Origin of the sequence: Neobacillus sp. DY30 (genome assembly GCF_030123065.1) — a bacterium.
In the GTDB taxonomy this organism is placed as follows: domain Bacteria; phylum Bacillota; class Bacilli; order Bacillales; family Cytobacillaceae; genus Neobacillus.
Map to the genome: position 1 here is coordinate 2854876 of NZ_CP126093.1, position 57671 is coordinate 2912546.

A 57671-nucleotide genomic window follows, 5' to 3' on the forward strand; every position below is an offset into this window, starting at 1 on the left:
GCGTAGCTACCAATGCATTCACTGCGGACGGTGGCGATGGATACAGCATGTTTAAAACCGCGAAGGACGAAGGTCGTATCACGGAGTTATATATTGTAGATTTTGAAGTGTTTACTTCTTATTTGGAAAAGGTCAATCCTGTATCACCTGTGGTAGAAGGTAGAATCGTACAAGAAGTGGCGGATAGCTCAGCTCCAGGAGCTCCTTCTGTAGATGAAGTAACAGACCAATCTACACACGTTTCTGGAACAACAGAACCAGGAGCACGAGTTGAAGTGTCTGTTGATGGTACTCTTGTAGGTACAGGTCCTGCATTAGAGAATGGTAGTTTCATAATTGAGATTACAAAACAGGCAGCTGGAACACAACTTGTAGTAACAGCAACAGATGCTGCAGGTAATGTAAGCGAAGAAACAGTAGTGACGGTTAAAGATGTAACACCACCGGATGTGCCACAAGTAAATCTTGTCATTCATAATGATACGTTTGTTACCGGCTCAGCAGAAGCTGGTGCAACGGTTAAGGTCATGATGGGCAAGGTGGAGCTAGGTACAACTGTGGCAGATGCGAACGGTAAGTTTAAAGTATCAGTGCCAAAGCAAAAACATAAGAATCTATTAACCGTAACAGCAACAGATGCTGCTGGAAATGCTAGTAAGGCAACAATTGTCGACGTTTTAAAGAAAAACGGGAAGTAAGAAAGAAGGCAGGTTGCTGTTTAGGCAACCCGCCTTTTTTATGAGTAGCTTTACCAGTAAATGAAAGGTATAAGGGAGGCTATTAAGAAAAAGTTTAATACGAAAGTAATGAATAAAAGAGTGTAAAATATAAAATGCATTATTCCAAGAAGGAGTAATGCATTTTATATTTTACAGATAACTTTGAAGAATTGAGAAAGTTGGGCTTTCTAGGTTCAAGTTAACACAATATCCTACCGAGGCATATCGTAAATCAAACGCTTAAGTTGAATGAACATAATGAGAATGAAAGAATTATTTTCTCACCCAACCCTTTTATACTCTCCTTTCTAATAATCGGTTGAGACGATTTGCAAATATTTAATAAATTCCCTTTCTAGATAGCTAAAATATTGATTATTTAATCGAATCCATCCGAATGGAATTGTTGTAATTCCACAATCTATTAATGGAATAAGAACAATGCTTCCATTCTTTACATAGATATCATCATTTAATGCCAAATCAATAATAAAGCTAATCGCTATGCCATCAACAACCGCTCTTTTTACGGTTTCTGAATTATTCGACATAAACAGAACTTCCATTTCCCCATGATCATTGAAAAACTGTTCAATAAATTTTTTCATATTAACCCCATTAAACATGGCAAGGGGTTGATCTAAAATTTCCTTTGGAGATAACGTGTGATGTAAAGATAGAGGGGAGTTTTTATTGACACAGACATTTAATTTTCCAGATACTAAGGTCCCATATTTTAAATCATTCGAGTTTTGAATATTTTCATTAATGTATACTAATCCAATATCGATCCTATTATTTCTAATATCATCAATAATTTCATTATCTGCTTGTTCCGTTATTTCCAGTTTAACCCCGGGATAATCTTTTTTAAAAAGCGGAATTACTTTTAATAATAGGGCCATTACACTCGGACTTGATGAGATTTTTAATTTCCCATTGATACTGGACGTTATTTCTTGAGCCTCTTCTTTTAACAATTGAAGCTTGGAAACAATTTCAAAAGCTATTTTTACAATTTTTTCACCATCTTCTGTGAGTAGGGTTCCTGATTTTGATCTTTTAAATAGTTTCATACCTATTTCATTTTCTAAATTACTAATGGATCGACTAATTCCAGACTGTGATATCTTTAGATTTTCAGAAGCAATGGAGATGGATTTCGTTTTCGCAACTTCGACAACATACTCTAATTGTTCAATATTCATAGTAAACTCCTTTGTATGAGTATTAATCAAGTATACATGACTAAATGATATTTTACATGCTTTGGAATCAATAATAAAATATTAAGAGTTGAGTCAACAGCTAGTTATTATAAGGAGGCAAAATAGGAAAACTAAGCTCATAATCAAATGATTGTCACAGAGATAGATGATATTAATCAATTCAATAGAGTATCCTATCAAGTAAATATTAGTGTGCATTTATTATTTACTTGTATGTTAAATAGAAAAAGGAGTGTCCGTTCTGAGAAACCTATCATTGAAAAAGTACACTATCATCGTTCTAGCATTATTCATCATTTCAGGTTGTCAGGGTCGATACTATGTTGTTGAAGAAGATACAAAAATTTCAAATCAGCAAACAAAAAAAGATGATAAAGAAATGAACAACCATCTTAATCTAGATGATCAAAAAACTTCAAAAGATAAAGCTCCAACTAACGAAAAGCAATCCAATACGAAAAAGCCCGAACAAATAGAACAACCAAACACCGAAATTCAACAAAAGCAATCTTCATCTGTAAAAGCATCTCCAATTGCTGTTAAAGAGGAACCATCTAAATCAATCGATAAACCAGTAGAAAAACCAGTAGAAAAACCTGCAGAAAAACCAGTCGAAAATAAAGATTCTATACAAGTAGTTGCTCAACCGAATAGTATTCCGGTAGTGGTTAATAAATCATTATCCTTGCCTGAAAATTTTGTGCCACAAAATCTCATGTACCTTAATGTTCCTTTTATCTTTTCAGGTAATAGTGAAAAACGGATGATGAGAAAAGAAGCAGCTATAGAGCTAGAACGTCTATTTGCAGGGGCAAAGAAAGAGGGAGTGACTCTTTTAGGAGTTTCAGGATATCGCTCTTATCAAACTCAAAAAGCTCTTTTTGAACGTTATGTAGCCATTGATGGGTATGAAAAAGCTAGGACATACAGTGCACTTCCTGGTACAAGTGAACATCAGACAGGACTAGCTATTGATGTAACAGGAGGAAATGGAAAGTGTCCAGCAGAAGATTGCTTTGCTGGCACGATAGAGGCTGCTTGGTTAGAGAAAAATGCAGCAGAATACGGTTTTATTATCCGATATCCAAAAGGAAAAGATACGATTACAGGGTATAAATATGAACCCTGGCATTTGAGATATGTAGGGAAAGATGTTGCGGTAGAAGTTTCAACAAAAGGGATTACTCTTGAAGAATATTTTCATACACTGCCAGTCTCTAACTAACGAAAAGTCCTGGACCATCAGGGCTTTTTTTATATGTTTACTAATCGTAAGACAAAGGATTCGTATAGAAAAGGAGCTCTAAGCTATGAAGGATCATAAGAAAGAACAAGCGCTTGTTCAATTTATCGTAGAAAATAAGGAGAATTTTTATAGGTTAGCTTTTAGTTATGTGAAGAATAAAGATGATGCATTAGATATTGTACAGGAATCTATTCATAAGGCGCTTTTATCACTTGGCAGTCTAAAAGAAGAACAGAAACTTAAAAGCTGGTTTTATAGGATTGTTGTTAATAAATCTTTGGACTTCTTAAGAAAACACAGAAGAATCAATGTGATGGATGAGGCAACTCTGGAGTTTTATAGTAATGGAAATCATGATGTCTATCAGGATATTGATCTTGAAAGATGTTTAGACGATTTGCCAGAGAAGTTTCGAACAGTGATAGTGCTCCGCTATTTTGAGGATTTAAAAATTGAGGAAATTGCTGAGATATTGAAGGAAAATCAAAATACGATAAAAACCCGATTATATAGAGGATTATCTATGTTAAGAATTCAGATGGAACACACCAAGTTAGTAAAGGAGAGATAGAATGGATAAAAATATAGAAAGGTTAAAATCTAAATATATGGATATAGAAATTCCTTCAGATCTCGATGATGTAGTTAATAGAGCTTTAAATAGTTCTCGCAAAAAGAACAGAACAGCTATAAAAATATTACCTATTTTATTTAAAAATCAAAATTACATTGAAACTATTAGTGAAAATATTAAAGATCAAATGAAACAGCAAATGAAGGAAGATAAAACTAAGGTATACTGGATCCTTGATGCAGGAGTGGAAAATCCAATAGACCCGTTTGAAAACATAACAGCAAACCATAACTTTTATATAAACCAGGATAACAAATTAGTTATTTCTTTTGATAAATATGAAGTGGCACCGGGGTATATGGGGGTCGTAGAATTTATTATTCCTACTGATTTACTTTCTGATGACTTATTAGGTAGTGAATATATAAAGTAAAAATATTGGTTTTTAAATTTAATTAAATAAGGGATTTTAGAGGAAATTGATAACATATCTTGGAGAGGAATTTGTTAAGATACGTATTTTTAAGTAGAAAATAAGGATTTTCGAAACTGAGTAAAAAATTGAAAAAATACTCATTTATTGCAAACTTTTCTCATCCTTTGGTACGTCTTAGTATGGTGAGACAACAACAAAAGGGGAGAATTAGGGATGCAACAATTTAAAAAGAAGGTTTCTATATTATTCATAGTTTTTATTCTATCGTACGCCGGTTTTAGTGAAACGTCCTTTATTCAAAAAGCAATTGCAGGAGAAAACAACTATGCAACAACCGCAAATTTGAATGTCCGAACAGGACCTTCCACGAAATACGCCATTTTAGGGGTTATCAAAAAAGGCGAACGAGTTGACGTAAAAAGTGCAACAGGGACAGGATGGTATCAAATCCTCTATAAAGAGAAAAAAGCGTATGTAAGCGGTCAGTACGTGAAAAACATGATTAATGAACAATCGGAAGAAAAAAACTATGCAACAACCGCTAATTTGAATGTACGAACAGGACCTTCCACGAAATACGCCATTTTAGGGGTTATTAAAAAAGGCGAACGAGTTGACGTAAAAAGTGCAACAGGGACAGGATGGTATCAAATCCTCTATAGAGAGAAAAAAGCGTATGTAAGCGGTCAGTATGTGAAAATTATGAATAAGGAACAATGGGAAGAAGAAGTGATTCCTGTGGTGGCAAAACCGGATGACCTTGCCGTATTAATTAATAAACAGAACAAATTGCCGGAAAATTTTGTGCCGAAAAACTTAATCGATTCAGGAATCTCATTTCCTTTTACGAATAGCACAGAAAAACAGAAATTACGAAAAGAAGCGGCCCTTGCTATTCAAACATTAGTGCGTGATGCAAAAAAAGCAGGGTACATGATTGTTGGTGTTTCTGGTTACCGTTCGCACAAGACACAAGTTTCGTTATTTGAATCATACGTAAAACAAGATGGGTATGAAAAAGCTCGTATGTATAGTGCGATTCCTGGCACAAGTGAACATGAAACCGGACTCGCAATTGACGTGGGAAACAGTAGTGCAACATGTGCAGCAACATCTTGTTTTCAGAACACAAAAGAAGCGAAATGGTTGCAACTTCATGCAGCTGAATATGGGTTCATTATTCGGTACCCAAAAGGAAAAGAATCCATAACTGGGTATCAATATGAACCATGGCATCTTCGATATGTCGGAAAAGATGTCGCAACAGAAATTATGAAACAGGGAATCACACTTGAAGAGTTCCACAAGGGACTATTGGTAAAACAAGGTCCATCAAAAGTCCTTTCAAACGCTAAATAAATTCTGCATAGCCATGTGGTGAATGTGAAAAAGTAAACTTAAACCACCGGGTGTTTTAGTTAAAATAAGTTTTAGGTATTCCTAATATAGAAACTCGCCAATCATCATTCTGGCGAGTTTTGCTAATTTATATACCGATAACGATCTTAAAACGACTGCCATTTCGGCACGAATTTTTAGAAAAGCACCTCAAAGCGGACCCATTTATTATGTTTTTTCCACTAGGCTTTAGTTATTTAGTAAAGAGTAGGGGTAGGATAACAGGCAACAGCATCAATAAATCTTGGATCAATACCATAAAACATCCAGAATGCACCATTCCATCTATATCCTGAAATTTCACCATACTCGACGCGAGTGGGGTAAAACCAGAAACCTTCCCCATTTATAAGCCAAACATATGTGTTACTAAATACACAGTCTATGATATAGGATGGCGATGAGGGCTTTGGTGGAATGAATGTGGGAGGAGGGGATTGTGGTTGTTGTCTCATTGAACCTTGAGGTGGGAAAAATACCATATGATTTCACTCCTTTTTAGATAGTTCATAACATTATATGTATAAACAACCAGAAGGTTATAAGGAAGAAAAAACAAAAACAAAAGGAATCAATTGACATACTTCCTCACTTGTAAACAAAGAATTAAATCAACACACTCCATTATCTACTATATAAAAAATAGTAGTGCTGACCAAAGCTTTGGTCGACACTACTAATGGAAGTTTTACTTGATGGAAGGATTTTTCTATGATGTTAATCAACTGATCCGGTTTGTACGATCTTTAAGTCTGCATTTACATGAATTTTTACGTTGGGATAATCCTGTTTCCATTGTTTTTCATTAAATTCGCGGAAGTTTTCTTTATATTTTGCTCCTAAACCTAAAGGGTCAACCTTATGCTTTTGAAATTGGGATATGATGGTTATGGCATTTTTTTCTAATTGCTGTTCAACCTGTTTTTGATATTTTTTCTTATCAAAAGACTGGCGTTTTTTCGCTGAAGGTGCGAACTCTTGAAGTTTTGTTTTCAGTGTAAGATTAATCGTAAATTCTGGTCTACCATGCACAATTTTAACTTTATACTTTACTTTTGAACCGAGAGTTTCAAGAACTACCTTGTCACGATTTTCTAATATAAACTGGCGTAAACTAGTCCTGTTTTTATCAACCAACGCTTTAAAAATATAAAGATCATTCATTGGAATCGATGTAACATATTGATCATCCTTAAAAATTGCCATGCCAGTAACCCTAATATTATCTGCTTCCTTTTTAATTAAAGGCAAATAAGGATCCTGTCCTATTTGGAAAAATTGAAATAAAAAGGATTGTAAATTAGTTTCAGGAAGTAGTCCCATTGTCATATTTTGCTTCAGCAATTCTTGGAGATGAATGGAAACATTCTCCTTTTTATATTTCTTCATTTTTAATAATTCACTCGCCTCGCCATCAACAATTGCTAATTGAACAAGGCTCCCAATAGCCGGATCACGATTTAAGGTATCTACAAAATCATTTATCCCTTTCTTTGCAATTTTTTTGCTATAAAGAGCTACGCGAAGCTGACCACTCTCCAATGGATAGCGAGTTTCGTTATTTAAGATCGTACGAATCTCTTTACTGGATTCCCCAATAGCTGTTCTGACTTCTGCATAAGAAGTTTTGTCTTTTTTAAAACTAGGAAATACAATCGTTCCCTTTATGTTCTTTTTTTCGGCCAAATCATACCCTACACCCTGTATCATATCGATTTCATTGACAATGTTGGTAGGGAGAAAGCTGCACCCTGATAATAATAAAATTAGAAACAAACAAAACGCTGACCTATTCATCATTTTGCTTACCCCTTTTTATAAAACTTAAAACAAGTAAGAGTATGGGGATATAGCAGTAAAATATCCATAAATTCATTTGAATAATATATTTATTCAGCATATCTTTGAAGGAACCGTTAAAGTGACAAAGAATCACACTTAAAAGGCAAAGAAGGAGTAATGTATACTTTTGCTTCCTGTTAAAAATTTTCTTTAAACCTCTGCTGGAGCACCATAAAAAAAGTGCGATTAAAGCACAAATGATAATCAAATACATGGATATATAAAGGTATTCAAATCGCTCCAAGAAAGACAGCGTAACTGTTTTTGTTAAAGAAAGTTCTGGCCAAATTGTTGTTTTTAACTGATTTTCACTAAAAAAGGTAAAGGAAACAATAGTAGAAATCGTATACAGAAAAGTAGTAAATAAAACACCTAAATGAGCGAATTTTTTTGAGGCTTTAGGATCCCTTATAAATGGATAGTACATCAACAAGGCCTCAGTTCCCGCTATTGAATAAATCGAGCTTTTGATGGAGTCCGCCATGTCCATAAAGGAATGGTTCATGATTGGCAGCAAATTTGAAAAATGTGCAATTTTTAACGGGAAAATGAAAAGTACGATTATTAAAATTTGCGGAAAAATAAACGATAAAAATGACATGCCGACAATAACCCGAAATCCTCCAGAAACACAATAATACACTGAAAATAAAATTAAAGTAGAGAGAATCCATGAAGGCATAGTAGGAAACATCCATACTTGAATGATCTCTATAAACGCAATTAAAACAGAAACACTTGCTAACCAATAATAAATCATGATAAAGAAGCTAATAAATTTGCCTAGTACATTTCCAAAAATATTGGTATGAACATCGATAATATCTCCATTGGCTTTTCCCAAAAGTTTGTACATCACCCATATAAACACTTGCACTATACACCCAGCAGCTAATACACCAATCCAGGCATCATATCCTGCTTTCGCGGCAATGGTTCTTTGAAAACTTAAAATGCCAACACCAACCTGCGAATTATAAATGAGAAAGAATACTAAATAGGGAGAAACTTGATGTCTAATATTGGCTTGCAAATTGTTTTTCCCCTTTACGATTTATTCATAAAAATCGTTCGCCGGCTCCGTTTTTTTTCCTTTACCAGTTGATTTAAACTTCTTTTGAGGTCTCAAGGTTTTTGGGTTTTCTTTTTGCTTGGAAAAAGGGAGCCTTATCCATAAATCTTGAAAAGAAGTATTCCGTATTGGATACTGGCTTAAATATGGTCGCCCAAGTGACGTTAACCGCAGTAAATGGATTAGTGTAATTTGGAAGGCTAAAAACACCCCAAGCAAACCAAACCATTGGGCAAGAAAAATGACAGGAAACTTGATAAACCGAATCGTATTACTAAATTTATATACAGGTGAGGTGTAGGAAGCTAAAGATCCGAGTCCTACTAAAATAAGCAAAACATTGCTAGTTAATCCGGCTTCCACAACAGCTTGCCCGATTACAATACCACCTACAACACCGAGGGATTGTCCAATTTTAAGAGGTAGACGGATTCCAGCCTCTTTTACCATTTCAATCATCAATTCTAAAAAAAGCGCTTCTAAGAATGGAGGAAAAGGAACGGCCGCCCTTGAGCCAACAAGCGTCTCAAGTAAACGGGCCGGGATCAATTCATAATGATAGGTCATAATGGCTACATACATAGGGGTTATCATTGTCGAGATAAACATGGCAGTAAATCGTAATAACCGAAAGAAATTTGAAATGATCCAGGTATAACTATAATCTTCCATTGCAATAAAAGATTCCATTAAGGTGACGGGAAGAATGACAAGATTAGGTGAACCATCTGCTGCAATGATTATTTTTCCTTCGGTAAGTCCAGCAGCAACTCGGTCAGCCCTTTCCGTTGATATCGATTGTGGAAACAAAGAATTAGAATTGTCCTCTATCATCGAAGCGATATAAGAGCTGTCCTGTATATGGTCATATTGAATATCTTTTATTCTTTGGATGACGGTGTTTACATTTTCAGGATCAGCAATTCCATCTATGTAAAGTACTGCTACCCTTGTTTTGGATAGCTCTCCAACCTTCATTTCTTTGACGAGCAGTTCAGGAACGGGCAATCTTTTTCGAATAAGATTGATATTCGTGTCTAATTCTTCAATAAATCCAGACTGTGGTCCTAGGGCAGACGATTCCACGGTTGCCAATCCGACATCTCGAAATTTACTGTTCGCAATGTTGATTAATAAAAATTCTTTATCATCTTGATGCTTTTGGATAGCTATGGACCCATTCAAAATGTTTTGGATGATTTTATCTTCATCCCTTGTAAAAATAATCTCTTGAACAGGGATTCTGCTTTTTAATTCTTCTAGTGAAAGATGTTCATGTAAATAGGGTAGAACATCTTGATGTAAAATGTCTGATGAAATGAGGGTCCGATAATATGATATCCAAAATGGTGCTTCGTCTATTAATGATGTATGCTCGTGAACGAAATCATTCGATTTTGATAATCGTTCAAGCCAATTTCGATCGTTCTTTTTATTTGAGCCCTCACCTTTATCCTTATCGCCATTTTTTAAGTTCATCTTTATCCCTCTAAAATGTTTTTTCTAATTATGTGTAAAATAGGGAAATTTATTCATTCTACATTATTATGGTAAACAACAATTAAAAAAATGCCCTATTCGAATGGTAATAGGGCGTCAAGTAAAATATTTATTCATTTCAGATTTAAGAAAGCGGATATAGTGCCTTTCAATTTTAGAAGGTCGTTTGTTCTTTTGATGAATGAATCCAAGAGCCGAATTTATGGGTTCATAATTAATAATATCGACCTCAACAATTTTACCTGCTAATACAAGTGGATTGTTTTTCATAACGATATCAGGCGCAAAGCTAATGGCCAAACCATCTGAAATTGACCGCAATAACTCTTCCGTGTTGTTTGATGAAAATAATATATTCATTTTACCAAATGTAAGTTGAAAATGATGAATGAACCATTTTATATAATCACCGTTATATAGGACTACCTCTTGCTGAAGTATTTCTTCTGGGGTTATGGTCTTCTTACTTGCAAAAGGCGAGTCACTGTCAACATAAACTTTCATTTTTCCTTCAAGGATTACCTCGAAATGTAAATCCTCTATATTCTTTAATATGTCTTCATAGAGGCAGATTAGGCCGATATCTGTTTTACCCTGCCGTACAAATTCAACTGTAGATTCCGTGATTTGTTCTAACAATTCGATGGTGGAATGAGGATACAGATTTCTAATTTCTTTTAAAGGCTTTAATAAAAAGTTTATAAATGCTGGTACCGTAGATATTCGTAGCTTACCAGAATGGATTTCTGAACTTTTTCGAGCCTCGTTCATCAATTCTTCGTATTTTAACAAAACTTCATCTGCTTTTTTTACAATATTAGTTCCGTCAGGTGTTAATATGGCCCCAAGGCGAGATCGTACGAATATTTTGATTCCAAGCTCCTCTTCTATTTTAGTAATGATTTGGCTGATACCAGATTGACTCATATGAAGATTTTGCGATGCGAGTGATATGGACCTTGTTTTAGCTACTTCAACAAGTACTTCTAGTTTTTGTATGTGCATAAATGACCACCTTTTCACATTACCCTCAAGTATTTTTTATATTAAAAATTATGAAGTTACTATTACAAACCTTAAATTTACTAAGTAAATTAGTAGTTATACAATTAATTTGAATAATTCTTAATTTTTAAAATAAATAGAAAGGATGATAGGTAATACGCTTCTTGCTTAGTTTATGTTCTCTTAATTTCCTATGCATTGCAAGCGTTTTCTAATGTTGAGAGAAAGATAGAATAATAGTTTCAGGAATTAGATAGGTAGAAGGAGAGTCTAAAGATGAAGAATGGTAAGAAGAAACTTTTGAATGTTATGTTAACAGGCATAATGGCATCATCTGTTTTAACCTCATATGTCATACCTCAACCTAAAGCTTATGCAAATACGAATTCTGCTGAATCGATTTTAAAGGGACTATCTGAAGAGCAAAGACAGTCTATAAAGCGATTAACTCCGCAGGAAGGTTTTATTATTGATCCAAAGTTATTGTCATTAAAGGAAAAGACAGCAAATGTTATTGTTGAACTAAAAACTTCACCAATTGAAAATACTAAACAATCAAAATTAAAGGGCTCATCTAAAAACAAAAAAGAAAAAATTAGAGGAGAACAAGAATATTTTAAAAATCGCTTGGTTGAACTTTTCAACAAAGAGCAATCAAATCAAAAAGTAAATAAAGAATCCATACCATTTCAAATAAAACATACATATGAAAATGTATTTAATGGTATAGCAATGACGATTCCAACCAATCAAATTAACACGCTTCTTGAAACAGGTGTTGTTAAACGGATTTGGAAAGATAATGTGATCACTCTGCCAAAGATTGAGTCCATAAATGAGGAAAATTCAACCACCAAAGCAGTACCTCCAGCACTCCCGCATTTAGGCGTAGATAAATTACACGATGAAAATATAAGTGGACAAGGGATAAAAGTAGGAGTGCTTGATACAGGGATTGACTATAATCACCCCGATTTAAAAGATGTATTTAAAGGTGGATATGATTTTGTCGATAATGATGCTGACCCAATGGAATCGACGCCAGCAGATCGATTAGCTTCTGGAGAGCCTGAATTTATCGATGGGATTCCTTTTGTAACGGAACATGGCACCCATGTTGCAGGGACCATTGCATCAAACCCCAAGAATAATGTTGAATATGCCATGAAGGGTGTAGCTCCTAATGTTGACTTGTATGCGTATCGTGTATTAGGTCATTATGGTTCCGGGTTAGATTCATGGGTGATAGCTGGAATAGAGAAGGCTGTAGAAGATGGGATGGACGTTATTAATTTATCACTAGGAAATAGTATGAATAATTCTCTCGATGCAACATCTGTTGCCATCAATAATGCGGCATTAAGTGGTGTTGTTCCAGTAGTAGCTGGAGGAAATGCCGGGCCAAGCCCAGGTACTCTAGGTTCACCTGGTTCATCTCCGTTGGCAATCACCGTTGGGGCAAGTGATGTTCCAACTGATATCCCTACGATTACAGCCAGCTTAGGCGATATATCCGTCTTAAATACATTAATGGGCCACGGACTTGGCAAAGATTATTTAAATGTATTGGATAAAGAATATGAGATGGTTGAGGTAGGAATGGGTACGGAAGAGGATTATGGCAACAAGGATGTCAACGGAAAGATAGTATTAATTTCACGTGGCACCATTTCATTTGATGAAAAAATAAGACGTGCCCATGAAAAAGGCGCTATAGCGGTATTAATCTATAATAATGAGGAAGGAGAGATTCCATTTTTCCTGGGCGAAAATCATGGATATGTTCCAACATTTAAAATGTTGCATGACGATGGAGTAAAACTTGTTGAAAAATTAAAAGCAGATCCCACAACCCCTGTTGGATTTTCAGACTTTAAATCAAATATGACAACTGGAGATGTGTTAGCAGATTTTAGCTCACGTGGACCAGTTAGTAATAACTTCGATATTAAGCCAGATGTTGTAGCACCCGGGGTATCTACGTTCTCCACAGTACCAGAATATATTAATAGTCCTGAAGATGGTGTCGATTATTCAAGTGGTTATGCGAGTTTAAGTGGAACATCCATGGCAACACCACATGTTGCTGGGATTGCAGCATTATTATTACAATCACATCCAGATTATACAGTTGCCGATGTCAAAGCAGCGCTAATGAATACCGCTGATCCATTAAAAGGGCGTACGTACAATGTTAATGAGGTTGGAGCAGGACGTGTGGATGCCTATGAAGCAGTCCACAATACAACTTTAATTAAAGTGCTAAATAAAACGATTACATTGGATGAGCAAGGTTTTAAAAAGCAAGTCGATAACATTTCCGGTTCACTTCCATTTGGAAGTATGGCACAAACAGGAGAAGTTCAGAGCAGAATCACTTCGATAAAAATAAATAATAGTAATAGTCAAACAGAAACCTATCATACAAGAGTAGAGTTTTTAACCATTGATGGTGTATCAAAAGATGCCAGCAAAAGTGGTGTGACCCTTCAATTACCTTCAACTATTGAAGTCAATGGAAATGATAGTGTTCAAGTTGACGCCAGCATCAATGTGCCAGCCAATGCAGAATTTGGTATTTATCAGGGGTATATTTATATAGAAAATGAATCAAAAACAGCCGAATATCAAATTCCGTTCCATGTCCGATATGCAAACAGCGGATTCGAGAAACTAGAATTATTTAAACATGCCATCACGAATGATCTTAGCAACTTTCATCCCTATATCTTGCCGTTTACTCCAGCCACCCTACAGCTAAATAGTGAAATGAAAACCCTTGATGTTGTTGTCAGTGATTTAAACGGAAAACCAATTGGCCTGTGGGGCACATATGATCTAGAGGGGGCAGCCGTTGATATTGAATACTTGATGTTTGTTGGATTTTCCGGTGAAGTAAAATATTTTACTGATGATCCAAATAAACCTTTATCACTTGAATATGAACCTCTAAAAGAAGGTAAATACATTGTTTCCTATATTGGCACAGGTGTAGATGGTAAAACATATAAAATAGATCATGACATGGTGGTAGATAACACCGCTCCAACAGTCAAATTTGATAAAGAAACAGGTATTCATGAACTATCAAATGAGGATTTGACTACAGAGAATTATGATGGACAGGATTACAAAGCATTTTGGGTTCATGGGAATGTTTATGATGATACGATTGACTATTTAAAAAGCAGAGGGCATGACATCACACAAGAAGCAAATACGGTCTATGCTTATCAAGATTCTTACTGGCCAACAGCGCAATTTTTTCCAACAGCAAATGGCGACTTTAAATTTGGTGTCTTACCAGAAGAATATGCAAATTATCCAACAAATGTAGCCGTCTATACGTATGATTACGCTACAGCAGGAAATCCGATTTTTCCAAGCTTTACATTTATTAATAAAGGTGATAAATATTCAACAATCAAAACAACTACCACGGGTGTAAGTCTTGGATCAGAATTTGTAAATACGTTTTCGGTTCAAAACGCTATTGATCTAACAAGTGCTAATGTTACCATCGATATTCCAAATTTCTATAAAGTGATAGACGTCAAACCATCACAACAATTAGATGACTTAGCAAAGAAAAATAATTGGAATGTTCGTGTAGCAAAGCCACAGGTTACACCAAACACTTGGTCTGAAATTTCAACATTTGCTGTGGAAATCACCGACAAGAAGAGTAATCTTCCAGTTTCCATAAATGGCGATATTAATTTGTTAGATATCACGCTAAAAGTTATCAATGACCTGAATTATTTTGTGGAAAGTGGATTCTATTATCAAGAATCATCTTACCAGTCAGCGACTGGAGACAAGTATACGTTACCAACTTACGCTGATCGCTTTAAATTCATCTCTCAGCACTCCATGGTAGAAGGATACTATCATGGCGAAGCATTGAGTTATGAGAACTATGATCTAGATTTTTCAAAGATTGGTACAAAGGCTTATGTAGTAGATAAAAAAGGAAAGCAGTATAAAGCTTCGATTGATGAAAATGGTTATATGACAATAGTAGATATCCCTGCAATAGAAGATGAATATACGTTAGTGGTTAACATCCCTGGACATTACGAATACCACAAAAAAATCAAGTTAAGCAGGAACATTGATGGAAAAGTTCAAGGTATTTTCTATAGCTTGTATACAGATACAGCTCCCGCAGGTGATATTAACGGAGATCATGTCATTGATATTTATGATGCAAAACTAGTTGCTAATAATGCAGGAAATACTGGTGATAGATTAAAAGAAGATCTTAACAAAGACGGAGTTGTAGACATTATCGACTTTAACTATATTGAAAAGAATTTTATGACAGCAAATCCGTATTTCTCAACTACCAATAAGCCAGTTGAAAAAATAGGTAAACTTACTCTAGAAGAATTAAAAACACGGTTTAATTAATCATTTAGTCTCATAAAGAAAACTCCCTTCACTTTCGAAAGGGAGTTTTCTTTTCCATTAATCATTAAGTTGAATATGTCTGCATTCGAGAATGGAAATTGAAATGCTCTAAAAACTTCTTTGTGTTAATGGAAAAAAGATTATTCTCCGATCGTACCCAACCTACACCTATTTTTTCATGTTCGTAATGGATGATGTCGATAGGAACGATTTCGCCGCTTACTATGAGAGGATCATTTTTATGAGAAAAATCTGGCCCGAAGCTGATTCCTAATCCCTCTAAAATTGCCTTTTTTATGACTTCAGTATTATCAGAGGTAAATAAAATATTCATTGGCCCAAATTTACTTATTAAATCTTTAGCAAAGCGTTTCACATAATCACCGTTATATAAAATTACGTTTTGAGTCATTAATTGTTGGGGAGTGATCGATTTCGTTAAAGCTAAAGGAGAAGTTTTGTTGACATACACCTTCATCTCTCCTTCAAGTATTACTTCAAATCGTAAATCATCTCTTTTTTTTATTAATTCCTCGTAAATCGTGATGAGGCCAATATCAATTTGGTTATTTTCTACATGCTCAATAATGAGCTGTGTGCTTTTTTCCGAGATTTCTATATTCACATTTGGGAAAGCGTTTTTAAAAGAAGATAAAGGTTCTAACAGGAACAACATAAAGCCAGGGATCGATGATAACTTTAAATTTCCCGAAATGACACTGTTGAAAGATTGGGCTTCCTCTTTAAATTCTTGAAGTCTTGCTAATACCTCGTATGCCTTTTTAATTAACGTCTTGCCTTCAGCAGTTGGAACGGCGCCAAGTCGACGGTGACGTGTAAATAGTTTAACACCCAATTCATCTTCTAATCTAGTAATTGATTGACTGATTCCCGATTGTGAAACATGAAGTTTTTCTGCTGCTATCGAAATTGATCCTGTTTCAGCAACCTTTACAATGTATTCTAATTGTTCAATATGCATTGTTTTCTCCCCTTTAAATATAGAAGCACAACTTATATTAACTTCATTAATGGTTGATTTATTTAAGTGTAAATTATATATATAATTAATTCAAGCAATTAATAATTTTCTAAAAAATATTATAAAAGGAGGAAGAAGTATGAATTTAAATGAGAATTTAAAGTACAGTGCAGCAAGATTTCCAAATCGTACCGCTTATACGTATCTGTATGAAAGAACGACGTATGCAGAACTTGATAGTTTAGTAGATTCTGCTGCGTCGGGGTTATCCGCTGGAGGAATCAAAAAAGGTGATAAAGTAGCGATCATGCTAGGGAATTGTCCAGAGTTTTTAATTGCTTACTATGGAATTCTTCGAGCAGGTGCAGTGGTTGTACCGATAAACCCTTCTTATACTTCAGGAGAAATTTCCTATATTCTATCGAATAGCCAAGCAAAAGCTGTGATTGCCGACTCGTCGTTAGAAGCCTCAATATCTCCATTGAGAAAACAACTGAAAGATTTGAAAATGGTTATCTACACAGATTCGATTGAGTTCGAATGGGCTTGGGAGCGTCTTATTCTTGATTCAAACGAAAAAATTGAAAGCCCTTCCATTGAAGAAGATGATTTGGCGGTCATTCTTTATACTTCAGGCACAACTGGTAAGCCGAAAGGCGCTATGCTATCCCATCGAAATTTGGCTTCCAATGCTTCTTCGATGACCAAGCTTGCACAGTACACCGAAGAAGATCGTATCATTGCTGTTCTTCCCATGTTTCATGTGTTTTGTCTAGCGACTTGCATTAACATTCCGATTGCATGCGGGGCTACCATTATCATTGTACCGAAATTTAGCCCAACCGAAGTAATAAACAGTATTAGAAAAGAGAAAGCGACATTATTTGCCGGAGTTCCCACCATGTTTAATTTTCTGTTACAGGTTCCAGGAGCGACTGCAGAAGACTTTTCATCGATTCGGGCATGTTTTTCAGGCGGTGCTTCGATTCCTGTTGAATTATTACATAGATTCGAAGAGAAATATAAGGTTTCTATTTTAGAGGGGTATGGTCTTTCTGAAACAGCTCCCGTGACAGCCTTCAACCCCTTACGAGGAACGCGTAAACCAGGTTCTGTGGGTATAGATATACCCGAAGTAAAAAATAAAGTAGTGGATTCGAATGGAATGGAAGTTCCAAGAGGAGAAATCGGTGAATTAATTGTAAATGGTCCTAATGTGATGATGGGTTATTTAGGAATGCCAGAAGCTACATCTTCTGCTTTGAAAGATGGCTGGTTTTACACGGGTGATTTGGCTCGAATGGATGAAGAAGGATACATTTATATCGTTGACCGGAAAAAAGATATGATCCTCGTTGGTGGATACAATGTCTATCCGAGAGAAGTCGAAGAGGTATTATACCAACACCCGGCCATTGTGGAAAGTGCAGTGATTGGAATACCGGATAAAGAATACGGAGAAATCGTCAAGGCTTTCGTGGTCACGAATGATGAGAGCATTACAATGGATGACATCCTATTTTTCTGCCAAGACAAACTTGCCAAGTACAAGCTGCCAAAACAAATGGAATTTATGAAGGAATTACCTAAGAATAGCACAGGTAAGATTATGAGAAGAGCTTTGCGTATTGAGCAAGTGGAAGTTAATTAGTTTCATAGGGTAGGGAACTTTTATAAAAATAATGATTGGTTTTTAACTAATAGGAGGAATGGCTATGAAAGCAGCTGTGCACACATTGGAATTTCCACTCTTTATAAACGGGGAATGGAAACCAGCGAAAAGCGGAGAAACGTTTGAGGTAGTAAACCCTGCAACCGGTGAAGTCGCTGCAAAGGTGGCGAAAGCCGGTAAAGAAGATGTGGAGGCGGCCGTTTCATCTGCACGCCAGGCTTTTGATTCGGGGGTATGGTCTAAAAAAACTCCTCAAGAACGTGCGAACGTACTCATCCAATTTGGAAACAAGATTATGGAACATGCGGAAGAATTGGGATACTTAGAATCTATTAGTTCGGGGGCAACACTTCGCCGTATTTCAAATATGGACATCTTAACCATTGTTGATCTCTTACAGCAAACAGCAAAGTTCACAGTTGAATATCCGTATGTCGAATCCCTTCCTACTTTACCATTCCCTGGACCAAGCAATAACCAAGTCTGGCGGGAACCGATTGGAGTTGTAGCGGCAGTTACCGCATGGAATTTTCCAATGATTTTGGCTATGTGGAAATTGGCTCCGGCGCTGGCAATGGGGAACTCGATTGTGGTCAAACCAGCATCTAATACGCCATTATCTACCTTGAAATTAGCGGAATTGGCTGCTGAAGCAGGAATACCTGCAGGTGTATTCAATGTTGTATCTGGTCCAGGAGCAAGCATTGGAGAAGCCCTTGTTACTCATCCAAGTATAGACAAAGTCGCGTTTACCGGATCTACAGAAGTCGGCAGCCGTATTATGCAGATGGCAGCTGGAACGGTGAAACGGGTAACTCTTGAGTTAGGCGGGAAATCACCAGCAATCGTGCTGCCGGATGCGGATTTGAGTATAACCATTCCAGGAATTTTATTCGGATTCTTATCACACTCTGGGCAAATTTGTGAATCAGGCACTCGTGTTCTTGTACATGATTCCATTTATGAACAAGTCATTGAACAATTATCGAAGCTTGCAAGCACGATTACAATTGGAAATCCATTAAATATCGCGACAGGTATGGGTCCGTTGGTATCACAGCAACAATTGGATACTGTTCTTTCTTATATTGAATCCGGTATTCAAGAAGGGGCGCGATTGGTTTGCGGCGGAAAGCGTAGAATCGTAGAAGGATTTGAAAATGGATATTTTGTTGAACCTACCATTTTTGCTGATGTTCATAACGACATGAAGATTGCGAGAGAAGAAATTTTTGGTCCTGTTCTCTCCGTCATTCGTTACTCCACCGTTGAAGAGGCAATTGAAATCGCGAACGATACGATTTATGGATTAGCAGGTGGTGTTTGGACGAAGGATGTGAACGAAGGAATGAAAATTGCCCGTGAATTGAAGGCTGGTACGATTTGGATTAATGATTGGCACATGCTCCGAAGTGACGCTCCGTTTGGCGGATACAAGCAAAGTGGTTTTGGCCGGGAATTAGGACGCCATGCGTTGGACGAATATTCTCAAGTCAAGCATGTTCACTGCTCACTAGTACCTGAAGTAAGCCAAAGAACATGGTATCAAATGTTATTGGGATAATCCAGATTCATTTCTTAATAAAAATATAAAGAAGCAGGTGATTCTATGTCGACATCATTTTTTCAATTTTCTGTAAGAACAGTTGTCAATAGCGGGGCAGGATCTAGAACGTTACTTCCTGAGATGATTAAAGGGCTTGGCGGTAAAAGAGCAGTGCTATACACAGATAAAGGCTTAACACAAGCTGGTATTACAAAGAAAATTATTGAATTGTTTGAACTCATGCCTGGAATGCCTCAGCTTGTGGGTGTGTTTGAAGATATCGAACAGGACGCAAAAGGTGAAATTATTAATCGCGGAGCCCGTTTCTTTAAAGAGTGCAATGGAGATTCTTTCATTGCTCTTGGCGGAGGCAGCGTCTTGGATACAGTAAAAGGGATCAAGTGGATGATTCATAAAGGTTTGGATGATATTCGTGATGCGCTGCTTACTGGTAATGTGATGGAATGGTGGCCGGAGGCACAATATATTCCAATTCCGCATGTTGCCATTGCAACGACGGCAGGAACTGGTGCTGAGGTTTCACCGGTAGCTGTCATTCTGAATGAAAAGCTTGGAATGAAAACAAACCTTCTTCATCCGTTTATCAATGCCGATATGGCGATTTTGGACCCGGATTTAACGGTAGGTCTTCCTCCTAAAATCACTGCCTTTACAGGATTTGACGCCTTGACACATGCAGTGGAAGCCTATTTTTCACCGAAGGCCAATCCGATGACAGATGCCTATGCCCTCCAATCGATTCGGATGATTGTTGATCATTTAAAGACTGCGGTACACAACGGGAGCGATATCTCAGCAAGGGCAAATATGCTGATGGCAAGTTCGATGGCCATTTCTGCTTTCTGTTTATGTCTGAATGCTGTTCCAATTCACAATATGGCACATGCGATAGGGGCAAAATTCAATATTCCACATGGACTGGCTAATGCTGTGCTTTTGCCAAATGTGATGGAATCTTTGCCTGCATACTATTTACCGCGAATCAATGGATTTGCACAGGCGTTAGGGATTGTGAATCCCTCAGAACAACCGGAAGAATGTTTAGCGGAAGTGATCGAATATATAAGAGATCTACGCAAAGCAGTAAATTTACCTGACACGTTTGCAGAATTTGATTGTAACGAAGATAAGCTGCACCTTTTAGTGCCGGCAATTCACCATGACCCAGCAGGAGTTTTCTTCAAGATACCAGCAGACATTATCACCAAAGTGATAAATGAAGTGTTCGAGTTAAAAGCAATAGAGGCTTAACACGACCAGTGGAAATCTTGAAATAAGGGAAAACACTTGAAAACCTCCTGTTGATGTATGGTCGCCAGACTGGACATTAGTTGCCGGGAAGTCAAAAGTGTTTTCCTTTTTTAGTGTTGGGCCCTGTTTAAAGAAAGATGCTGATTTTTCTAACGGAAATCCTTATGAATGACTAAACTCAATGAGGAATCTTCTGATTTGTCTTTCATCATGCTTATGAAGGACCAATCTCACTGGGAACTCTCCCGATTTGTCTTTCATCAACCTTTATATAGGTGTATTAATAATCAACAATGAAATTTAACAAAGCTTAATGTTTAAAAAACAACAATCCTTGGAGGTTCTTATGAATAGCAAAGTATTTACTCAATCTAAGTCTGCCACTTTATTTACAAAAGAGGCAAATTTAGCAGTCTATGAATCACTAAATTTTAATGATCGACAGGATTTCTTAGATGCAAACCGCGGTTTTATTGCACCGTTAGACTCTACCATCATTAAAGATCATTCTGGGGAAGTCGTTTGGGACATCGATCAGTTGGAATTTCTTGACGACGCTGCTCCAGAAACAGTGAACCCGAGTCTTTGGCGAAATGCACAATTACAGGCTATATCCGGTTTATTTGAAGTGGTGGAAGGTGTTTATCAAGTTCGTGGACAATCAATCGCCACAACCTTCTTTATTGAAGGAAAACAAGGAGTTATTGTTTGTGATACATCAGCAAGTACGGAAACGGCGACAGCTGTAATGGAATTATATTATAAACATCGTCCAAGAAAGCCAGTTTCAGCTATCATTATCAGTCAAAGTCATGCGGATCATTTTGGGGGAATTCAAGCCGTTCTAAAATATGCGGCAGATCCGGCAATTCCAATTATCGTACCACAACATTTTACAAAAGAAGCCTTAAGTGAAAATGTTCTTTTAGGTACAATCATGGCGCGCCGAGCAGAGTATCAGTTTGGTAAAAATATACCAGACGGTGAGACGGGCTCTGTTTCTATAGGTATTGGTTCTACAATGAGTTCTGGGAGTATGAGTTTTGCGCTGCCAACGTTTGAAATAGAAAACGAAATCCAAACGATGGAAATTGATGGAGTAACTTTTAAATTTTTGTTAACCCCAAACACAGAAGCACCGGCTGAAATGCATTTTTATATCACTGATTACAAAGCTTTATTTGTTTCAGAGAATGCTAATCAATTGATGCACCAAATTTATACGGTAAGAGGAGCTAAAACTAGGGATGCCCTGCATTGGGCAAATTCACTCGATAAGACGATTGATTTATTTGAACAAGAAGAGATTGATGCCTTGCTCATGATCCATGCATGGCCTGTTTGGGGCAAAGATCGGGCTTTAGGACATTTGAAATTGCAGCGCGACTTATACAAATATATGCACGACCAGACGGTGCGTTTAGCGAATCATGGTTTAACGATGGAAGAAATAGCTGAAACCATCAAACTGCCAAAATCATTGGATATGTATTGGGGGAATCGCGGGTATTACGGTACATTAAAGCATAATTCAAAGGGGATTTACAATTTTTACTTAGGCTATTATAGTGCACATCCATCTGATTTAGATCCATTACCACAAGTGGAAACGGGTCTTAAATATGTAGAATACATGGGTGGAGCAGCTGCTATTTTGGAAAAAGCAAAAGCTGACTTTGAAAATGGGGAATACCGCTGGGTAGCTCAAGTATTAAAAAACGTCGTAATGGCCGATCCGGATAATACAGAAGCCAAACATTTATTGGCCGATGCCTTTGAACAATTAGGTTACCAAGCGGAATCAGCCAATTGGCGGAATATTTATCTTGTTGGTGCTACCGAACTAAGAAATGGAATGATTAACGATCATGCCCCATTAGATGTTTCTGGAATCGTTCACCATATGCCAGTAGATGATTTCTTAAAGTTGATGGCGGTTAAACTAAACGGACCAAAAGCAGATGGGAAAAAAATAACGTTGAATGTAACTCTATCAGATTCTAACCAAAAATATGCAATTTATATAGAGAATTCCGTTTTGATTTATAAAGAAGGCATGGTAGACGCAAACCCAGATGTTTCATTAATTCTTGATCAATTAATATTCTATGGAATTGGAATGGGTGTTCTTTCACCTGAACAAGCAGTTGCTTCAGGTAAATTATTGATTTCTGGTGACCAAACGAAACTGAAACAATTTTTATCACTATTTGATGAGTTCGACCGTTTTATCAATATCGTAACACCATAGATCGTACTAAAAAATGGATGTACTTGAGGAAGGGCTGAAAATTGGATGAAACGTTGGGCGAAATGGATTATTTTACTTGCACTGTTTATCATGTCAATTGTTAATTTTGCTGATAAGTCCATCACAGGATTAGCCGGTATCCATATTATGAAGGATTTAGACCTCACCTCAACTCAGTTTGGAATAGTAGCTAGTAGTTTTTTTTGGTTGTTTTCCATAGCTGGAATCATAGGAGGTGCTTTGTCGGATCGGTTGGGCACAGGTAAACTACTAGCGATTATGGCGATTATTTGGACAATCGCACAATCGATGGTGCTGTTTGTATCAAGTTTACCATTATTGATAGTTAGTAGAGTATTACTAGGAGCTGGGGAAGGTGCTTTTTCTGCAACGGCAGTAAGTCATATAAGTAAATGGTTTAAACCAGAGTCACGTGCTTTTGCGATATCGATTATTAATTTTGGTAATGTTGTCGGAATCGCTGTAACAGCACCGATAATGGTCTTTCTAATTTCCTCTTACGGGTGGAAACAAGCATTTTTTATTTCTGGTATTTGTAGCTTTCTTTGGTTAATAGCTTGGCTATGGTTGGGACGTCTTAGACCAGATGATTCATTTGAAGAAGAGGGAAGTAGTCAGGAAAACAAACAAGAGAAAAATGTGAAAGAAGTGTGGAGGGCTTTAAAATCTCCAATCTTTATTTTAACAATCTTAGTTGCATTTATTGCCTATTCTATTATTGTCTTTGGTCTTACCTTTAATCCTGCATATCTTATCAAAGTAAAGGGATTAACGGAACAACAGGCAGCAAATGTAATTGCAATCTCCGGATTAATGGGGGCACTTTTAGGTATATTCCTTGCTTTTTGTTCCGATCGTTTATACAAAAAAACTCAAAGTTTATGGACGTCGAGAATTCTATTTACTGGTATTTGTGTCATTCTTGCAGGGAGTTTTTACGCGCTTTATCCTCTCGTGAATGGATATGGTTCTATTATCATCATCCTTTCGCTAGTCAATGCATTAGTTGTCACCATTAACACACTAAATCCGGCTTTAGTCATTAGTTTACTCCCCGAACGGAGAGGTGTGATGGCAGGTAGTTATTATGGAATTATGTCTTCAGCTGGTATTGTTGCTCCTCTTATTTTTGGAGAGCTCATTCAAACTTTTGGTACAAACCCAGCAGGAGGTTATGATGTATCCATTTATGGAATGTCTGTTGCTATGGTGATTGCAGCTATACTTGTATTCCTTTTCGGAAGACCCAAAAAACGAGTATCGGCGGAGAATGATCATAAAATAGTGAACCTCTAGTGGCAATTGGATTTATTAATTTTTATAAAAGGTGTGAGTATAATGACAGCAAAAAAAGAGAATCAAAAAGAATCATTGAAAGAAACGAAAACACGAAAAAAATTACAAAAGGCAGATGAAACAGTAGAAACTGTAAATGAATCTGCGGCAGCGGAGAATCACGTCGAGAAAATGACGATCGATGGGGAAAATGTAGAATCGCTTTCTAGCCTAGACATGCTCTGGAATTCTAAATTTCAAGAATTAGATGAATGGGCAAAATGTGCTGAACATCGTGATGAAGTCTTCTTAAGTGAGGTGAGACGAATCTCTAATAGATTCCAGCGGAGTCAGGCGAATCTAAAGTCAATAACAGAGCAATTTACAAAGGAAGTTACTCAATGGGAAAAGACTGCTCGAGATGAATTTTTAATGTCAACAACCCTGCTGCAGCAATTCTTTCCAAATAGATCTTATGAAGAAATAAATGCGCAATTTGATCATATTCAAAATTCACTAGTATCTCTTCTAAAAACTCCAAGTCAAACCATTTCAAGCTGGAAGAACATGGAGAATTTCGTAGAAATGATTGATCAATCAATTGAACTTAGAAAAAAAGAAAGATTGCAATATATCAAAAGTATTAAACAAGCTGCAAATCCGTTCTATGAATATCAAAAAGGATTTGTCAATCTATTTGCAAAACAATTCAAAGAACTGATCTTCCCGCTAAATAAATATATGGAAGAGACGGAAGAATCTTAATTTAAGGAGAGAAACAGAATGTCAAATGAAAAAAATTATGATCCTTTTTTGGGATTAAACCAATTGAGTGAAATGTGGGACAAACAAATTACCGGCCTTTTATATAACTTAGCGAATAACAATGAATTTGTTCGCACAGCGAGTAATGGATTAAACACCTATTCAATGTACTTGGAAAAAGTAAGAAAGAACCAAGAGCTTTTTGCCTCTCTGATGAATATCCCGACAAAGAAAGATGTAGCGAATGCTGCAAAGCTATCCATTCAGACAGAGGAAAAAATTGATATGTTAGAAGAACAAATTTGGAATTTACAAGACAGTGTAGGCTCCATTACGAAAGCTAATGTAGAAATGTTTGAAGAGGTAATAAATATTGTCATGCAAATGAAGAATGAATTCCAAAAAATTGCCCAAGAGGTGACGGAAACGAAAAAAATAAGAGAAGACCTTCAGGAATTACGGAAAGAAATAGACAGAGGTCTCAGCGCATTAGTGAGGGAAAAAACGAAAAAAGAATCGGATAAAAAGCAGGATAAAGAGCTAGTCCTCTCCGGCAGTAACAAATAACATTAAAGAGAGCAGTGAAAATAATGAAAACATTAGGAGCAAATCTTTTTCCAAATCTAGATGTAGAAAAAGAAACGAAACGTTGGAAACAGCTTTATAAAATTATGACCGAGCCAAAGCCAGAAATTATTCCAACACCGAGGCATGCTGTCTGGAAGAAAAATAAAGCTACCTTATGGTATCATCCTGCAAAGGAAAAAAGACATGCCATCCCAGTATTTTTAGTCTACTCTCTATTAAATAAGGTGTACATTCTAGACATTGGTGAAGGAAACAGCGTTGTAGGCGGACTTACCGAGCGTGGCTATGATGTCTATCTATTAGATTGGGGTTCCCCTGGACTTGAGGATGCTGATATCACACTGGACAACTATATCATCGATTATTTAGAGAATGCCCTTAAGCGAGCGTTAAGACATTCAGGTGCAAAGGAAATATCCCTTGCCGGTTATTGCCTAGGTGGAACCATAGCAGCGATTTTGGCTTCTATAACAGAGCTGCCGATTAAGAATTTATCTCTTGCAGCCGTCCCAATCGATTTTAGTATTGGCGTCCTTCCTGATAAATTGCTGGAAGGACTACAAACAGGGGAGCTAAGTGTGGACGGTTTTGCCGATGCCCATGAGACCATTCCTTCAGAACTGCTGTATTTGATGTTTAGGATGCTCTCACCAGGTGATGGAAGTACTAAAATCAATCTGTTTACCCGTGCACATGATGAGAAATATGTAGAAAAGTGGCGCCGTATGGATAAGTGGACGAAGGACACATCTTCATTTGCCGGTGCTGCTTTCAAACAAATGTTTAATGATCTCTATAAAAACAATAAACTCTTAAAGGGAGAATTGGTGATTGGCGGTAGGAAGGTGGATTTAAAGAATATCAACTGCCCGCTTTTTGTCTTCTCTTGCTCACGTGACACACTTATATTAGAAAAGCAAAGTCTACCGGTGATGGACCTTGTATCAAGTAAGGATAAAACGTATGAGGTTTTTGAAGGTGGACATGTTTCACTGGTCTTGACCGGGGTATTCGCTGAAATTTGGGATAAGTGGCTCTCAGCTCGATCACAGTAAATTCAGGAGGTCTTTGTTTCGGACTAATAGTGTTTATAAAGGGGATTTTATCATTAATGAAAGCTTTATATAGAATAGAAGAGTCACCAGGAGAAAGTGTAAAGTGTTTGTTTCTGGTTTATTTTCTCAATTAGTTTTCAGATTTTTATGCATCTTTCATTTATTTTATTCATGAATCCATAAGTATTCATGGTTAGAATAGTAGACTGCCAAACGCTCAATCATTGAATGATTATTCATTCAGTGATTGAGTTGTTTTTATATTTAGGGAATTAGTAGAATTTTTACTTCTTGATTTCAAAATTTTCAAAAGAGTATGTTAAAATGAAAATTATAACTGTAAAGTTGCAAGTAGAGTGCACAATACAACAGATGTGCTAGTAAAAAATAGAAAAATACATAGCAGTATATGTTAACTATTTATTATCCGATTGAGCACAATCTAAGGGGTTGGGTAAAAAATGAGTTTTAAGCAAATTCACATAAAGAATGCTTTTGAATTATCGAAGGAAAAAGTCGTCAATGAATTTTATGAACGAATTATTACCATCCCGATTGAAGCAAGGACAAATTTGAAAAATGAACTCATTACGATGATTGGTGAGGAACGAACAAGGGGAGTGTTTATTCGCTATGGCTGGCATTGCGGTGTGAGTGACGCGGAAAAAGCAATGTCGCTGGAATGGGACGATCAGATAGATTTGGCACTAGCAGGTCCTAAATTCCACATGCTGCATGGTTATTTAGATAAAGTAGAGATTATGGAAATGAGCTTTGACGAGCAAAACAAGTGCAATTTTATAGAAGTCCTTTGGGTGAATACGTTTGAAGCTTCTCAATATTTAAAAGCCAAAGGCCTAAGTAAAGAGCCTGTATGTCATAACCTATGTGGTTATGCAAGCGGTTACTTATCAAAAGTCCTGCAACAGCCTATCTTGGTAAAGGAAGTTGAATGTCGTGCGATGGGTCACGAGCAATGCAAATGTATTTGCATGCCTATTGAAAAATGGGGGGAAGAAATAACGAGTGACCTTAGTTACTATCAAGCGAATAGTATGATTCAGGAACTAGATGAAGTTACAGCAAAGTTAAAAATTGAGCGGGACCATTTAAGTAAAGCGAGTGATATACACCGGCAATTAATTGGGGAACTGCTGTCGAACCAAGGAATACAAAAAGTGGCTGATATTTTATTTGAAACGACGGGTTTAACCGTTTTTATTGAAGATGAATACAATCAAATCATTGTTAAATCAGGAAACCTGCAGGAACATCTTACTTTACAGACATATAGAGATTCGACCACTACATTTGTCCGTTATTCAGAAAAACTTTCATTGCTGCGTACCCCCATTTATTATGGACAACAAATCAAAGGCTATTGTTCTTTCGTATATACAGGAGAGAATCAACCTAATGAACTAGATTATATGATTATTGAAAATGCCGCCATAACGGCTTCGCTTATATTATTCAATGAAAGTATTAAGATTAATACGGAACAAACGATTAAACGAAGCTTTCTAAATGATATCTTAGAAGGCCGGTTAGCAAAGGAAGAAATGTATAAAATCGCCTACTATTTGAAATTCAATCCTTCCTCGACCTATTGGATGCTTACCTTAGAACGATTTGTAAACGAATCGAACATTGAAAATGAATTAGCTTCTAATGAAGAAATGATTGGTCATATCCATCAATTTTTAAAAGAACGCAACATCAATTCTATCGTTTCGCAAAAACTCAACAAAATTATTATTTTAATGGAGTACCCGACTTTTGAAAAAATACATCTTTCACAGTCGTCGTTCATTGACCAAATGTTAAAACATTGTTCACGACGCTTCCCAAAATATCGGATCGCTGTCGGTGTAAGTTCTGTCATTCAAGAGTTTACACAAACGGTCACCCTATACAATGAAACATTGGCGGCATTACGTGCAACAAACCATCGAAAAAATGTCTATTACTTTGAAGAACTAGGAATTGAAAGCGTTTTATTCCAACTGCAGGATGATCTGTTGATTGAACGGTTTGTTAATCAACATCTTGGCAAGTTGTTAGAAGCAGATAGTGATGACTTTGAATTAATTAGAACGTTATTTGCCTATATCGATAACGGAAGCAGTATAAACAATACAGCGAAGGAATTATCCATGTCGATAAGCGGATTACGCTATCGCCTGGCCAAAATTAGCGAGATTTTAAACCATGATCTGAATGATACACAATATGCCTTCACACTTTACCTAGCAATAAATATTTTAAAAGCTAAAGGAAAAATTGAGATTTAACTATGTAAAGGGTTCCGTTTTCGAATGCTTCCAAATAAACGATACAAGAATTGACGTATGAATTGGCATACGTCTTTTTCTATATTTATCAAGGGTTTTTCAGAATTGCTTTGACAACAATTGACATGGTTTTTATGTTTGACAATAAGTATTGCAATTAATAAAGAGTGCCAAAACTAATGTCAATCTCAGTGCTGTTTTGTGTACCAGTTTTAGAAATCCTTCTTCAACTAACGATGCAGTTTAGTTGAAAAACGGTGTTTAACTTGTGTTAAACAATCGGGCCATTTAATGGAATAAAACTTCTGAATAAAAGGGAATATTAAATGACAAATTGTATCTTGTGGGGGCAACTATGATTAATAAAAGAAAGGCTTTATCATTTAGTATATTAGTTATACCTTGGTTAACTACTCCATTGCTAGGGAAAAATTCTTTTGTTCGCTTTCTTCCAGTAGCAACTTTTATTGGTTATGTCTTTAGTTTGTTAAGTGAAATTGCTGATAGCCGTAAGTGGTGGAAAGTAAAAAATGCTTTATTTCCAAATTATCGTTTAGATTTCTCATACCTTTTAGGTTTATTTTTTATAACAACTATTTGGGTTTTTAAATTAACGTACGGTAACTTTATAAAATACATAACATTAAATGCTGTACTAGATTATCTTCTCGCATTCCCTATCGCAAAATTTTTCACAAAAGTTGGAGTATTCGAATTCAAGAAAATGCGCCCAAAACATTTTTACATATTGTCAGTTGGAACAGCAATCGTTATTTATATTAATCAATTATTAGTGGAACGAACTATTGTAAAAGAGGTAAAGAAATATTAGAAGATGTAATGTTTTTTATGCCCCTTATAAACTTATTAGGGATTGGAGTTATATTAAGCTGTAGAAGAGATTGTGAAGGAATTAACTTAAACTATCATATTAAAGATGGGATGGCTGCGGCGATCCTTTTTTTATTGCACTAAACCAGCTATTTTTAGGATCAATAAATTGCTCTATCTCCCCAACGATCTTTTCACCGATTAATGAGACAGTTAAGAATATCCAACTAACAGAGGCTTATGTTAAAGGTGGGATGGCAGCAGCGGTCCCATTTTCTAATTGTGCTAACGAAGCAGGTTAATTAAAGAAAGGGAAGGATTTCTTTTTTTCTGTTAGGACATTGAATTTAAGTCCTCGATGTGCTTAATTTCGTTTTTATTTCACAAAATAATTAAGGTAAATTCTATTTTTCTTAGTAAAACAACCATTCAGCTAAAATATGTTATGCATACACTATGAAAAGGTTGTTTTAATAATGTTTGAGTATATATCCATAAATCAATTGAATATAAGGAAACTGTATACCATTAAAATTTCAGGCAAGGGGGATTGGAAGTCATTTGCGATAATCAAGGTGAAGTTAATGATATAACGAAAAAACAGTTTTATTCCTTAAATACTTACTTATCTGAACAAGAAATAACATCAATAAATTCATGGATTCTAAATATAAAAAATGAAGACGTTCACCAAAAAAAACAGCAAAGGAATAGACATGTAAAAAGAGCTATAAAAACTATGGGATTAAAATATAATAAAATTGGCAATGGTAAGACAAGAATTGTCTTTGATCTTGAAAATGGATATGTACTAAAGGTTGCCCTTAATTGTCATGGCATATGGGGCAATGAAAAAGAACATAAATTATTCTTTAATTCACCTTCCCACATACAAAAACATTTATGTCCCGTAAAGGATTTTGGTTACGGATGGATTATAATGAAAAAAATGACACAGCCACCGTCAAAAAAGGATTACAGTGAGAAATTATCACTTTTGATTAAAAAATTTAAGGAGAATCGAATTGAAGCAAAAGATATGAGAAAAAATAATCTAGCACTTTCTGAAAATGGGGAAATAATAGTGATTGATTATGCGATGTTTGATGTAACTGGTGATTAACAAACCTTATTATTCTTGTCCGAGTTCGCCATCTTCATTCCCTTACCCACTCCCATCATCATTATCAGAATCGAAAAAATCATTAATTTTTGTGATAAAAGTTGTATCTTGGTGTTCAAGATAATTTTAATGTAAAAAGTCTTGTAAGGAAAAACTTTCTAATATTTGTTCCTTGTCCCTAATTCGAAGTAACATTGTGAAGAATTGTACTAAAACTAAAGGGTGCTTTAGTAAAAGTTGATGATCGCTGCGGCGGTCTTTTCTTGTTGTTGAGCTAAAGGGGCAGATTAGTAAAATAAGGAAACTTTAAACATAGTTGTTCGTAGTAATTATATATACGATCTATTTCGGAGGGACATTTATGTTTAAAATCAACCCCCAGTGTTCTTATTGTGAAAAAGAAATAAAAGGGAATGAAGTAGTATTTGTGAAAATGAGGTATCCAGAGAGAAAAGGGATGACCGAGATAAAAGCCTTTATACAATATGAAGGACAATTAATTTGTGAAGAATGCTTTAATAAGAAATCTAGCTAACAAAAATACCCCAACAACCCCTATGTATTGGGATGTTATAAAAGGGCAATTACGTTATTTGAAACTTTGCATCCTCCAATGGAAGATATTTTTGTCGTGATCGATGTAAATGATTTTGATAAGGGCAAAAACATTAGATACCAGTTAAAGAACTTTTCTCGCTATGTTGAAAAATCATTATTGTTAAGGCTGAAACATCAAACGATACCTTATATATCCCCTGAGGACAATGAAGAAGGTACATATAAAACTCATAGATTTTCTTTATGCTGCAAAACATCTGATTTTAAATACGTTCCATTATTAAAAGCAATTTGTAATCAAGACTTGGGATTGAAACCTAGTATTTTCCATAGAGTTTACTTCATAAATATCAATAAGAAAACTATATTACACGTTTACGATGACAGAGGTTGTGATTTATTAGCGACATCCCCCGAAACAATTAGACATATTTATGAAGGCTACAATGATTGGATTTTAGATTATGATAGGAATGATATAGACAAGGTATTTAAATAAAGGGATTTAGTTGGAGTTGCTTGTGGCAACTCTTTTTTATTAACCAAACGGGGCAGGTTACTTGAAGAAGGATTGTTGAATATAACTGCCGAAATATTTAACTTAAACGATGAGGACTATTAGCTTCTTAATGATATTTAAGAAAGAGATGAAAATATGGATACTCCAATTTTGTTTTATAAAATACATCAAGGTGAAGTTGACCCTATTGATTATATAAATTGGGCGTTAAAGATGTTGGAAAATAATAATGATTCGTTTTCTTTGAACATACTTTCATCTCTAAGCGAACCACTCAATATTTTTGAGGTAGAAGATTATTTTAAAAGGACGTTAAGGGAATTAAAAATGCAAGAACCTACTTTTGAAGAGTGTGCTCAATATTACATTCAGCAGTTAGCAAAAAGGATACCTGAAGAAGAAAATAGTGCAATTGATTTAGCTTATAAGATTTATGAAATAGCTCGTGAACTTGATAATTACGATGGTCTAGAAGAATGGTACAACATTAGTGAAATGATAGATGATTTTCGATATGGAGATAATATTTCACACTTAAGTAAGGTTGCTTTAATTGTAACCATTGCGAAAGAAGTCAAGAAGCTATTAAGTAGGAATAGAAACTAACTTCGTAGCTATCAGGGCTTTGTACCAAGTTAAATTAACGATTTTTTTCAGTTGTTTATCTTATAATTATATATGGTGAGTAAAGTACAATATGCATTTTAATCAAAGAAAGATGTGGGGTTAATTGAACTTTGAATGGAAAATAAAAGCCATAGTTCAACAAGTGGATGGATTACCCAAAAAAGACTGTGTAAATGTATTGGAATATTTAGAACATAGCGAGTGGGGAGTTGCATTAGAACATCTTTGTGCAACCATTTATGAGGAAAATATCTACATACCAGTGTCAGTCCTTGAACAGATTAAGGAAGTATCGATTCAAATGGGGATATGGAAAGAGATTAGGGAACAATTAAACGACTTATATCAATAAACCACCTTATTAAACTAACTGGGTGCGATTCTTCAATAATGGGGGTTCGCATTTCTTGTTCGACTATCGGGGCAGTTTAGTTGAACAAGAGTTACGAAAAGTCTTACTGTTTTTATGTCTATGTTTGAACCATATTTCGACAAAAAAGGAAGTGTCACTTAGACGCTTTAAAGAAGGAGAGCAACATATGAAAATCTATTGATCTAGATATATTATCAAAAATTTCAGCTAAAACAGGTAATACCTTAAAAACTAAGGAAAGATTTACATTTATGATTGATTCTTCATCCTTTAGCAGTATCTTTTATTACCCGTTCAATGATTGGATTCCAAATCCATCCCGTCATCTTCACTACTATGCTTGTTAAACTTCCTAGTATCGAACTGCCTAAAATATCCAAAGGGTAATGTTGTCCCATCCAAATTCGAGAGAATCCTGTTAGAATAGCGGCAAGGTACATCATACTACCTAAGAAACGCTTATAAAAAAAGACAGAAGTTGCCGCCGTAAATGCTAGAGTGGTGTGTTTACTTGGAAATGAAGAGCTCTTTTTTGATGGAAATGGGGGTAATAAATGGACCCAAAGGTTCAAAAAAGGGCGAGGTTTAAAATAAAACAGTTTAATCAATTTATTTAAAACCAACGATAATCCAATGGAAATGATAGTAAATAAAGTGATTTTTTTTTGTGAGTTATTACGAAACCACATGAAGATTAATATAAATAAGAACAAAAAACGAACTTTTTGAGAGAAGTTGATCACCAATGTATCCAAAAGCTGATAACGACCAGCATATTCATTAATCCTCTTAAATATCCTGTAGTCCATTTAAATGCCTCCTTCGTTCCTATTCTTATATCAAGTATAGTTTAGCTGTTTAAAAACGATTTATGATTAACTCACCAAAACGGGTTAGGAATGATGAGAAGTTTAAAGCCCAGCTCTTATATAGATTGTGTCATTATAATGTCTTTTAATATATCCTTACAAAAAAATAATGTAGTTCATCCATCTTTGCAGCTTTCCTAATAATCATTTCCAGTTATACTTAATACTTTTTATACAGACAATACACCTGTAGTTCACTATTAAAAAAGGCGAGGAATGAAAAATGACAGTAGCGACTCAAGTAAGCCAAACTTTAGCTGGATTAAAAAGTGCACAAGCTAGCTTAGAAACATTTGCTTTAGGGACTGAAAATAAACAGGCAAAACAGTTGTACAAAAATGCTGCTCAACAAACTCAATCAATTATTGACAGCTTAGAGCCCCGTCTTCAACAGATTCAAAAAGAAGAACCTCAATACAATCAGTGAGGATTTTTCTTGGGGTTAGCATTATGCTAACCCTTATCAAATTATATTTTCTATAAAATTCCCTTACATCAATAAAAATTCTTATTTAAGGGGGATAAGGATGACTGTATATTCTAACGTAAAACAATGTTTAGCCTCGATTAATGGAATTGAAACACAACTATCAAATTTTGCATTAAATTCCCAGGATGAAAAAGCTCAACAAGCATTTCATCGGGCGATGTTATTAGTAGGAGAAGTAAAAAAAGAGCTACAAATTCGAGTAACAGAACTCGAATTTCAGGAACCTCAATATAAACCAACTTAAAGTACAAGGTGATGAATGTGCCAGACTGGATTGATGTTTTAATACGAGGAATTTTGTGTATAGTCGTATTATTTATGATGACCAAACTATTAGGTTCAAAACAGATTGCTCAACTTTCCTTTTTTGAATATATCTCAGGGATTACTATCGGGAGCGTAGCTGGTGAAGTTATTACTGGGTTAGACAAAAATATTTCACACGGAGTAATCGTAATTTTACTTTTCGGTGGTATAACTTATGCTGTGGACTTTTTTTCCTTAAAAAGCAAAAAATTTAGAGATTTTGCTGAAGGAAAATCAAATGTTTTTATTAAAGATGGAAAAGTTATGGAAGATAGTTTAAAAAAAGAACATTACACCATTGATGATTTAAATGCCTTACTTAGGAGTAAAAATGTATTTAAAGTTGCCGACGTAGAGTTCGCAGTCTTAGAACAAAACGGTGATTTAAATGTTCTTTTAAAAAAAGAAAACCAACCATTAACTCCCAAAGATTTAAATATAAAGGTTGGAAATGAAAAGGAACCTCAAACAGTCATTATGGATGGGCAAATTTTAGATAATTCTCTTGAACAAGCAAAACAGACCCGCCAATGGCTTAATATAGAATTAGAAAAACTTGGAGTAACACTTGATAATGTATTCTTGGGACAAGTAGATTCTTATGGACAATTAACAATTGATGTTTATGATGATAAAATCAATGTCCCATCGCCACAACTACAACCATTATTAATGTCTATGTTAAAAAAGAGTCAGGCTGACCTGGAATCTTTTGCATTACAAACGGATGCTGAAAATGCAAAAAAAATGTATACAAAAACTTCCAAAAAGATACAAGAAGCAATCGATTTACTTACACCTTATCTGAAAGGGTAAAAATAAAAAGGAGGGCTGAGGAATACTCACGCCCCTTACCCTTAAATAACTACTCGTTTTTAGAACCCCTGTTATTGCCTGCATCATTCCGCCAACTTCCTCGCCCACTTGGTTACCAAACGTACCGCCAGCAGCGACCTCCTGCAACAGTGCCAAGTGGTCCAAAAGCAGAACACCCACAGCGGCACCTGTAGCACCGCCTTCAATAGTACCTAATGCTTCACCAAAGTCACTGCCACCTTAGTTTGCATTTCCACCATTTCGATTGCGTTCGTTATTTTGAGTCTTCGTATTCACTCCCTTGTTTGTAATCGGGAAGAACCATATCCTAGATGCACCGTTCACGCAACATATTTTACCCAAACCGAAATGTTTTACTTACTAATCTCTATAAATAATTTTTCTCTTTGGCTAGTATCCGTAATAGGGGTTATTACGGCACATTTATGTTCTACTGTATTAAGTTATACATGTAAAGGAAACATAATCACACTTCATCTGGAAGATTGTGAAATATTACACTTAAACTATAGGGTGCTTTTCTAAAATAAGACTTTACAATAATCTTCAACATTCGGGCGCTTTTCCGGAAAGCGTCTTTTATTATGGGTTTTATGTAATTGATTAAATCTTTGATCTTTACTTTGGTTATACTCATTGATAAGCAAATTAAAGATAGGGGGCTATTTTACCTATGGAAAGAATAATATTGTGGTCACTGCTGATAATCGGGATCACACTATTGTTTTCTAGTTTAAGAAAACCACCAATCAAAAATTGGATAATAATTTTTTCATTGTCCTCTTATTTTTCAACGTTTGTTGGCGTTCTTGTTGTAGAAGAGAAAATGCTCGAATATCCAGTGAGATTTTTAAGTAACTATTTTAGTTCCAGCCTTCTTTATGAATATCTTCTATTTCCAGTTGTTTGTATTTACTTTTATCAAACGACTTATGGTTCAAGATATCTCAACATGGTTCTACAATGTATTTTGTACACCACTGTTTTAACGATCATTGAGGTATTTTTTGAAAGATATACCGAATTAATTAAATACCATACATGGACATGGATATACACATTTATCAGCACCTTTATTCTAATGATGTTTATCCGTTTTCTAATGCAATTGATAAATAGCAAGGAAAGATATATTTAAGGAATCTCCATTGCAAGGTTTACCATTCCTTTATCTATCTATTGCTATTCTTTTTATAACCAAGAGCCTTTTTTGCTCTTTCGCATTTTTCAATATTCCGCAATCAGGCGCTTTTCTTTTGTAATAAAGCGTCCTTTTGATATGCCCGTACACCTTAAGGGATTAGATTTTGTTAAGGTAAAAAAAATTGTGAAGATTTCATAGTTAATAATGAAAACAGATCATTTGAATCATCATTTTACAATAACAACCTAGCTAAAATTCCTTCTTTTAAAACAGATATTCGCCATCCAATTAACTATATAAAGAAAACATTTAATAGGAAACGTGTTAAAAACAATTTAAATTCCATATTTATCGTATGTATATTTAAAATATTCTAAATATTATAATTCATTTCAGAAGCAGTTGTTCCATAATGCTTGAAAACGTTTACTTTATTGGAGGAATGTAAATGGCAGTGAATCTATTAGAAGTGAAAAAGACTCCCAACAAAGAAGAACTTCTTAAGAAGGCAAAAGAGGTAGGATTGTTAGCAGAAAAATATGCGTTAAAGGCGGATCAAGATTCAAAACTTCCTGACGAAGTAATTGAAAAAATTAAAGAAGCTGGTTTGCATAAGCTTATGCGGCCGAAAGCCTATGGTGGCCAATACTTAGATTACTTTACCTTTGGTGAAATCATCCGCACCATCGCCAATCATAGTGTTGCAGCTGCCTGGTTAAGTTACTTCTTTGTGATTCATGAAACCTGGGTGGCGTTTTTGCCAAAAGAAAGCCGTGATGAATTATACAATCATGGCGGATTAATGGCAGATGTGTTTGCTCCTGTTGGGAAAGTAACCGATGATGGCGAAGGCTATCGCCTTTCAGGTCAATGGAACTTCTGCAGCGGCGTGCTTTGGAGTGATTGGATTGGTTTAGGCGCCATTGCCAAGTTAAAGGATGGCACAGAGCCAGAATATTGCATGTTTATTTTAAATAAGGAAGAAGCGGAAATTATCCATAACTGGGACGCAATGGGCTTACGCGGTTCAGGAAGTAACGCGGTAAAAGTTGACAACGTTTACATACCGCCGAATCGTATTTTCCATGCAACTCGTGTCATTAACGGTGAAGGTCCAGTAGATGGTAATTATGAACAGGACTATCAAATCTTCAATGTTCCCTATATCCCATGGTTTTTAATGGGCTTCCAATTTATACAAATTGGCGGCGTTGAACGACTTATTGAAATCTTCCAAGAAAAAACAGAAAACAGAATTCGCATTTTTAACCATAATGCTAATGAAAAAGAAGCGGGCAGCAGCCAGCGCGTACTGGCCGAATTAAAACTACAATTAAGCGCTTTAAAAGGCTTAGCAAATGAATATTGTGAGAGATTAACAAATTACGAGCAAAATAGCATGACAACCTTGGATGAAGAAGAACGTGAGAAATTGTTTGGTATCCGTGGGCATATAGCAAAGACAACTTCTGAGATGGCGCTCCGTATTTTGCTCACTTTAGGTGGAAACTCCGTTTTTAAAGGACAGCCTACTGAATTATTTGTACGTGATCTTATGACATCTGCTTCACATCCGACACACCATTACGAAGATGCAATGGCTTCTTACGGCAAATCAATCTTTGGCTTTAAAGGAAACCCAATTTGGTAAATTTAACTTTGGAGGGAATGTAAAATGATGAAAGAACCTATTTTTGATGTTGCACATTTGGCACATATTGAAATTTATAGTCCGAAAGTAGAAGAGTCTGTATGGTTTTTTAAAGAAATTTTGGGAATGGAAGAATCACATCGTCAAGGTGATTCCGTTTATATGCGTGCTTACGAGGATTTTTATCATCATACATTGATTATTACCAAAAATGAGGAAGCGGGCCTTGGACATGTTGCCTGGCGTGCCACTTCACCGCAGGCGCTAGAGCGTCGTGTAAGAGAAATTGAAGCGACCGGTTACGGAATCGGATGGAGCGAAGGGGATGTTGGCCATGGACCAGCGTATCAATTTACAACACCAGATGGCCATAAAATGGAAATTCTTTGGGAAGTTGACTATTTCAAACCGACTGAAGAGCAGGCAACTCCACTTCTGAATCGTCCGCAAAAGCGTCCGCGTCGCGGTGTACCAGTACGTCGCTTAGATCATGTCAATGTACTGGCGAACGAAACCAATAAAAACGTGGAGTTTTTAGAAAATGCTCTTGGATTTAAAGTACGCGAACGGATTCTTAATAATGATAATACTGATGTAGCAGCATGGCTAAGCTCCAACTCATTGGTGCATGAAGTGGCCATAATGGGAGACGCGTTAGCTGAAAAGGGAAGATTGCACCATATTTGCTACTGGTATGGATATCCTCAACATCTTATGGATGTAAGTGAATTATTGGTCGAGCACGGCTTTAAAATTGAAGCAGGTCCTGGCAAGCACGGTGTCTCTCAGGCTTACTTCCTATACGTGATCGAACCTGGGGGCAATCGTGTTGAATTATTCGGCGACACCGGATATCAAATCTTTGACCCAGACTGGAAAACGGTTGAATGGAAAGGGAAAGATTTAGAGCATGCGATTATTTGGTACGGATCTAACTTACCACAGGAGTTCTTTGAATACGGAACACCGGTGAGGAAGAAGGAAGCTGCACCAATAAAATAGATGTTCGGCAAGAGTTGAAGGTGAGCAGAGTCTGCTAACGAACGTACAAGCTCACAATGAATGAAAACGAAAAACGAGAGGAAGCTTTCAACAGTTTCCTCTATCTTTTTTTAATAGATGGAAGGAGCAATGCATTATGACGATTCAATCGAAATATATCGATGTGAGTGGAATCAACACACACTATCACGAAGAAGGCAAAGAGTCAGAAAAGATTATTTTAATACATGGTTCAGGACCAGGTGTATCTGCATTCGCAAACTGGCGCTTAATTATCCCGCGATTAAGTGAGTCCTACCATGTATTTGCGCCAGATATTATCGGTTTTGGTAAAACAGATAAACTACCCGATCACCAATATACTGTTGAATTATGGGTACAACATTTAATTAGTTTTATAGAATCCGTTTCTGATGAACCTGTTCACTTAGTGGGCAACTCTATGGGCGGAGCATTAGCACTCCATGTTGCCTATCAAAGACCGGACTTGGTGAAAAAATTGATTTTAATGGGAAGTGTTGGTATCAAGCACCAAATTTCAGAAGGGTTAGAGCGTGTTTGGGGCTATGAGCCAAGTTTGGAGTCAATGCGAGAGTTGATTGAATTATTCTCGTATGACGAAAAAGCAGCAAAAAACGAAGAATTAGTCCGTCTTCGTTATGAAGCTAGTATAGAACCTGAGGTGAAAGAGGCATTTTCGGCCATGTTCCCGGCGCCTCGCCAACAAAAACTGGACGAATTGGCATTAAGTGATGAACAAATTCAAAGCATTAACGTCCAAACACTATTATTCCATGGCTTGGATGATAGAGTGATTCCGATTAAAGATACAAGCTACCGTCTGATTGAATTACTTCCTCATGCAGAGCTGCATGTATTTAATGAGTGCGGCCATTGGACACAAATCGAAAAAACGGAGCCGTTCGTGGAGAATATTTTAAGATTTATTAAATGATGAATGTCAGGTAATTTCTATATATCTACAATTATTAAGGATCTGTTAAAACTAAATGTTGATTTCACTGTGTTTGGAAATAAGAGGAGAATTTCCGTTTATATTTGGAAATGCCCATATTTCCTTAAAAATAGGCGGAGTTTTTCCGCTTATTGCATCTAAATCCTTGGATTTTGTCTTTTTTAAAGCAGTTAACCGGAATATCTCCGCTTATATCTGCTTTTAAAGCTGCCTCTATAAACATTAGCCGGAAGGTTATGGACGGACAAATAGTAGTTGGGAAGAAAATTGGGCTAACTTCGTTTGCGATGCAGAAGCTATTAGGAGTGGATCAGCCTGATTACGGTCATTTATTGGATAGTATGGAAGTTCCAAATGGCGGTACCATTCCGATGGAAACCCTTTTTAGCCCAAAGGTAGAAGGCGAGCTTGCTTTTGTGTTGAAAAAGGATTTAATAGGGCCAGGTGTGACAGCAGAAGATGTCCTAGATGCCACAGACTATATTGTTCCTTCAATAGAGATAGTTGACAGCCGCATTACGGATTGGAAAATTAAATTAGAAGATACGGTTGCGGATAATGCTTCTTGTGGACTTTTCATATTAGGATCTCAAAGGTTCGATCCAAATGGAGTGGATTTAACGAAAATTGAAATGAGTCTTTATAAAAATGGGGAGTTTATGAATAAAGGGACTGGCACTGATGTGTTAGGTCATCCAGCAACATGTGTAGCATGGCTGGCAAATAAGCTCGCAGAATATGATGTGACGTTAAAAACTGGGGAAATCATTTTATCTGGCGCCTTATCTGCGGCTGTTGCAGCCGAAAAGGGAGATGTCTTTACAGCTGAGTTTCACCAGTTAGGAAAAGTGGAAGTTTCTTTTGGTTAAGTGCATTTATGAGGTAACGAACAGTTGGCGTAATCTGTCACTGTTCGTAAATCTCGTAAATAAAACCATTCTGACAGATTCCTTTTTTCCCGTGCTTGCTCTGTCCATATGTAGGGTCCATTCTGACAGATTCCTCTTTTCCCGAGCTTGCTCTGTCCAAATGAGACCTCCATTCTGACAGATTCCTCTTTACCCAAGCTAACTCTGTCCAAAATGAAACCTCCTTCTGACAGATTCCTCTTTTCACAAATTCGTTTGTAAGTATTTTTGTTTTAAAACGCTAGCAAAGAGACTGCTCCTATGATTCTAGTAAGATTACTGGGGTCAAAATAAAACCTTCCTCAAAGTTCGACAATGTTTCTAAAATATCATATAGACGATAATAAGGAATATAAAGTATGATTAAAAATAAGAAAATTTTAACTAGTTTATTTAAATTAATAATCGAACAATAGGAAATTACCATTTTAGGAGGCATTATGAGATTTCGAACGAAGCTCTATACGAGCATAGGGTCATTACTTTTGTTCATTACGATTATCGTAATGATTTTAATGAACATGCTTGAACAATCAACGGTAAAAATGAATGTCGTAATCAATGATCTAAATGAGAGAATCGAAATGGCTTCCACGATTAAAGATGAGGTTTCGGTAACATCGAGTGTGTTAAATACGATATTGAAGGATCGCGGAGAGACAATCAATTCAGATTTATTAAATGCATGGGAAAATTCCAATTCAAATTTACAATTGGCGATTCAGTCACTAGAAAAAAAGGACTCCCAAGAGAAATCCCAGGAACTCATTGATAAACTTAAAATTTTACATGAATCTTATCGAAATCTGGGTCAGCAAGCGTTAATGGAAAGAAAAATCAATCCCAACGCTGTACTAACTCCTGAAATTTTTACCGATATCGAACAATTCAGTAACAGGATGGCTCAAATGGCTGAACTGCTTCATGCTCTGCAAGAACAAGGGATGAAGAATGAACTAGTCCGTTCAAAAGATACCTATAACTGGGCAGTTGAAAATATTTATTTCTACCTTGTAATCGGTTTACTCCTTGGGATTGGTTTTGCGATATGGATAATAAAAAGCACCAGCAACAACCTTAACAAGGTAACAGATGTTATGAAACAGGCAACGGCCAGTGATTTTGATAACTTACCACGGATTGAGATTACGACAAAAGGGGAACTGAGTGAAATTGCTGTCGCCTTTAATAAGATGGCTATAGCACTTGAGAAACATAGTCGAATCGAGAAACAGTTAAAAGAAGAAGCAGAAGAACTGAGCTGGCTAAATACAAATATTGCTGAGATTGCAACACTTTATCCGGAAGTAGAAAATGTGCAAATGCTGGCCAATATGCTAATCACCAAACTGGTACCTATGGTTGGGGCAAGCTACGGAGTTTTTTATCTAAAAGAAGTAAAAAAAAGCGACCAGTACTTAACAAGAATGTCTTCCTATGCAGCTTTAGGCGGGGAGCAAGACCGTAAGCAATTTCGTTTAGGAGAAGGTTTAACAGGGCAGTGCGCTCTATTAAAACAGCCCATCCATTTAAACGAAGTTCCCGGCGATTATTTAAAAATCGGATCCGGTCTGGGAGAAGCTTCTCCTAAATCGATTATGATACTACCCGTATTATTTGAAGATGAAGTACTTGCGGTAGTGGAAGTTGCCTCATTTGAAACGTTAACACCATTACATATTAAACTGCTCGAAGAGGTAAATAACAATTTAGGTATTAAAATTAATAGTATTATGAACCACATGAAGGTAGAGAATTTATTGCAAGAATCACAAGCCCTGACAGAGGAATTACAAGCTCAATCAGAGGAACTTCAAATGCAGCAAGAAGAGTTAAGGACAACCAATGAAAAACTAGAGGAACTGTATGAAGCATCTAAACAAAAGAACTTCGAAATACAAGAGGTCAGTGCAGCGCTTGAAGAGAAAGCACAGCAGCTGGAAATAAGCTCTAAATATAAAACCGAGTTTCTGGCCAATATGTCCCATGAACTTAGAACGCCTTTGAATAGTTTGCTCATACTAGCACAAATCCTCTCTGAAAATGGGGAAGGGAATCTGACGTATAAACAGCAAGAATACATTAAAACGATTTACTCTTCCGGAAATGATTTATTGAATTTAATTAATGATATATTAGATTTGGCCAAAGTCGAGTCTGGTAAACTAGATGTAATAGCAAAAGAAGTAGAATTGAATCAGCTGAGAGATTTCATCTATCGACAATTCTCACCAATTGCGAATCAGAAAAAAGTTCATTTTTCAATCGATTTGGATAGAGACTTACCATTAACAATTTCTACCGATGAACAACGACTGCAGCAAATTCTAAAAAATCTTCTAGCCAATGCGTTTAAATTTACAGAAAGCGGCAGTGTCTCTTTACAAATCCGTACTGTGATGAAAACCATCACCGAGAATAGCGGGGAAGAACAACTGGAACGAATGATTGCTTTTTCTGTTATAGATACTGGTATTGGAATTGAGAAAAATAAACAAGAGACGATTTTTGATGCTTTTAAACAAGCAGATGGAACGACCAGCAGGAAATATGGCGGTACGGGATTAGGTCTTTCGATTTGCAGGGAACTGGCTCAGTTACTGGGCGGCTTTATAGAAGTTACCAGTGAAATTAGAAATGGAAGCACATTTACGTTGTATTTACCTTATGCTCAAATGAATAACAAAATAGTAAAATTCTCCACGGCTCGTAGGGAAGCAGCCGTTAGTTTGGAAGCGACTGATTTAATCGTTAGTAATGATCAACTTTTAAAGGAAGAGTCCATCATTCAACATGGTAAATCAATTCTGAAAAACAAGAAAGTTCTTATCGTCGATGATGACATCCGGAACGTATATGCCTTAACCATTGCCCTGGAAAATCTTGATATGGAGATCTTGGTTGCCGAAAATGGCAGAGAAGCGTTAGATGTTTTAAACGAGCACCCGAACACGGATATCATTTTAATGGATATTATGATGCCAGAGATGGATGGGTTTGAGGCCATCCACCATATTCGTAACATTAACAAATTTGAAACCATCCCGATTATCGCCCTTACAGCAAAGGCAATGAAACATAGCAGAGAGGAATGCCTCGAGGCAGGTGCCACCGATTATATTAGTAAGCCAATTAACTTAGAACAGCTGTTCTCGTTAATGCAAGTTTGGCTGTTTACAAAGGAGGGCTAGGAAATCGAACAGGTAAAATACCAAGAATCTAGTAAACTAGTACAGGCACAAGAAATTGAGAGGATCGAAATTGAATTACTTCTTGAGGCTATGTATCGTTATTATGGCTATGATTTTAGAAACTATGCCTTTCCTTTTATCCAAAGGAGGATTAATCACCGCGTTCAGATTGAGAGACTATCAAGTATATCCGCACTTCAGGAAAAAATTCTACGTGAACCGAGTGTAATGGCAAGGTTACTGTCCGATTTTTCTATTAATGTGACGGAGATGTTTCGGGATCCATCCTTCTTTAGGAGTATTCGAACGAAAGTGATTCCTTTACTAAAAGATTATCCATTAATAAAAATATGGCATGTTGGCTGTTCTTCAGGCGAGGAAGTGTATTCAATGGCAATCCTTTTGCACGAAGAAGGAATCTACGAGAAGACAAGAATCTATGCAACGGATATCAATAAGAATGTTCTTGAAAAAGCAAAACAGGGGACCTTTCCGTTAGAAGAGATGAAGCTCTATACGAAAAACTATATTGAGGCAGGAGGGAAACAGGCCTTTTCTGAGTATTATAAAGCCATTGATGATAAGGTTTGTTTCCACTCCTTTCTTCAGAAAAATATGATTTTCGCCCAGCATAATGTGGTATCGGATCATTCTTTTAACGAGTTTGATATGATTATATGCAGAAATGTGCTCATCTATTTTAATAAGAACCTTCAAAATAATGTTCACCAGTTAATATATGAAAGCCTAAGTACCTCAGGTTTTCTTGGCTTAGGAAAAAGAGAGGGGGTAAAATTCACACGTTATGAAGACTGTTACCGAGAATTTGATGGACCAGAAAGACTCTATCAAAAGATTAAATAATACAACTCCTAAAAAGGTAAATATTTTAATGGTGGATGATCATCCAGAAAACCTTCTGGCATTAGAAGCTGTGCTCACTTCACCAAACTATAATCTTATTAGTGCTCATTCAGGAAAAGAAGCATTAAAATGTATGCTTCAATATGATTTTGCGGTGATTTTACTAGACGTTCAAATGCCGGGACTGAATGGTTTTGATACTGCTAAGCTGATTAAAGCACGTGAAAAAACAAAAAATATCCCGATCATTTTTATTACAGCGATTAGTCAAGATATGGAACATGTTCATCAAGGATACTCCGTAGGTGCAATCGATTATATTTTTAAACCATTTCAACCGGAAACATTGAAAAAGAAAATAGAACAATTTGTTAAAATACATCAAAATCATCAAGAAACAATTATTCAAACGGATTTGGGCCACTTACTAGCACTGAATAAAGTCAACAAAAGGCTGGATCGAACGACCTTAAATTTACGCCGGACAGAGGCATTATCAAAAGCCATAGGTGAAACGATAACCGATACCATTGTTACGTTTGATAATCAAGGCTGTATTCTTTCCGTAAATCCAGCCATCAGCACCATGTTTGGCTATCAGCCAAAGGAATTATTGGAAAAACACGTTTTGAAGCTTTTTCCCAAATGGGAATCTGAGTTGTTATCCGACTCATCATTCTCATTCTTTTCTATGATGAGACAATCAGTGGGTAATATCATTGAAGTAATAGCTGGGCGAAAGGATAAAAGCTGCTTTTATGCGGATCTGTTAATTGCCTCTACCATGATTGAGGATGAACAGATTTATGTTTGTACGATCCGTGATGTAACAGAAAGAAAGCAAATAGAAGAAGTCAAAAAACAGCGATTCCATAACTTGGAATATATTGTTGAAGAGCGGACACTAGAGCTTATTAAAGCAAATGAGAAACTGCAAAGAGAAATAGAAGAACGAAAAAAAATGGCCGACCACCTGTTCCGTTCTCAAGAAAGGTTTCGAAAGATCTTTGATTCCAGCCCGTTATTAAAGGCAATTTTGTCGCAAAAAGATATGACGGTTATCGACATCAATGCCAGCTGGACAAAATTCACTGGTTATAGCAGTGACGAGTTGGTTCATCAGAAGTTTAATTGTAAGAATTTTATTGATGAAACAGCAGGGAACTCCATTGATTTACATAAAAAGATACGAAACAAGAAAATCAGGTATGAGACGAAAGAAGGGGAAGTACGTTCAGGTTTATTATCCACGGAGTTAATCGATATCGAATCCGAGCCATGTACGCTTGTCGTATTGAATGATATTACAGAAAGGGTCCACCTTGAGAATGAAATGTATCGGCTGGACCGTTTGAATTTAATCGGCGAGATGGCAGCCGGTATTGCCCATGAAATCAGAAATCCGATGACAACGGTACAAGGTTTTTTACAGTTAACAAGGAATAAAACGGATAAATTATCAACGGATATCATTGATTTAATGTTAGAGGAATTGAACCGGGCAAATTCGATTATCACAGAATTTTTGAATCTAGCGAAAAACAAAATCAGTATGAAAAAGAAACAAAATCTGAACGCGATTATTGAAGCTTTATCGCCTTTGATCCAAGCCGAAGCGTTACGTTCGAATAAACAGCTAAAACTTGAATTGGGAGAATGTCCTGACATCTCCTTGGATGAAAAAGAAATTCGTCAGCTTATCTTGAATATTGCCTTAAATGGATTGGATGCCATGACTTCAAATGGAAGTTTGACGATTAAAACCTATAAAGACAAGGGAACTGTGGTACTAAGAATAAAAGATGAAGGGCAGGGAATCAACCCAGAGGTGTTGTCAAAATTAGGGACACCTTTCTTTACCACAAAGGAAACAGGAACCGGTTTAGGGTTAGCGATTTGTTACAGTGTAGCCAAACGACATGACGCCAAAATTGAAATTGAAACTGGTGATGAGGGGACAACTTTCTCCATTCGATTTCAGCTGATACCCAGCATAACCGCCATTTAGGATTGTTTTTTAACACCGATGAGAGGGGGATGTTGCCGTGTTAAAGAAAGGGAAGGTTATTTTTGGTATTGGTGCTGTCATTTCTGTCATTCTTCTAGGGTTTATATCCGTTACGCTTGCCGATAAAAAACCGACAGTTATCGTCGTGTTAAAAGCCTCAGACTCACAATATTGGAAAATTATGCAGGCTGGTATGGAAAAAGGGTTTAAAGATTTTGGGATTGACGGGAAAGTACTGGTACCAAGTGAAGTATCACCACAAGAACAGGCAGTTTTGTTAAAAAAGACTTATAAAGAAAAGCCTGACTTAATCATAACGGCTCCTTACAGTTCATCTGTCAGCCCGGTATTAAAAACATTTACAGATATTCCTATTCTTTTCGTAGATACAAATCTGCCGTTAGACAACAAAACAGCATATATTGGAACCGATAATCTCGATTTAGGTAAAAAAGCCGGAGCGTTTTTAGCCTCTCAGTTGCAGCCAGGCGATAAGGTAGCCATTATCGGAGGAGATTTGTCTTTCTCCGTTTTTGATGAGCGGATTGAAGGTGCTACTATTTCTTTACAAGATGCAGGAATCAATATCGCCTATAAAAATACAGGGATACCTGATGATGCTAAGAAAATTCGAAGTGTGATCACAAAGCTTATGCAGGACCAGCCTGATATTAAGGGGGTTATGACCACCCATGACACGATTGCTTTACCCGTCATTCAGGAGTTAAAGAAGCAAGGTCTCTTGATTCCTGTCATTGGGCCGGATGGTCTTACCGAAATGGTGAAGTTGATTGCAGATGAAACCGTTCCCGGTACCACGGCCCAAAACCCTTATGATATGGGCTATTTAAGCGTTGAAACAGCCATGAAAGTGTTAAAAGGTGAAAATGTTGAACCATTCGTGGACAGCGGTGTAGATATTATCATAAAAGAGAATGTACACCAGCGATTAAGTTTTTATGAGAAAATCTTGAAATAAAACATCCCCAGTGCTGACCGCTGGTAGGGAATAGCTTAGTTAAGTGAAGGTGATACAAATTTCTGTATCACCTTTTTACATAGGCAAAATTAAAAAAAGGGTATCATTAAAATTTATAGAATTTTATAAATGATAAAAGCATTAAAAGGGTGGAAGTTATGGGCATATTTGATAAATTCAAAAAAAATAAGGCAGAGAGAGACTATATTGAAAAAATTATAGCAAAATTGGGCTGCTGCGATTGTAGGATTATCGAGGTAAAAGATGTTAACGCTGTTATGTCGGTGTACCATCAGGCTCTGCTAGACGGAAAAAAAGAAGGATTTACCCCGCTAATCATTATTCCTTCAGAAATCATGGTAGAATGCCTTGATACAGAAGTGGATAACGATGATTCATTCCATGATCGTGAAACAATAATAACAAAAGCTCAGGAAATTCATGCAAAAGAATTGTTAAAGAGACTTCTTGATGAGGTGATGCCTATGGATGAGGACGAAGACGGCGATATCACAGGCGAGTTTTTAGCAGAAGGGCAGATAAACCATTTTCAATCATTAGAAGATGCAATCAATAAGAAGATTATTCTCGCCAAAATTCCAACAGATAAACCGTGGGAAGTAGCTGCTTGGGTTCCAATGGGAGGATTTAATGAATGTCCTATGCCGGATGAGCAAGTTGCGGTATTTAAATACTGGTATGAAAAATACGGGGCAACCCCGGCATTAGTTAGCCAGGATGTATGGGAGTTATTTGTAGAGATCCCTCCTAAAACACAAGAAGAATCAGAATTTCTCGCCTGGGAACATTTTGGTTTTTGTGGAGATATAGTCTGGCAAGGGGTTGGAACAGTAAATTCTTTAGCAGGAACACTAATAAATTCATCTGTTTGGTATTTTTGGTGGGATTAAAGTGACACGAACAGGACATCTTGGGGCTCAGGGCTATTATATTGGCAAATAATCATTTGGGAGGGCTTATCATATCCGGTAAAATACATAATGATGTACAGCAGGACGCATGTTTGATTGAATACATTTTATATAGGAATGGCCGTATTAGCATGAAGATCATGCATCCAATCATTTCCCTTTCTATTATGACGGAAGGGTTTTTTTTGTGACTAATTCTCTCTCCATTAAATAACGGAATTCATGTGTTGTGTCTATGGGTGATAGTCTAATCTTGGGACAATCGTGGAACATAGTATAAGATTGTGGTTATTTTATTTGAGGTAAATAACCAGTTCAATTGTGAATGAGGATGAAATTTTAAAACCTGGTTGGAGGTATGTATCAAAATGAATAAACAAAAGCAATACCGTCACGAATTGTTGGAATGGTGTCATGAAACAGCGAAAAGTCTAAGTGAACAAATAGAGCTGTTATATAGGGATTCAAATGCTGACGAAGAAGAAATCGAAGTCAATTCTGTAAATAGTTTGGAAATGGAAGAGCAAATCCAACTTGAGGAAGAAAATTTCGAACCATTAACTATCCAGAACGAATTAGAGATTCAATTTGACCAATATATTGATATGGAGGAACTAAACCAATACCGTGAGGAATTATTGCAATGGTGTAACACCCTTTATTCAAGTTGGAATATAACTAAACCGATGTTATCTAACCTTGTTGACAACGATATCCTTGAGGGATGGGAAGGAATGTGCACTCGTTTAAAAGAAAAGTTACAAGAAGATCTGCCATTAGAAAACGAAGACTATGAGACAGCTACTGCCTTGTATGAACAGTGGGAAAAGTTACTCGAGGATTCGTATTCTTATCAAGAAGAACATCAAGCTTGATTTGGATTAAAGTATAGTCCTTTCAGCAAAATGGGTTATTCGTAAATAGCCTTATTTTTTGTACGAAAGTAGCAGTTAAGTTAAAAAAGGCGAGGAGACATCCATTATTATATTGAATAAAAGCCTAATTTCTCAGGTGTTATACGTGAGAAATTAGGCTTTAGTGTACTTAAGAAAAACGGCTTTTTCTAGAATAAGCCAGAAGTTTTATATTGGAAAATGTCAATTTTAATTTCTCTTTCAATTACTATATATTCAATCATACTAGTAACTACAAAGAATTGGAACATTCACGAAGAAAGAAACTATTACCTATCGAAGAACAGTTGAAATCGAGTCGTTGTTGAGACTCAGCGTAATCGAACATATTACATTTATGACACTTTCTTTGTTGAGTTGATTCCAGTAAAATTCATAGTAGAGAGTATTTAGTTAACAGGGGGAGAAGTATGAAGGATATTGTCATTAGAGGTGCGCAGGAGACAGACGTATATTCTATTAAGGTAATATACAATCAGGGTATCGAGGATAGAATCGCTACTTTAGAAACAGAACAAAAAGATGACTCATACATGAAGGATTGGTTTGAGAAGCATAGCGGTCGTTACATGGTGATCGTAGCTGAGTATAAAGGAGAAATTGTTGGTTGGGCTTCACTAAACCAATACAATAACAGATGTGCTTATGATGGAGTTGCCGATATTTCAGTATATATAGCCAGAGATTTCAGAGGTAAGGGAATTGGTAAGGAACTGCTTGCTGAGCTTGAATCACTTGCGATACAAAATGATTTTCATAAAATGGTCCTGTTCACATTTCCATTTAATCATTTAGGTCAAGGATTATATAAGAAAATGGGTTTTCGTGAAGTAGGTGTATTTAAAAAGCAAGGGATTCTAGATGATAAATTTGTGGATGTTATGGCAATGGAAAAGCTAATAACATCAAAAAATTAGATTGGTAGCTTTGCTTATTAATCTTTTTATTTACAATACCTTTACATTTTAAATACTTGCATTTAATTGTTATTTGCAATAATATATAAGCAAATAGTTATATGTTAATTAAGTGGTCTAATATAGGAGATCCATTAACGCATGCATAAAAAGTTGGATTATACAAAAAATGAAAAAAGTATAACCTTATGGATTTTATATAAGCAAATTATTATTTAATTATTTAAAAGAGGGTGTGTTTAATGTTCAAATCAATAGTGGAATTAGAGCGAGCTGCTAACGTCTTAAAATTATTAGGTGATAAAACACGCTTAACAATTATTGCTATTTTAAAACAACGTGAATGCTGTGTATGTGAATTTCTTGAAGTGTTTGATACGAGCCAGCCATCTATTAGTCAGCATCTTCGAAAACTAAAAGATGCAGGTATGGTTAAAGAGGAAAGAAGAGGTCAGTGGATTTATTATTCCATTAATCATGACAGTGAACTATATGGACTTATAGAAGATATTTTGGCACATGTGCCAGACCAGACAGATAAAATCAAAATGATTGAAAAAGCCAATCCTACGCTTCAATGCGGATGCTAGCTTTACGTTAAATAAGGAGTGAGAGAATGAGTAAAACAGAAAAGAAACGTTTGTCGTTTTTAGACCGTTACCTAACGCTATGGATATTTTTAGCTATGGCAGTGGGTATAGGCTTGGGATTCATCTTTCCAGGATTCGTGGAAGGAATGAACGAGTTGCAGGTTGGAACTACATCAATCCCATTAGCCATTGGTTTGATTTTAATGATGTATCCACCATTAGCAAAAGTTCGTTATGAGGAAATTGGGCGAGTTTTTAAAGATGTAAAAGTCTTAGTTTTATCCCTTGTACAAAACTGGATAATTGGACCAATTCTTATGTTTTTATTAGCGATTATCTTTCTACCTGATAAACCAGAATATATGGTTGGTCTTATCATGATTGGTTTAGCACGTTGTATTGCGATGGTTATCGTTTGGAATGACCTTGCCAAAGGAGATACCGAGTATGCAGCTGGTTTAGTCGCATTTAACTCTATTTTTCAAATGCTATTCTTTTCCGTATATGCCTATGTGTTTGTTACCGTGATTCCAGAATGGGTGGGACTTGAAGGAGCAGTCGTGAACATTACGATGGCGGAAGTAGCCAAGTCCGTATTCATCTATTTAGGAATACCTTTTATCGCTGGTATGATTACACGATTTACATTGGTAAAGGCAAAAGGTAGACAATGGTACGAGAAAGTGTTTATTCCTAAGATTAGTCCTATTACACTTATTGCTCTATTATTTACAATTGTCGTTATGTTCTCGTTAAAAGGTGATACTATTGTAGCCTTACCATTAGATGTAGTTCGTATAGCGATCCCATTATTAATTTACTTTGTAGTGATGTTCTTCGTTTCATTTTACATGGGAAAGAAAGTTGGAGCGAATTACCCTGTAACAACAACTCTTGCGTTTACAGCTGGAAGTAATAACTTTGAATTAGCAATTGCTGTAGCTGTTGGTGTATTTGGAATCCATTCTGGTGCAGCATTTGCAGCTGTTATCGGGCCACTTGTAGAGGTGCCCGTCATGATAGCTTTAGTCAACGTGGCACTATGGTTTAAACGAAAATATTTTAAAGAACATGCAGCCTAAAAATTAAACCAATAATAATAAAGGTGGAATTCAACATGGACAACAAAAAAACAATTTACTTCTTATGTACAGGAAACTCTTGCCGAAGCCAAATGGCAGAAGGTTGGGCGAAAAAACACTTAGGTAATGAGTGGGAAGTGAAAAGTGCTGGTCTTGAGGCACATGGATTAAACCCTAATGCAGTAAAAGCGATGAAAGAAGCTGGAATAGATATTTCTAATCAAACATCTGATGTTATCGATCCTAAAATTTTAAATAATGCTGATTTAGTTGTGACATTATGCGGTCACGCAGCAGATCATTGCCCTGTAACTCCTCCACATGTAAAACGTGTTCACTGGGGCTTTGATGACCCAGCAAAAGCAGAAGGAACTGAAGAAGAAAAATGGGTATTTTTCCAACGTGTCCGTGATGAAATTGGAGATCGCATTAAAACTTTTGCTGAAACAGGCAAGTAAGAAGTATTTATAAAGCCAAGAGTAGAAAAGCTCTTGGCTCTAACTTAATTTTATATATATAAGTAAATACTTATATTATCCCACAGGAGAGTGTTTTTATGAGTAAAGTAGAAATCTTTGATCCAGCTTTGTGTTGTCCCACAGGTGTTTGTGGTCCTAGTGTGGATCCAGAACTAACTAGAGTGGCTACTGCTATTTTTTTATTAGAAAAAAGAGGTTTTGATATTAAGCGATATAATCTTAGCACCGAACCTGCCAAATTTGTTGAAAACATTGAAGTAAACAAAGTCCTTCACGAAATGGGGCCTGATTCACTGCCTGTTACTATAGTTGATGGCAAAATTGCTAAAATTGGAATTTACCCAACAAACGAAGAATTTGCGGAATGGTTCGGCGTAAATGTGGCAGAGCTTTCTAAAAAGCAAAGTGCTAGTTTAAAAATTGATTTAAAATAATCAACGAAAGAAAGAAGTGAATCCCATGTTTCAATCTTTCGATACGAAAATGATTGTAAACACGAAATTTTTATTCTTTACAGGCAAAGGTGGAGTAGGAAAGACTTCAACAGCTTGTGCAACGGCTGTTACATTAGCAGATGAGGGCAAAAAGGTATTGCTTGTTAGTACAGACCCTGCCTCTAATTTACAGGACGTATTGGAAGTAGGACTAACCAATACTCCGATGGCAATCCAAAATGTGCCTAATCTTTATGCTTGTAATCTTGACCCAGAAGAAGCAGCAAGAGCATACCGAGACAAAATCATTGGACCTTATCGTGGGAAACTCCCCGACGCAGTTGTGGCTAACATGGAGGAACAATTGTCAGGTGCTTGTACCATTGAGATTGCAGCGTTTGATGAATTCACAAACTTGCTTGCCGATCCATCCGTTGTTGAGGCTTACGAACATATCATCTTTGATACCGCTCCAACTGGTCATACACTTCGCCTTCTACAACTGCCAACTGCTTGGAGTGGCTTTTTAGAAGAGAACACCCATGGTGCTTCTTGTTTAGGCCCTTTATCTGGGTTGTCTGAAAAGAAACAGATTTATTCCATAACAATGGACGCTCTTTCCGACTCTATAAAAACAACCATGATTCTTGTATCTAGACCTGATGAGTCATCCTTGCTTGAGGCAAACCGTGCATCAAAAGAGTTGAAAGAAATAGGTATTACAAACCAAGCTCTAATCATTAATGGATTATTAAAATCCTATATGCCTGAAGATAAAATTTCGTCATCGTTTTATGGACGACAACGCAAGGCAATAAAGCAAATGCCAGAAGATTTAAAACAAATTGTGAGGTATTCGTTGCCATTTGTGTCATATTCCTTAACAGGTATTCAAAATCTACGATACTTATTTAAACAATACACAATGCCTCCTAAACAATCTGAAGTTAATGGCCAGCCAATAATATCACTACCTAGTTTAAATAAGGTGATTGAGGACTTCTCAAATAACAATACAAGAGTAATTTTTACAATGGGTAAGGGTGGTGTTGGAAAGACCACCATGGCATCTGCAATCGCTGTTGGATTGGTGGAGAAAGGTCACAAAGTACATCTGACGACAACCGATCCAGCGGCCCATTTAGAGTTTGTTTTTCAAAATAGTGAACTGAATGACAAATTAAGCATTAGCCGTATCAATCCAGTAGAAGAAGTTGAGGCGTACAAAGCAGAAGTTTTATCAAAAGTAAGTGCTGAACTTGATGATGAGGCAATTGCGTACATACAAGAGGACTTAAACTCGCCATGTACTGAAGAGATTGCTGTTTTTCGTGCTTTTGCAGAAGTTGTTGCAAGATCTCAAAATGAAATCGTAGTAATCGATACGGCACCGACAGGACACACTTTGCTCTTATTAGACGCGGCTCAGTCCTATCATAAAGAATTGGCTCGTTCAACAGGAGAAATACCAGAAAGTGTGAAAATGTTACTTCCACGTTTAAGGAATCCTAAAGAAACGAGTGTGGTTATTGTAACCTTAGCCGAAGCGACTCCTGTTTTAGAAGCAAGCCGACTACAGGATGACTTAAAACGTGCAGAAATTACGCCTAAATGGTGGATTATTAACCAAAGTTTATACGCAACAGAAACAAAAGATCCAATATTAAAGGGAAAAGCAGTTGCTGAAGTCGGCTGGATTCAAAAGATTACAACTGAATTGGCCGAAAAAAGTGCAATTGTTCCTTTAATGAGTGGAACAGTTGCAGTTGGAACCTTATTGTCATTAGGTAAAGCAAAGACATTAGGGGAAGCAGAAGAAATGGCTAAGGCCGCTAGACCCAAAGTAAATGTAAAACCTCAAATGAAAGAAGCGTTACAGCGTATTTTTCCTAATGCATAAGGAATAAGATTTTTTAATTTCCAAAACGAGAAAAAACAATTAAGATAAATAAGTGCAATTTTTTGAAAGGTGCTGAAGAGATGAATATTACAGACCAAGCACGTGATGTATTGAAGCAATTGCTTCAAGAAAACGATGCTAAAAATATCCGTGTCTATTTTAAGGGCATATCTTGAGGGCAGCCACGTGTGGGACTGGCTCTGGATGAGCCAGATGAAAAGGATAAAGTAGTAACTATTAATGAAATATTGATAGCAATTGATCCTGATATAGAACCATATACGGAAAATCTAACTTTAGATTTCAGTAAAGAGGCGAATGGGCTTGTGTTATTAGGCAATGAAAGCAATTGTTGTTAAAAGATAAAGGAAGGGAAGTTAGATATATTAAACTAACTTCCTTTTTATTATTGCTCATGAAACAGAGTTAATTTTTTGTCTTGCTAATTGCTTATAGGCATCCAAAAATCTTTCTGTTTTCAGGGTACTAGCATGATTAACAGTCAAAATAACAACCTCCTAAGGACAAATGCTTAACAACAGCACACGTAATCGCAATTTGTTTTGTCGATAGTTAATTGTGGTTTCGAAGTTAATTTTTTTACTAGCTTTTGAAGTATAGTGTCCTTACGGAAATCTTCCATTTTCCAGGCATTTTGTGTTCTTCTTTCAACTTCCTCTTGGCTTAATTTCATCAATTGATATACTTCATTCACATTAAACATGTTGATTTCCTCCCTCCTATTAATCAAATAATATTGATGTATTAATCAAAAAAAATTGATTTAAAACGTAAAAAAATTAGCAACAAGTTGGTTTGAAGATACAGCAAAGTTCATGTGACAATAAATTATTAAGCTCATCTTGATTCAGTTCATAGTAACTCCAGGTGCCCCTTGTTTCTTTTTTGATAATGTTAGCATCTAATAAAATCTTTAAATGATAAGATAATTTCGATTGAGCCATATCCATCATGGGAACCAAATCGCACACACACATAGAACCATTTTGAGTTAAAATATTCATGATTTGAAGTCTCTTTTTATCAGCAATAGCTTTGAATTTTAATTCATATTTCTCAAACACTTTATCTAAGGATATATCTTGTAATTGAATTTCTTCTTTCACCTTTATCACCTGCTTCTTTAATCAAATAAACTTGATACATTCATATTATATCCAATTTTTTCATGTGTCAATTGGTTAAATCAAAAAAAATTGATTTAAAATTATATTTTATTATATTTCTGAGGAGCTAAAATGATACAAATTAAAAATCAAATTTTTTTGATAAAAGAGTTGTAATTAGAAAAAATTGCTAATATACTGAAATTATAAATCAAAAAAGGTTGATTTATGAGTTATAAATCAAAAAAAGTTGATTTATAAAAACATGAGGGAGTTGTTAATATTGAAAATACATGTAGGAGTGAATGTTACCGATTTAGAAAAATCCATTCAATTTTACAAAAAGGTTTTTAATTCGGAGCCAGTTAAGGTAAAAACAGACTATGCAAAATTTTTAATTGATGAACCAGATCTTAATTTTACTTTAAACTTGAAAGACGCAGTTTCAGGGAACCAGGTTGGACATTTTGGATTTCAAGTGGATAATCTAGAAGAAGTTCTGCAGCATAAAAACCGTTTAGAAAAATTAGGGTTCTTTGCAAGAGAAGAAATGGAGGTTACCTGTTGCTATGCTACTCAAGATAAATTTTGGGTAACCGATCCAGACGGGAATGAGTGGGAGTTCTTTTATACAAAAGGTGATGTAGAGACCATGAAAACTGAATCAACATGCTGCACAACTCAACCAATAAAAGTAGAAATCAAAACCTCTTCATCTTGTTGCTAAAAGATTGGGGAGCATCGTGCTCTCCTTCCCTTTTTTATTACCATAAGAAATTCAAAAATATAGAAATGAATGTAGGTGAACTGGTGCTTGGTAAATGATGAAATACGAAGTTTCTTGAAAGCATTGGCAAGTGAAAAGAGACAGGAGATAATTCTTT

51 protein-coding genes and 1 pseudogene (1 of these 52 running past the window's edge) are annotated in these 57671 nt (G+C 36.1%); 43 read left to right on the plus strand and 9 right to left on the minus strand.

Annotated features, from left to right (window positions below; all coding sequences use genetic code 11):
- Nucleotides 1-698 carry the 3' portion of a 5'-nucleotidase C-terminal domain-containing protein gene (locus QNH29_RS13745; protein ID WP_283865311.1) on the plus strand. 3460 nt of this gene lie to the left of the window's left edge, so the window shows 698 of its 4158 coding nt (coding positions 3461-4158); the start codon falls outside the window, past its left edge; the stop codon is at nt 696-698.
- Nucleotides 699-1027: 329 nt separating this feature from the next.
- Here the strand turns inward: QNH29_RS13745 and QNH29_RS13750 are convergent, their stop codons facing one another.
- Nucleotides 1028-1927, minus strand: coding sequence for a LysR family transcriptional regulator (locus QNH29_RS13750; protein WP_283865312.1), 900 nt, complete (start codon nt 1925-1927; stop codon nt 1028-1030).
- Between the two features lie 277 nt (nt 1928-2204).
- Between QNH29_RS13750 and QNH29_RS13755 the strand changes: the two genes are divergently transcribed.
- The 4 genes from QNH29_RS13755 to QNH29_RS13770 all read left to right on the plus strand — a co-directional run bounded on the left by QNH29_RS13755 (nt 2205) and on the right by QNH29_RS13770 (nt 5563).
- On the plus strand, nt 2205-3173 hold the full coding sequence (locus QNH29_RS13755; protein ID WP_283865313.1) for a M15 family metallopeptidase: 969 nt from the start codon (nt 2205-2207) through the stop codon (nt 3171-3173).
- Nucleotides 3174-3258: 85 nt separating this feature from the next.
- Nucleotides 3259-3765 (plus strand): RNA polymerase sigma factor SigV, encoded by a 507-nt coding sequence (locus QNH29_RS13760; RefSeq protein WP_283865314.1) that lies wholly within the window; start codon nt 3259-3261, stop codon nt 3763-3765.
- A 1-nt stretch (nt 3766) separates the two neighbouring features.
- Complete coding sequence (locus QNH29_RS13765) at nt 3767-4201, plus strand: RsiV family protein (protein ID WP_349654902.1); 435 nt, start codon at nt 3767-3769, stop codon at nt 4199-4201.
- Nucleotides 4202-4417: 216 nt separating this feature from the next.
- On the plus strand, nt 4418-5563 hold the full coding sequence (locus QNH29_RS13770; protein WP_283865315.1) for a D-alanyl-D-alanine carboxypeptidase family protein: 1146 nt from the start codon (nt 4418-4420) through the stop codon (nt 5561-5563).
- A gap of 756 nt (nt 5564-6319) precedes the next feature.
- Here the strand turns inward: QNH29_RS13770 and QNH29_RS13775 are convergent.
- From QNH29_RS13775 to QNH29_RS13790, 4 genes are all read right to left on the minus strand, one after another.
- Complete coding sequence (locus QNH29_RS13775; RefSeq protein ID WP_283865316.1) at nt 6320-7402, minus strand: Ger(x)C family spore germination protein; 1083 nt, start codon at nt 7400-7402, stop codon at nt 6320-6322.
- Nucleotides 7392-8477: a GerAB/ArcD/ProY family transporter gene (locus QNH29_RS13780; RefSeq protein WP_283865317.1), complete on the minus strand. Its 1086-nt coding sequence runs from the start codon at nt 8475-8477 to the stop codon at nt 7392-7394. The genes QNH29_RS13775 and QNH29_RS13780 overlap by 11 nt, the downstream gene beginning before the upstream one ends.
- Before the next feature lie 21 nt (nt 8478-8498).
- A complete protein-coding gene (locus QNH29_RS13785) occupies nt 8499-9995 on the minus strand; it encodes a spore germination protein (protein WP_283865318.1) in 1497 nt (498 codons plus the stop codon).
- 117 nt (nt 9996-10112) lie between these two features.
- Nucleotides 10113-11021 (minus strand): LysR family transcriptional regulator, encoded by a 909-nt coding sequence (locus tag QNH29_RS13790; RefSeq protein WP_283865319.1) that lies wholly within the window; start codon nt 11019-11021, stop codon nt 10113-10115.
- A 276-nt stretch (nt 11022-11297) separates the two neighbouring features.
- On the opposite strand from QNH29_RS13790, the gene QNH29_RS13795 reads away from it, so the two are divergent.
- A complete protein-coding gene (locus QNH29_RS13795; protein WP_283865320.1) occupies nt 11298-15434 on the plus strand; it encodes a S8 family serine peptidase in 4137 nt (1378 codons plus the stop codon).
- A 64-nt stretch (nt 15435-15498) separates the two neighbouring features.
- On the opposite strand, the gene QNH29_RS13800 is transcribed toward QNH29_RS13795, so the two are convergent.
- Nucleotides 15499-16416 (minus strand): LysR family transcriptional regulator, encoded by a 918-nt coding sequence (locus QNH29_RS13800; protein WP_283865321.1) that lies wholly within the window; start codon nt 16414-16416, stop codon nt 15499-15501.
- Between the two features lie 139 nt (nt 16417-16555).
- Here QNH29_RS13800 and QNH29_RS13805 point away from each other — a divergent pair, with 139 nt between their 5' ends.
- The 15 genes and pseudogenes from QNH29_RS13805 to QNH29_RS13875 all read left to right on the plus strand — a co-directional run bounded on the left by QNH29_RS13805 (nt 16556) and on the right by QNH29_RS13875 (nt 33166).
- Nucleotides 16556-18067 carry a long-chain-fatty-acid--CoA ligase gene (locus QNH29_RS13805; RefSeq protein WP_283865322.1) on the plus strand — a complete coding sequence of 504 codons (1512 nt, stop codon included), beginning with the start codon at nt 16556-16558 and terminating at the stop codon, nt 18065-18067.
- A gap of 64 nt (nt 18068-18131) precedes the next feature.
- A complete protein-coding gene (locus QNH29_RS13810) occupies nt 18132-19652 on the plus strand; it encodes an aldehyde dehydrogenase family protein (protein WP_283865323.1) in 1521 nt (506 codons plus the stop codon).
- A gap of 45 nt (nt 19653-19697) precedes the next feature.
- The gene (locus QNH29_RS13815) at nt 19698-20906 is read left to right on the plus strand and encodes an iron-containing alcohol dehydrogenase (RefSeq protein ID WP_283865324.1); all 1209 of its coding nucleotides are present in this window, start codon (nt 19698-19700) and stop codon (nt 20904-20906) included.
- Between the two features lie 346 nt (nt 20907-21252).
- Nucleotides 21253-23157, plus strand: a complete 1905-nt coding sequence (locus tag QNH29_RS13820; RefSeq protein ID WP_283865325.1) for an alkyl/aryl-sulfatase — start codon at nt 21253-21255, stop codon at nt 23155-23157.
- A gap of 45 nt (nt 23158-23202) precedes the next feature.
- Nucleotides 23203-24474, plus strand: a complete 1272-nt coding sequence (locus tag QNH29_RS13825; RefSeq protein ID WP_283865326.1) for an MFS transporter — start codon at nt 23203-23205, stop codon at nt 24472-24474.
- A gap of 42 nt (nt 24475-24516) precedes the next feature.
- A complete protein-coding gene (locus QNH29_RS13830) occupies nt 24517-25218 on the plus strand; it encodes a hypothetical protein (protein WP_283865327.1) in 702 nt (233 codons plus the stop codon).
- An 18-nt stretch (nt 25219-25236) separates the two neighbouring features.
- Nucleotides 25237-25785 carry a polyhydroxyalkanoate biosynthesis repressor PhaR gene (locus tag QNH29_RS13835; protein ID WP_283865328.1) on the plus strand — a complete coding sequence of 183 codons (549 nt, stop codon included), beginning with the start codon at nt 25237-25239 and terminating at the stop codon, nt 25783-25785.
- A 23-nt stretch (nt 25786-25808) separates the two neighbouring features.
- Nucleotides 25809-26861, plus strand: coding sequence for an alpha/beta fold hydrolase (locus tag QNH29_RS13840; RefSeq protein ID WP_283865329.1), 1053 nt, complete (start codon nt 25809-25811; stop codon nt 26859-26861).
- A 461-nt stretch (nt 26862-27322) separates the two neighbouring features.
- Complete coding sequence (locus tag QNH29_RS13845) at nt 27323-29155, plus strand: XylR N-terminal domain-containing protein (RefSeq protein WP_283865330.1); 1833 nt, start codon at nt 27323-27325, stop codon at nt 29153-29155.
- Nucleotides 29156-29510: 355 nt separating this feature from the next.
- Nucleotides 29511-29987, plus strand: coding sequence for a hypothetical protein (locus QNH29_RS13850; RefSeq protein WP_283865331.1), 477 nt, complete (start codon nt 29511-29513; stop codon nt 29985-29987).
- Between the two features lie 549 nt (nt 29988-30536).
- Complete coding sequence (locus QNH29_RS13855; protein ID WP_283865332.1) at nt 30537-31109, plus strand: hypothetical protein; 573 nt, start codon at nt 30537-30539, stop codon at nt 31107-31109.
- 361 nt (nt 31110-31470) lie between these two features.
- On the plus strand, nt 31471-31644 hold the full coding sequence (locus QNH29_RS13860; RefSeq protein ID WP_283865333.1) for a Fe3+ hydroxamate ABC transporter substrate-binding protein: 174 nt from the start codon (nt 31471-31473) through the stop codon (nt 31642-31644).
- 6 nt (nt 31645-31650) lie between these two features.
- Nucleotides 31651-32166: pseudogene (locus QNH29_RS13865) on the plus strand (DUF3885 domain-containing protein); the annotation flags it as partial.
- Between the two features lie 156 nt (nt 32167-32322).
- The gene (locus tag QNH29_RS13870) at nt 32323-32793 is read left to right on the plus strand and encodes a hypothetical protein (protein WP_283865334.1); all 471 of its coding nucleotides are present in this window, start codon (nt 32323-32325) and stop codon (nt 32791-32793) included.
- Between the two features lie 124 nt (nt 32794-32917).
- Nucleotides 32918-33166, plus strand: coding sequence for a MafI family immunity protein (locus QNH29_RS13875; protein ID WP_283865335.1), 249 nt, complete (start codon nt 32918-32920; stop codon nt 33164-33166).
- Nucleotides 33167-33450: 284 nt separating this feature from the next.
- Here the strand turns inward: QNH29_RS13875 and QNH29_RS13880 are convergent, their stop codons facing one another.
- The gene (locus QNH29_RS13880; RefSeq protein ID WP_283865336.1) at nt 33451-33996 is read right to left on the minus strand and encodes a phosphatase PAP2 family protein; all 546 of its coding nucleotides are present in this window, start codon (nt 33994-33996) and stop codon (nt 33451-33453) included.
- Between the two features lie 283 nt (nt 33997-34279).
- On the opposite strand from QNH29_RS13880, the gene QNH29_RS13885 reads away from it, so the two are divergent.
- The 21 genes from QNH29_RS13885 to QNH29_RS13985 all read left to right on the plus strand — a co-directional run bounded on the left by QNH29_RS13885 (nt 34280) and on the right by QNH29_RS13985 (nt 56019).
- On the plus strand, nt 34280-34483 hold the full coding sequence (locus tag QNH29_RS13885; RefSeq protein ID WP_283865337.1) for a DUF1657 domain-containing protein: 204 nt from the start codon (nt 34280-34282) through the stop codon (nt 34481-34483).
- 100 nt (nt 34484-34583) lie between these two features.
- A complete protein-coding gene (locus QNH29_RS13890) occupies nt 34584-34790 on the plus strand; it encodes a DUF1657 domain-containing protein (protein WP_283865338.1) in 207 nt (68 codons plus the stop codon).
- A 17-nt stretch (nt 34791-34807) separates the two neighbouring features.
- The gene (locus tag QNH29_RS13895) at nt 34808-35668 is read left to right on the plus strand and encodes a DUF421 domain-containing protein (protein ID WP_283865339.1); all 861 of its coding nucleotides are present in this window, start codon (nt 34808-34810) and stop codon (nt 35666-35668) included.
- A 694-nt stretch (nt 35669-36362) separates the two neighbouring features.
- On the plus strand, nt 36363-36827 hold the full coding sequence (locus tag QNH29_RS13900) for a CBO0543 family protein (RefSeq protein ID WP_283865340.1): 465 nt from the start codon (nt 36363-36365) through the stop codon (nt 36825-36827).
- A 454-nt stretch (nt 36828-37281) separates the two neighbouring features.
- Complete coding sequence (locus QNH29_RS13905) at nt 37282-38484, plus strand: acyl-CoA dehydrogenase family protein (RefSeq protein WP_283865341.1); 1203 nt, start codon at nt 37282-37284, stop codon at nt 38482-38484.
- 24 nt (nt 38485-38508) lie between these two features.
- Nucleotides 38509-39486 (plus strand): catechol 2,3-dioxygenase, encoded by a 978-nt coding sequence (locus tag QNH29_RS13910; protein ID WP_283865342.1) that lies wholly within the window; start codon nt 38509-38511, stop codon nt 39484-39486.
- Nucleotides 39487-39622: 136 nt separating this feature from the next.
- Nucleotides 39623-40441, plus strand: a complete 819-nt coding sequence (locus QNH29_RS13915) for an alpha/beta fold hydrolase (RefSeq protein WP_283865343.1) — start codon at nt 39623-39625, stop codon at nt 40439-40441.
- A gap of 173 nt (nt 40442-40614) precedes the next feature.
- Nucleotides 40615-41331 (plus strand): 2-keto-4-pentenoate hydratase, encoded by a 717-nt coding sequence (locus QNH29_RS13920; protein ID WP_481858801.1) that lies wholly within the window; start codon nt 40615-40617, stop codon nt 41329-41331.
- A gap of 479 nt (nt 41332-41810) precedes the next feature.
- Nucleotides 41811-44561 carry a response regulator gene (locus tag QNH29_RS13925; RefSeq protein WP_283865344.1) on the plus strand — a complete coding sequence of 917 codons (2751 nt, stop codon included), beginning with the start codon at nt 41811-41813 and terminating at the stop codon, nt 44559-44561.
- Nucleotides 44562-44615: 54 nt separating this feature from the next.
- Nucleotides 44616-45425: a CheR family methyltransferase gene (locus tag QNH29_RS13930; RefSeq protein ID WP_283865634.1), complete on the plus strand. Its 810-nt coding sequence runs from the start codon at nt 44616-44618 to the stop codon at nt 45423-45425.
- Entirely contained in the window at nt 45367-47433 is a 2067-nt protein-coding gene (locus QNH29_RS13935) for a PAS domain S-box protein (protein ID WP_283865345.1), read from the plus strand. The genes QNH29_RS13930 and QNH29_RS13935 overlap by 59 nt, the downstream gene beginning before the upstream one ends.
- A gap of 37 nt (nt 47434-47470) precedes the next feature.
- On the plus strand, nt 47471-48412 hold the full coding sequence (locus tag QNH29_RS13940; protein ID WP_283865346.1) for a sugar ABC transporter substrate-binding protein: 942 nt from the start codon (nt 47471-47473) through the stop codon (nt 48410-48412).
- A 158-nt stretch (nt 48413-48570) separates the two neighbouring features.
- Nucleotides 48571-49323, plus strand: coding sequence for a DUF4253 domain-containing protein (locus QNH29_RS13945; protein WP_283865347.1), 753 nt, complete (start codon nt 48571-48573; stop codon nt 49321-49323).
- Nucleotides 49324-49712: 389 nt separating this feature from the next.
- Nucleotides 49713-50219 (plus strand): PIN domain-containing protein, encoded by a 507-nt coding sequence (locus QNH29_RS13950; protein WP_283865348.1) that lies wholly within the window; start codon nt 49713-49715, stop codon nt 50217-50219.
- A gap of 449 nt (nt 50220-50668) precedes the next feature.
- On the plus strand, nt 50669-51175 hold the full coding sequence (locus QNH29_RS13955; protein WP_283865349.1) for an arsinothricin resistance N-acetyltransferase ArsN1 family A: 507 nt from the start codon (nt 50669-50671) through the stop codon (nt 51173-51175).
- Nucleotides 51176-51417: 242 nt separating this feature from the next.
- The gene (locus QNH29_RS13960; protein WP_283865350.1) at nt 51418-51765 is read left to right on the plus strand and encodes an ArsR/SmtB family transcription factor; all 348 of its coding nucleotides are present in this window, start codon (nt 51418-51420) and stop codon (nt 51763-51765) included.
- 26 nt (nt 51766-51791) lie between these two features.
- A complete protein-coding gene (arsB, locus tag QNH29_RS13965; protein ID WP_283865351.1) occupies nt 51792-52847 on the plus strand; it encodes an ACR3 family arsenite efflux transporter in 1056 nt (351 codons plus the stop codon).
- A gap of 35 nt (nt 52848-52882) precedes the next feature.
- Nucleotides 52883-53305, plus strand: coding sequence for an arsenate reductase (thioredoxin) (gene arsC, locus QNH29_RS13970; protein WP_283865352.1), 423 nt, complete (start codon nt 52883-52885; stop codon nt 53303-53305).
- Nucleotides 53306-53403: 98 nt separating this feature from the next.
- Nucleotides 53404-53760 (plus strand): arsenite efflux transporter metallochaperone ArsD, encoded by a 357-nt coding sequence (arsD, locus tag QNH29_RS13975; protein WP_283865353.1) that lies wholly within the window; start codon nt 53404-53406, stop codon nt 53758-53760.
- A gap of 25 nt (nt 53761-53785) precedes the next feature.
- Complete coding sequence (gene arsA / locus QNH29_RS13980) at nt 53786-55660, plus strand: arsenical pump-driving ATPase (RefSeq protein WP_283865354.1); 1875 nt, start codon at nt 53786-53788, stop codon at nt 55658-55660.
- A gap of 188 nt (nt 55661-55848) precedes the next feature.
- On the plus strand, nt 55849-56019 hold the full coding sequence (locus QNH29_RS13985; protein ID WP_283865355.1) for a hypothetical protein: 171 nt from the start codon (nt 55849-55851) through the stop codon (nt 56017-56019).
- A gap of 173 nt (nt 56020-56192) precedes the next feature.
- Here the strand turns inward: QNH29_RS13985 and QNH29_RS13990 are convergent, their stop codons facing one another.
- Both QNH29_RS13990 and QNH29_RS13995 read right to left on the minus strand, forming a co-directional pair.
- Nucleotides 56193-56384, minus strand: a complete 192-nt coding sequence (locus QNH29_RS13990; RefSeq protein WP_283865356.1) for a hypothetical protein — start codon at nt 56382-56384, stop codon at nt 56193-56195.
- 76 nt (nt 56385-56460) lie between these two features.
- A complete protein-coding gene (locus tag QNH29_RS13995; protein WP_283865357.1) occupies nt 56461-56787 on the minus strand; it encodes an ArsR/SmtB family transcription factor in 327 nt (108 codons plus the stop codon).
- A gap of 280 nt (nt 56788-57067) precedes the next feature.
- Between QNH29_RS13995 and QNH29_RS14000 the strand changes: the two genes are divergently transcribed.
- Complete coding sequence (locus QNH29_RS14000) at nt 57068-57514, plus strand: ArsI/CadI family heavy metal resistance metalloenzyme (protein ID WP_283865635.1); 447 nt, start codon at nt 57068-57070, stop codon at nt 57512-57514.
- Nucleotides 57515-57671 lie beyond the last annotated feature (157 nt).

What these genes read in the sequence shown, in the direction of transcription:
- QNH29_RS13750 (WP_283865312.1), bottom strand. Translation starts at nt 1,927, where the DNA reads ATGAATATTGAACAATTAGAGTATGTTGTCGAAGTTGCGAAAACGAAA.
- QNH29_RS13760 (WP_283865314.1), top strand. Translation starts at nt 3,259, where the DNA reads ATGAAGGATCATAAGAAAGAACAAGCGCTTGTTCAATTTATCGTAGAA.
- QNH29_RS13765 (WP_349654902.1), top strand. Translation starts at nt 3,767, where the DNA reads ATGGATAAAAATATAGAAAGGTTAAAATCTAAATATATGGATATAGAA.
- QNH29_RS13770 (WP_283865315.1), top strand. Translation starts at nt 4,418, where the DNA reads ATGCAACAATTTAAAAAGAAGGTTTCTATATTATTCATAGTTTTTATT.
- QNH29_RS13775 (WP_283865316.1), bottom strand. Translation starts at nt 7,402, where the DNA reads ATGATGAATAGGTCAGCGTTTTGTTTGTTTCTAATTTTATTATTATCA.
- QNH29_RS13785 (WP_283865318.1), bottom strand. Translation starts at nt 9,995, where the DNA reads ATGAACTTAAAAAATGGCGATAAGGATAAAGGTGAGGGCTCAAATAAA.
- QNH29_RS13790 (WP_283865319.1), bottom strand. Translation starts at nt 11,021, where the DNA reads ATGCACATACAAAAACTAGAAGTACTTGTTGAAGTAGCTAAAACAAGG.
- QNH29_RS13795 (WP_283865320.1), top strand. Translation starts at nt 11,298, where the DNA reads ATGAAGAATGGTAAGAAGAAACTTTTGAATGTTATGTTAACAGGCATA.
- QNH29_RS13800 (WP_283865321.1), bottom strand. Translation starts at nt 16,416, where the DNA reads ATGCATATTGAACAATTAGAATACATTGTAAAGGTTGCTGAAACAGGA.
- QNH29_RS13805 (WP_283865322.1), top strand. Translation starts at nt 16,556, where the DNA reads ATGAATTTAAATGAGAATTTAAAGTACAGTGCAGCAAGATTTCCAAAT.
- QNH29_RS13810 (WP_283865323.1), top strand. Translation starts at nt 18,132, where the DNA reads ATGAAAGCAGCTGTGCACACATTGGAATTTCCACTCTTTATAAACGGG.
- QNH29_RS13815 (WP_283865324.1), top strand. Translation starts at nt 19,698, where the DNA reads ATGTCGACATCATTTTTTCAATTTTCTGTAAGAACAGTTGTCAATAGC.
- QNH29_RS13820 (WP_283865325.1), top strand. Translation starts at nt 21,253, where the DNA reads ATGAATAGCAAAGTATTTACTCAATCTAAGTCTGCCACTTTATTTACA.
- QNH29_RS13825 (WP_283865326.1), top strand. Translation starts at nt 23,203, where the DNA reads ATGAAACGTTGGGCGAAATGGATTATTTTACTTGCACTGTTTATCATG.
- QNH29_RS13830 (WP_283865327.1), top strand. Translation starts at nt 24,517, where the DNA reads ATGACAGCAAAAAAAGAGAATCAAAAAGAATCATTGAAAGAAACGAAA.
- QNH29_RS13835 (WP_283865328.1), top strand. Translation starts at nt 25,237, where the DNA reads ATGTCAAATGAAAAAAATTATGATCCTTTTTTGGGATTAAACCAATTG.
- QNH29_RS13840 (WP_283865329.1), top strand. Translation starts at nt 25,809, where the DNA reads ATGAAAACATTAGGAGCAAATCTTTTTCCAAATCTAGATGTAGAAAAA.
- QNH29_RS13845 (WP_283865330.1), top strand. Translation starts at nt 27,323, where the DNA reads ATGAGTTTTAAGCAAATTCACATAAAGAATGCTTTTGAATTATCGAAG.
- QNH29_RS13850 (WP_283865331.1), top strand. Translation starts at nt 29,511, where the DNA reads ATGATTAATAAAAGAAAGGCTTTATCATTTAGTATATTAGTTATACCT.
- QNH29_RS13860 (WP_283865333.1), top strand. Translation starts at nt 31,471, where the DNA reads ATGTTTAAAATCAACCCCCAGTGTTCTTATTGTGAAAAAGAAATAAAA.
- QNH29_RS13870 (WP_283865334.1), top strand. Translation starts at nt 32,323, where the DNA reads ATGGATACTCCAATTTTGTTTTATAAAATACATCAAGGTGAAGTTGAC.
- QNH29_RS13880 (WP_283865336.1), bottom strand. Translation starts at nt 33,996, where the DNA reads ATGGACTACAGGATATTTAAGAGGATTAATGAATATGCTGGTCGTTAT.
- QNH29_RS13885 (WP_283865337.1), top strand. Translation starts at nt 34,280, where the DNA reads ATGACAGTAGCGACTCAAGTAAGCCAAACTTTAGCTGGATTAAAAAGT.
- QNH29_RS13890 (WP_283865338.1), top strand. Translation starts at nt 34,584, where the DNA reads ATGACTGTATATTCTAACGTAAAACAATGTTTAGCCTCGATTAATGGA.
- QNH29_RS13900 (WP_283865340.1), top strand. Translation starts at nt 36,363, where the DNA reads ATGGAAAGAATAATATTGTGGTCACTGCTGATAATCGGGATCACACTA.
- QNH29_RS13905 (WP_283865341.1), top strand. Translation starts at nt 37,282, where the DNA reads ATGGCAGTGAATCTATTAGAAGTGAAAAAGACTCCCAACAAAGAAGAA.
- QNH29_RS13910 (WP_283865342.1), top strand. Translation starts at nt 38,509, where the DNA reads ATGATGAAAGAACCTATTTTTGATGTTGCACATTTGGCACATATTGAA.
- QNH29_RS13915 (WP_283865343.1), top strand. Translation starts at nt 39,623, where the DNA reads ATGACGATTCAATCGAAATATATCGATGTGAGTGGAATCAACACACAC.
- QNH29_RS13925 (WP_283865344.1), top strand. Translation starts at nt 41,811, where the DNA reads ATGAGATTTCGAACGAAGCTCTATACGAGCATAGGGTCATTACTTTTG.
- QNH29_RS13935 (WP_283865345.1), top strand. Translation starts at nt 45,367, where the DNA reads ATGAAGACTGTTACCGAGAATTTGATGGACCAGAAAGACTCTATCAAA.
- QNH29_RS13945 (WP_283865347.1), top strand. Translation starts at nt 48,571, where the DNA reads ATGGGCATATTTGATAAATTCAAAAAAAATAAGGCAGAGAGAGACTAT.
- QNH29_RS13950 (WP_283865348.1), top strand. Translation starts at nt 49,713, where the DNA reads ATGAATAAACAAAAGCAATACCGTCACGAATTGTTGGAATGGTGTCAT.
- QNH29_RS13955 (WP_283865349.1), top strand. Translation starts at nt 50,669, where the DNA reads ATGAAGGATATTGTCATTAGAGGTGCGCAGGAGACAGACGTATATTCT.
- QNH29_RS13960 (WP_283865350.1), top strand. Translation starts at nt 51,418, where the DNA reads ATGTTCAAATCAATAGTGGAATTAGAGCGAGCTGCTAACGTCTTAAAA.
- arsB (WP_283865351.1), top strand. Translation starts at nt 51,792, where the DNA reads ATGAGTAAAACAGAAAAGAAACGTTTGTCGTTTTTAGACCGTTACCTA.
- arsC (WP_283865352.1), top strand. Translation starts at nt 52,883, where the DNA reads ATGGACAACAAAAAAACAATTTACTTCTTATGTACAGGAAACTCTTGC.
- arsD (WP_283865353.1), top strand. Translation starts at nt 53,404, where the DNA reads ATGAGTAAAGTAGAAATCTTTGATCCAGCTTTGTGTTGTCCCACAGGT.
- arsA (WP_283865354.1), top strand. Translation starts at nt 53,786, where the DNA reads ATGTTTCAATCTTTCGATACGAAAATGATTGTAAACACGAAATTTTTA.
- QNH29_RS13990 (WP_283865356.1), bottom strand. Translation starts at nt 56,384, where the DNA reads ATGTTTAATGTGAATGAAGTATATCAATTGATGAAATTAAGCCAAGAG.